Here is a 50895-nt window from a genome sequence, read left to right on the forward strand (position 1 = left end):
TTCCGGGCGAACTCGCGCAGGAAGTCGACCACGGTGTCCGAGTACAACAGTTGGGTCATGGCGAAGGTGGCGCCCTTGTCGCACTTGAAGGCGAACCGGCCCTGTTCGCCCGTGCGGGTCGGGATCAGGATCAGGATCACCCCGCGGTTCGCGACCAGGCCGTCGAATTTCGACAATGCGTCGGCCGGTGCGACACCCGTACCGTCGCCGTCGTTCATGGTGCGCGGCACACCGACGAAAATCACGCCGTCGAACCCGGCCGTGCTCAATCCGGTCAGCCGATCACGCAGCACCGTTTCGTCCGAGAACGAGGTGACCTGGGTGCACAACCCACGCACACCCGGCAATTCGGACTGGAGCCGGGACCAGTACTCGAGAACGTCCATCTTGGGCTTCATCTCGATCGGACGGTCGTCGTCTTCGGCGATCATTGCCGGGATCATGACGTGGCCGAGACGCTCTCCCACGCCGCATTCCGCAGAAAGCCGGGCCACCTTCTGCGCTTCCTCCACGGCATCACCTGTCCCGCGATCGAGATTGGGCGGCACCAATTCGAGCGCGACAGTATTCATCGTCACAAGTACCTACTGACCGACGACGACCAGGAGGTCGCCGCCTTCGACTTGTGCGGTCCGCGCGACCGCGATTCTCGTGACCGTGCCCGATTCAGGCGCGGTGATCGCCGCTTCCATCTTCATCGCCTCGATGGTGGCGACGGACTGGCCGGCTTCGACGGTGTCCCCCTCGGCGACATTGACCGTGACCACCCCGGCGAACGGAGCACCGATGTGGGCCGGGTCGGCCCGATCGGCCTTCTCGGCAACCGGAACCTCGCTGGCGATACTGCGGTCGGCCACCACGATCGGCCGCAACTGACCGTTGAGGATGCACATCACCGTCCGCATTCCCCGCTCGTCGGGTTCGGAGATCGCCTCCAACCCGATCAGCAATTCGACGCCAGGTTCGAGTTTGACCCGGTGCTCCTCGCCGTGACGCAGACCATAGAAGAACTGGTTGGCGCTCAACCGTGAGGTATCGCCGAACTCGTCGCGATGCGCCTCGAATTCCGCCGTGGGTCCCGGAAACAGCAGCCGGTTCAGGGTTGCCTGACGCTTCGGCCCCGGCGCAGTCAGCACCGCTTCGTCTTCGGCGGACAATTCCTGGATCGGCCTCGAGGGACCCCGGCCATCGAGGGCCTTGGTACGCAACGGTTCCGGCCAGCCGCCCGCAGGATCACCCAATTCGCCACGCAGGAATCCGATCACACTGTCGGGAATGTCATGGCGAGCCGGGTTCGCGGCGAAGTCATCGGCATCGATACCCGCTCCGACCATCGCCAGCGCCAGATCCCCCACCACCTTGCTCGATGGGGTGACCTTCACCAGCCGGCCCAACATCCGGTCTGCGGCTGCGTAGTTCGCCTCGATGTCCTCGAAGCGGTCACCGAGTCCGAGCGCGATGGCCTGCTGCCGCAGATTACTCAGCTGACCGCCGGGAATCTCGTGGGCATAGACCCGACCCGTCGGAGAAGGAGGAACCGATGCCGCAACATCGAAAGGCGCATAGACCTTGCGCAATGCCTCCCAGTACGGCTCAAGGTCGCACACCGCGTGAAGCGACAAGCCGGTGTCGTACTCGGTGTGCGCGGCGGCCGCCACGATCGAGGACAGCGCCGGCTGACTTGTCGTGCCCGCCAACGGAGCTGCGGCGCCGTCAACAGCGTCGGCACCGGCCATCCAGGCCGCCACATAGGTAGCCAGCTGCCCACCCGGAGTGTCATGAGTGTGTACGTGCACCGGGAGGTCGAATCGCGATTTCAGGGCGGACACCAGCGTCGCGGCCGCAGGAGCCCGCAACAAGCCCGCCATGTCCTTGACGGCGAGCACATGCGCGCCGGCCTCGACGATCTGCTCGGCCAGCCGCAGGTAGTAGTCCAACGTGTAGAGCGACTCACCGGGATCCGACAAGTCTCCCGTGTACGACATCGCGACTTCCACGATCGTCGTGCCGGTGTGGCGGACCGCGTCGATCGCCGGACGCATCGAGTCCACGTTGTTGAGTGCGTCGAAGATCCGGAAGATGTCCACCCCGGTGGCAGCAGCCTCATCGACGAACGCATGGGTCACCGCCTCCGGATACGGCGTGTAACCCACCGTGTTTCGGCCCCGCAACAACATCTGCAGACAGATGTTGGGCAGTGCTTCGCGCAACGCCGCCAACCGTTCCCACGGATCCTGCTTGAGGAACCGCAGCGAGACGTCGTAAGTGGCACCGCCCCAGCATTCGACGGACAGCAGTTGGGGCATCGTCCTGGCGATGTACGGCGCGACCCGCAACAGTCCGCTCGTGCGCACCCGGGTGGCCAGCAGCGATTGATGTGCGTCGCGAAAAGTGGTGTCGGTCACGCTGATTGCGCGGCTGTTGCGCAGCCAGGTGGCAAAGCCTTCGGGCCCCAGCTCGGTCAGGCGCTGCTTGGACCCCGGAGGCGGGGCGATGCTCAGATCGCACTCGGGCAGCTTGTCGCGTGGGTACACGACCGATGGTCGCGGACCGTGGGGCTGGTTGACGGTGACATCGGCCAGGTAGTTGAGGATCCTGGTGCCGCGGTCGGCACTGCCGCGCGCGGTGAGCAGCTGGGGTCGTTCCTCGATGAACGAGGTCGTCACCCGCCCCGCGACGAAGTCGGGGTCCTCCAGGACCGCGGCCAGGAACGGGATGTTGGTCGATACTCCACGAATCCGGAACTCCGCTACTGCGCGTCGCGCCCGCGCCACTGCCGTCGAAAAATCTCGGCCGCGGCACGTCAGCTTGACCAGCATCGAATCGAAATGCGCCGCAACCTCGGCCCCGAGATTGGTACCACCGTCCAGCCGGACGCCCGCGCCGCCCGGTGAGCGATACGCGGTGATGCGTCCGGTGTCGGGGCGGAAACCGTTGGAGGGGTCCTCGGTGGTGATCCGGCACTGCAGGGCAGCGCCGCGAATCTTCAACGCGCCCTGGGCAAGTCCAAGATCGGACAGTGATTGCCCACCCGCGATCCGCAACTGACTCGACACCAGGTCGACATCGGTGATTTCTTCGGTCACCGTGTGCTCGACCTGAATCCGGGGGTTGCACTCGATGAACACGTGCCGGCCCCGCTCGTCGAGCAGGAACTCCACTGTACCGGCGCATGAGTACCCGATCTGACGGGCGAATGCCACCGCGTCGGCGCAGATCCTTTCCCGCAGATCGGGATCCAGATCAGGTGCGGGCGCCAGCTCGATGACCTTCTGGTGACGGCGCTGCACACTGCAATCCCGCTCGAAGAGGTGGATCACGTTGCCCTGGGTGTCGGCCAGGATCTGCACCTCGATATGGCGCGGGTTGATCACCGCCTGCTCCAGGAACACCGTGGGGTCTCCGAAAGCCGACTCTGCTTCGCGGCTGGCCGCCTCGATCGCTTCCTTCAGGTCGGTCAGGTCGTTGACCCGTCGCATCCCCCGGCCCCCGCCACCGGCAACGGCTTTGACGAACACCGGGAAACTCATCGATTCGGCTGCGGCCAGCAGCTCTGAGACCGAGCTCGAGGGGGCCGAGGAAGCCAGCACCGGCAGGCCGGCCGTGCGGGCGGCGGCGATGGCGCGGGCTTTGTTGCCGGTCAGCTCCAGCACATCAGCCGACGGCCCCACGAACGTGATCCCCGCGTGCTCACACGCTCTCGCCAGATCCGGATTCTCGGAAAGAAAGCCGTACCCGGGGTAGATCGCGTCCGCGCCGGCCTCCCTGGCCACCCGGATGATCTCTTCGACCGAGAGGTAGGCGCGGACCGGATGTCCTTCCTCACCGATCTGGTAGGACTCGTCGGCCTTCAGCCGGTGCTGAGAATTTCGATCCTCGTACGGGTAGACGGCCACCGTCGAGAGTCCGAGCTCGTATGCCGCGCGAAACGCGCGGATGGCGATCTCACCTCGGTTGGCGACCAGAACCTTGTCGACCACTGTTTCCTTTCCTATCCCGCGAGCAGTCCCCTGGGTACCCCATCCGGGGTGCTTTCCGGGTACCTACGCATCTGCTCGTCGGAAAAACGCAAGCTAAGCCAGAGCCCGTTGCGGATGACCGCTGTAGTCGCTGAGCGGCCGGATGAGGGCGTTCGATGCCGCCTGCTCCATGATGTGTGCCGTCCAGCCGGTGATCCGGCTCATCACGAAAAGCGGTGTGAAGCTGGGGATGTCGAATCCCATCAGGTAGTAGGCCGGCCCGGTCGGAAAATCCAGGTTCGGCTTGATCTTGGTGGCCGCGAACATCGCGCTTTCCAGCACGTTGTAGATGTCCAACCAGCGCTGACCATCGCGCGCAGCCGCAACGTCTTGCAGAGCCGCCTTCATGGTGGGCACCCGGGAATCGCCGTTCTTGTAGACCCGGTGTCCGAAGCCCATCACCTTGTCCTTGCGGGACAACTTGCCGTGCAACCATTCCGCGGCATTGTCGGCGCTGCCGATCTCGAGCATGTCGTGCATGACTGCCTCGTTGGCACCACCGTGCAGCGAGCCCTTCAAGGCACCGATGGCGGCCGTGACCGCGCTGTAGATATCGGATTGCGTCGAGGTGACCACGCGGGCCGCGAACGTGGAGGCGTTGAAGCTGTGCTCCGCGTAGAGGACCATGGACTGCTCGAAGGCCTTGACGATCACCGGATCCGGCACCTCGCCGAAGCACATGTTCAGAAAGTTCTCCGCATAGCCCATGTGGCTGTGCGGGGCGATCGGTTCCAGGCCCCGGCGCCGGCGCATATCGGCGGCAACGATGGTCGGTAGTACAGCAAACATCCGCAGCGACTTGGCGAAGTTGGCCGACGGGGCGCTGTCGTCCTCCTCCGGGTCTTCGGCGCCCAGATAGCTGATCGCGGTACGGACCACGTCCATCGGATGGCAGTTGTCGGGGATCTTGGCCAACAGTGACTGCATCGACCGGTCGATACGCCGGGACGCCCGTTCACGCTGGGAGAACAGGGCCAGTTCCTGATCCGTGGGGAGTTCCCCGTGCCACAGCAGGTAGGCCACCTGCTCGAAACTGCAGTGCACGGCCAGATCCTGAACGGCGTAACCCCGGTAGGTGAGCGAGTTGGTTTCCGGCACCACCTTGGAGATCGCGGTGGTGTCGACCACCACGCCCGCCAGGCCCTTGTGAATGCTCGGCTTGATCGTGTCGTTCGCGATAGCGGTCATCGTGTCGCCCCTTGCAGCGAGAAATTGTAGATATCCGAGTCGAACTGGTTGTAGTCGTTGTAACGCAGGAGCTCGTACAGCCGGCTTCGATGCTGCATCTGACCAAGAAGACCGGATTGTGTTCCTGCCGAGGAAATCTCACGTAGTCCCACCTCGACGGCGTGCATCGCCAGCCGCAGCGTGGTCACCGGGTAGATCACCATGTTGTAGCCGATCTCGGACAACTGCTGCGTCGTGAGCAGTTCAGACTTTCCGAACTCGGTCATGTTGGCCAGCAGCGGAACGTCGACCGCCTCCCGGAACTGTTCGAAATCCGCCGGGGTGTACAGAGCCTCGGTGAAGATCAGATCGGCGCCGGCATCCGCGTAGGCCTTGGCCCGGTCGATCGCCGCGGGGATCCCCTCGATCCCGGCGGCGTCCGTGCGGGCGCAGATGATGAAATTGGGATCACGGCGGGCCGAGACAGCGGCACGGAGTCGCTTGACCATCTCGGCGGTCTCCACCACGGCCTTCCCGTCGAGATGGCCGCACCGCTTCGGGTTCACCTGGTCTTCCAGGTGAAGCCCGGCCAGGCCCGCGTCTTCGAGCAACGTTACGGTACGGGCCGCGCTCATCGGTTCGCCGAACCCGGTATCGGCATCGATCAGCGTCGGAAGATCGGTGGCCGAAGCGATTTGGGCGCCACGCCCCGTCACCTCGGTCAACGTGGTCAAGCCGATGTCGGGCAGGCCCAAGTCCGCGGACAAGACCGCACCCGAGACGTAGACGCCGTCGAAGCCGATCTCGGCAACAAGCTTGGCCACCAGCGGCGAGAATGCCCCCGGAAAGCGCAGGAGCCGACCGGATTCCAGCCCGCGGCGCAGCTTCCGGCGCTTCTCCGCGGCCGGGGTGGTGGAGCCGAGTAACCCGCCCCCACTCATCGGAAAATCCCCGAGGGAATCGTCGGCGCCTTGTCCAACACCCGCTGATCCACCCGAACGTTGAGGCCGGCCAGGCCGCCACCCTTGGTCGCCGAGATGTTCTCGACCGCAGTCAGGAAACGCTTCTGCTCTTCGGCTTCCACGACACCCTCGGCCAGTTCGGCGAACTTGGCGACATATTGCTCGCGCTCGAAAGGCCGGGCGCCCAGTGGGTGAGCGTCGGCGACCGCGAGCTCGTCGACGATGGTCTCGCCGCTCTTGAGGGTGATCACGGCCTTGGCGCCGAATGCCTTCTCGGCCGGATCGTTCGAGTGGTAGCGCCGGGTCCACTCGGGATCCTCGACCGTGGAGATCTTGCGCCACAGCTCGATGGTGTCGGGCCGGTGTGCCCGTTCTGGGGCGTAGGACCGTTCGTGGTGCCAGGTGCCGTCCTGCAGCGCGACGGCGAAGATGTACATCACCGAGTGGTCGAGCGTTTCGCGGGACGCGTCGGGATCGAACTTCTGCGGGTCGTTGGATCCGGTGCCGATCACCACGTGGGTGTGATGGCTGGTGTGCAGCACGATCGTGGCGATCTGGTCCAGGTCACCGATGCGTTCGCGCATCCGGCGGGCCAGGTCGATCGGCGCCTGGCTCTGGTACTCCGCCGAATGCTCCTTGGTGTAGGTGTCGAGGATGGCGCGCTTGGGCTCACCCGGCCCGGGCAGCGGGACCTGGTAGGTGTGGTTCGGGCCGGACAGCAGCCAGGCGATCACACCGTCCTCGCCCTCCCAGATCGGCGCAGGCGATCCCTCGCCGCGCATCGCCCGGTCGACGGCCTCGATGGCCACCTTGCCGGCCCAGGCCGGCGCGTAGGCCTTCCAGCTGGAGATCAGTCCCTTGCGCGACTGCCGGGTGGCGGTGGTCAGGTGCAGGGCCTGACCGATTGCGGCATAGATGGTTTCGGGATCGAGCCGCAGCATGGTGCCCAATCCGGCTGCGACCGAAGGCCCCAGGTGCGCAACATGGTCGATCTTGTGCTCGTGCAGGCAGATGCCCTTGACCAGGTCGACCTGCACCTCGTAGGCGGTCGCGATACCGCGGATCAGGTCTGCTCCGCCGACGCCGAGCTGCTGCGCCACCGCGACCAGAGCCGGGATGTTGTCGCCCGGGTGGGAGTATTCGGCGGCCAGGAACGTGTCGTGGAAATCCAGTTCCCGCACTGCCACACCGTTGGCCCACGCCGCCCATTCGGGCGAGACCGTGCCCTCGACGCCGAACACGGAAGCACCCCGCGGCGTCTTGTGCGCGAGCGCCTGCGCCCGGGCGACCGTCACCGGACGGCGAATCACCGACGCCGCCGACACCGCGGCGTTGTCGATTATCCGGTTGACCACCATCGCCTCGGTCTCGGGCAGTACGGCGACCGGATCGGCAGCGATCTCGGCGATCTTCCAAGCCAGGTGCTCGCTACGCGGGAAGTCCTCGGCGCTGCGTCGGGTTTTGACCTCGTGTTCAAGCATGATCCGCACGGTACGCACAGCGATTGACCAGCGGTAGTACCTGTAAATGCGTACTTTTGTGTCCTCTATGCGGCATTTTTTGCGAATGTTGCGAAAGCGGATGGGCGTAATCTCGTCAGCGGTGACCAAGACATTCGCCGGCGCCCGTCTGCGACGGCTACGCGATGAGAGAGGCCTGACACAGGTCGCGCTGGCGCGTGCCCTGGGACTGTCGACCAGCTACGTCAACCAACTGGAGAACGACCAGCGGCCGATCACGGTCCCCGTGTTGCTGGCTCTGTCCGATCGCTTCGATCTGCCGACCCAGTACTTCGCCCCCGATGCTGACGCACGGTTGGTGTCGGACCTGCGCGAGATCCTGGCCGACAGCGCCACCAGCTCGCAGATCGAGGAACTTGTCGCCCGTATGCCCGAGGTCGGTCAGACCATGGTGAGCATGCACCGCCGGCTGCACGATGCCACCGCCGAACTGGAGGCGGTTCACGGACGCGCCAACCTGGACGCCCAGTCGGGCGCGCAGCAGCCGATGCCGTTCGAGGAAGTGCGCGATTTCTTCTACGACCGGCGCAACTACGTCGACGCGCTTGACCGCGCCGCCGAGGATCTCTTCACCCGGCACCGACTGCAGATCGGCGGCCTCGACCGGCAATTGGCCGATCTGCTGTCCACCGAATTCGGCATTTCGGTGATCGTGGACGACGGAGATGTGTTGGGTGCCAACGTGAAACGTCGGTACCAGCCCGAAGCTGGGACGCTTCACGTGGCGCGCTGGTTGTTGCCCGGGCAGCGCGCGTTCCAACTCGCCACCCAGATCGCCTTGTTACTGCATTCCAAACTGATCGACTCGATCGTCGCCACCGATGACCAATTGAGCTCAGAGGCAAGGGATGTGGCCCGCATCGGGCTAGCCAACTACTTCGCCGGCGCCCTGCTGCTCCCCTACCGGATGTTCCTGTCGGCCGCCGAGGATCTACGCTACGACATCGACCAACTAGCCCGGCGTTTCGAGATGGGCTTCGAGACGATCTGCCACCGTCTGTCGACCCTGCAGCGCCCGGATGCGCGCGGAATCCCGTTCATCTTCGTCCGCACCGACAGTGCCGGAAACATCTCGAAGCGCCAGTCCGCCACAGCTTTTCACTTCTCTCGGGTGGGCGGAAACTGCCCGCTCTGGGTGGTGCACCAGGCGTTCTCTCGCCCCGGCGAGTTCCTGACCCAGGTGGCTCAGATGCCCGACGGCCGCAGCTATTTCTGGGTCGCGAGGACGTCGGGCTCGGTACCGAGCCGGTACCTGGGTACGCCGAAGAGCTTCGCCATCGGGCTGGGTTGCGACCTGAGCCACGCCGACAAGCTGGTGTACTCGGTGGGCATCGACCTGGGCGACCCCGAAGCCACGGTGCCCATCGGGGCGGGTTGCCGGATCTGCGACCGCCCGGCCTGCCCGCAACGCGCCTTCCCGTATGTCGGCAGGCCAGTCCACGTCGACCCGCGGACCAGCAGCAATCTGCCCTACTCTCCGACAGCCTGAGCAGGTGTGCGATCCCCGCGGTCGATGCGGGACAATGGCCCGGTGGACTGCGTGGTGGCACGAGAGGCGCTTTCGGCGCGCCTCGATGGGGAGCGTGAGCCGGTCCCCTCTGCGCGCGTCGACGAGCATCTGCGCGACTGCCGGGAATGCGCCGACTGGTATGACCGGGCCGGCGTTCAAGCCCTGCAACTGCGCGATCTGGCCAACACCGGATTGATGGGCGCGGTGAGTGGCCGCCCGAGCCGCGGGACGAGTGCGTTCGCCGGCCTCTGGGTGCGGCTGAACCGGCACCTGCTGGCCACCGCGATTGTCGTCGCCGGAGTCGCCCAGGTGGGTTTGGCGATCGCACAGGCAGTCGGCATCAATTTCGGAATGGTTGCCGCACATCACGGGTCGGCCAGCGGAGCTCACCTGCTGAACGAGTCCACGGCGTGGTCGGCGGCGCTGGGAATCGCGACGATTGCCATGGCCTTTCGCCGCCGGATCGCATCCGGTCTCGCCTGCGTGCTGGTGATCTACTGCGGATTCCTCGCCTATTACGTGGTGTCGGACGCGCTTGCGGGCCTCGTGACCCCCATCCGGGTACTCAGTCACCTGCCTGTGGCGTTGGCGGCGATCGTCTCGGTCTGGGCGTCGCGCACCGGACGCCCGCACGATCCGTCACCCACAGCCCAGGGTGACGACGAGAATTCGGGACCGGCCTCCCCGGCCGGCCGCCATCTGCGCGCGGCCGACGATCCCGCTGCCTGAACCGCTACACCATGACGCCGAACATGATCGCCATGCCGGCAGCCATCATCGCCCGGCACAACGTGGCGAAATGCGAGAACGACGATGTTCCGGACCGCTGACGCGCCGAGAAGTAGCGGTACATCCAGCCCACTGCGGCGGTCCCGAAACCGATCGTCAGCAGCCAGCTGATCGCAGGGATCCACTGCGGCTGCACCGACATGGGCTCCATGGCGCTCGCCGCACCGCCGTCGTGGTGGATGTGCATCGTGGACATGCCATGGTCACCGTCGGACATCGTTTCGGTGGCGCGTGGAAGCAGCATGCCGTTCATCGCGGCATACATCCACCCCATCGCCAGCATCATCGCGGCGTGATAGCCGTCGAGCAGGCGGCTGTGCGTCGCGGCGGACCGCGCCAGGCGGACAAGGAACCAGACGGCGGCGGCCGAAAAGAACACCATGGGCGCCACTGTCGGCAGCTGTGCGCCGCGCGGCCAGGCCATCGCCAGCATCGCTACGGCCATTGCCAGGTGGAGCAACTCGCTCACCGCAATGCCCAACCGGCCACGAGAGCGCACACACGCATACGTGTACTCAGCAGCGCTCAGAGCGAACAACACCGTTACCACCCACCGGAGCGTGAGATCGGCGATCATCCAGAGTCCTGTCCGTGAGAGTGTCGGGGTGCGGCCGTCCTCTGTTGGTCGCGGGCGCCTGCGCCAAAGTTCCCGCACCCATCAGCACTACGACATGTTGTCGTAGACTCGCCTGGCCGCGATGTTTTGTGTTCCGCGGCGGAAGGCCGGTTCGACTATGGCGCGTGTGCAAATACCCGGTGGCACCGGCGTGTGGCGGGCTCGCTCGGCGCTGTTCGCCACCGTCGCCGCCTGCGCGGTGGCGCTGTTTTTGTGTGCGGTCCAGCTGGGCGCACAACGACTCGCCGTCGCGGGAATCGCCGATCCGGGAACGGCCACGAGTGCAGCCCGGTTGCTCGGCCACTGGACCGCGACGCTGGCCGCGGCCGTGTGCACCGGGGCGCTGGTCTGGATCGTGACGACCGCCACACCGCGTGACGACGGATGTATCGACGCCGGATCCTTTTCAGCGCACCTCCTGGTCGAACGCGCCGCGGTCCTCTGGGCCTGTTGCGCGAGCGCCATGGTGGTCATCTCCGCATCGGCCGACGCGGGAATCCCCGTCACCCGCCTCGTCACCGGTCCCGGCCTCGGCAGCACCATCGCGGCGTCCGAGGTCGCGCGCGGGTGGTGCGTGGCTGCGATCTGCGCACTGGTGCTGGCCGTCGGCGTGCGGTTCACGCTGCGCTGGATCGGACACTGCGTGGCGCTGTTGCCCGCCGTGATCGCACTACTCGCCGTCCCGGTGACCGGAAACGCCGGGCAGGGTCCGGATCATGACATCGCCACCAGCGCGGTGATCGTCTTCGCCGTCGCCGTCGCAGTATGGGCGGGGACCAAGATCGTCGCGGCCGGGCTTCCCGACGCCGCGCTCGGCCGTCGCGTCCAGATGATGCATGTCGCTTGCGGGGCGGTGACCGTTGTTTACGGCGCTGTGCTGGCGACACTGATGTTGGGCGGCACACCGGTCCTGGGCTCGACGTACGGGGTGGCCGTACTGGCCGCCGGGACACTGCTCACGCTGACCTGGATGGGCGACGGCGTATTTCTGCTGAAGCACCGACAGCCCTCACGCCTGGCGAACACCGTGTCTGCCGCCGCGATGATCGTCGCATCCGCTGCGGTGGCACTGGCCGCGAACAGCGTGCCGCCCCGGTTCACGGTTCACGAGTTCTCCACGTGGGACGTCTTTTTGGGTTACCAACTCGATGCGCCTCCGAGCCCGCTCAGCTTGATCACCGCATGGCGGTTCGATCCACTGATCGGTACGGCAGCCATCGTGGTCGCACTGGGCTATCTCGTCGCCGCCGCCAGACTGCGGCGGCGCGGCGACCACTGGCCGGTAGGACGCACGATTGCCTGGACACTGGGGTGCGCGGCCCTGCTGATCACCACCAGTTCCGGAGTACGCGCCTACGGATCGGCGATGTTCAGCGTGCACATGGGCGAACACATGGCGCTGAACATGTTCGTGCCCGTACTTCTGGTGCTCGGCGCACCGGTGACCCTGGCCCTGCGGGTGCTGCCGTCCGCGCCGAAAGATGCGGCTCCGGGCCCTCGCGAGTGGCTGATCTGGTTCGTTCATTCACCTGTGACGCGTTTTGTGTCGCATCCGGTGACGGCGTTCGTCTTGTTCGTCGGGTCGCTGTACCTCGTCTACTTCACGCCCCTGTTCGACACCTTGATCCGGTATCACTGGGGCCACGAGTTCATGACCGTGCACTTCCTGCTCACCGGGTATCTGTATTACTGGGGAATCATCGGTATCGATCCCGGGCCGCGGCGGCTGCCGTTCCTGGGGCGGCTCGGCCTGCTGTTCGCCGTGATGCCCTTCCATGCTTTCTTTGGCATCGCGACGATGACGATGACGTCCTCTCTGGGCGAGAGCTTCTACCGATCCGTCAATCTGCCTTGGTTGCAGAGCATCTCGGACGACCAGCACATGGGCGGCGCCATCGCGTGGGGTTCGAGCGAGGTGCCGGTGATCATCGTGGTGGTCGCGCTGGTAGCCCAGTGGGCACGTCAGGACCGCCGGGCGGGAGCCCGCGAGGACCGCCACAGCGACCGCGGGTACGACGACGAACTCGACGCCTACAACGCGATGCTTCGCGAACTCTCCCGCACCCGGCGCTGAAATCGCAGTTCACCGGATGCGCGAGGCTACGCGATCAGTCGGACTGGTCGGAACCGCAGGTGCAGTTGCTCCCGCAGGTGCAGTTCTCGCACGTACAGTTCGGGTTGTCACACTTCGTCGATCCGGCTGTTTCATTGCTGGTCATGCATATGAGATTACGCCCGATACCTGCTGATCAGGCCGCAACGGAACTAATCCCGGCGTGCCGCCGACCAATCAAAAGAGGCCATCGAGATCCACACCGACTGTCCGAAAGGTATTTTCAGTGACTCCTCAGGAGATGGCCGCGACGGTCGAGACCGAACTGCGGGCCATCGAGCGCCGGGTGTTCGAGGATGTCTGGATCGGCGCCGCGCGAGCCCGAGTGCTGACAGCACTTGCCATCGCGGTGGCGGGGGCGGCCATCGCGTTGCGCGTCACCGGCGACATTCCCGCCGGCCCAACCCGCAACGGGCACTGGATATCGCTGGTCGCGATCTCGCTGTTCGCCCTGGCGTCGGCGGCATCGGCTTTCGCCCTGGTACGTCGCCGGTTTCGGTGGTGCTGCATGGCGACCTGTACATCGGCTGTCGCGACTGTGGGCGGCGCCGGGTCATTCTGGTGGCATCACACCGCGCACACCGCCTCGTGGGTTCCGGCGGCACTCGGCACACTCACCGTTGCGGCGCTGACGGCGGGATGGCTGGGGGTGTGCCTGGCCCCGCTGGACTCGTCTCAGCCGGACATGCGGGCCGCGGGCCGCACTTCCGGTTGAGCATCGCCGAACGCGTTCGGTTGGGCCGTACCGTAATTGCGCAACCGCAGGCTGTTCGACACCACCAGGAACGATGACACCGCCATCGCCGCGCCCGCGATCAACGGGTTCAGCAAGCCCGCCGCGGCGATCGGTATGGCCGCGACGTTGTAACCGAAAGCCCAGATCATGTTGACCTGAATGGTCCGCATCGTCGCGCGGGCCAGGCCGAGCGCCTGCGGGACCGAATCCAGGTTGTCGCGGACCAGGATGATGTCGGCTGCGCCGATGGCGACGTCGGTCCCGCGGCCGATGGCGAGGCCCAGGTCAGCGCAAGCCAGGGCGGGACCGTCATTGATCCCGTCACCGACCATGGCCACCACCCGGCCCTGATCCCGCAGTTTCTCGATCGCGCCGACCTTGTCCTCGGGCAGCACCTCGGCAACCACGTCGTCGATGTCCACGGCCGCCCCGATCGCGGCGGCCGTCGCGGCGTTGTCACCGGTCAACAGCATGGTTTTCATCCCCTCGGCGTGAAGTCGTGCGATGGCACCGGCAGCCGACTCCTTGACGGCATCAGCGATGCAGATGGCGCCGCAGACGGTGTCACCGCACGCGACGAACACGACTGTCTGGCCCCGTGACTCACCCGCCTTGCGGGCGGCAGCCAGGCCGGCCGGCACCACGCGGTCGCGGGTCACCCAGGCCGGTCGTCCGACCACCACGGCCACGCCGTCCACCGAGCCGGACACCCCGTGCCCCGCGAACGCCTGGAAGTCCTCGACGGCGGCGCCCTCACGTCCGGCGCGAGCAGTGACGATCGCGTGCGCGACGGGATGCTCGGATGCCGACTCGACGGCCGCCGCGTGTGCGAGAACGTCGTCCTCGGTCCATCCGTCGGCCGAGGTGACGGTGATGACCTGAGGTTGGCCGGTGGTCAGGGTGCCGGTCTTGTCGAATACCACGGTGTCGACCGCGCGGATCGCCTCCAAGGCCCGGTGCCCCTTGAGGAAGATCCCCAGCTGGGCACCGCGCCCCGAGGCCACCATCATCGCCGTCGGGGTCGCCAGCCCCAGCGCGCACGGACAGGCGATCACCAGGACCGCCAGCGCGGCCGAGACCGCTCGATTGATGTCGCCGTCGACCAGCAGCCAACCGATCGCGGTTGCCGCCGCGATCACGAGCACACATGGCACGAACACCGAGGCGATGCGGTCGGCGAGTCGCTGTGCGTCAGCCTTTTGTGCCTGCGCCTGCTCGACGAGGCGGACCATCCCGGCGAACCGGGTGTCGGAGCCCACCGCGGCGGCCTCGACGATCAACCGGCCGTCGAGGACGACGGTGCCGCCCACCACGCTCGAACCTTCGTGCGTCTGTACCGGTTTCGATTCCCCGGTCATCGCGCTGACGTCGACGGCGGCCGCTCCGGAGACCACCAGGCCGTCGGCGGCGATGGCCTCACCCGGGCGAACGACGAATCGCTGCCCTTCTTTGAGTTCGTCGGCGGGAAGCACGAGTTCGCCACCGTCGGCCAGCAGCACCGTCACCGATTTGGCCCCCAGCGCCGCAAGGGCCCGCAGAGCTCCCCCGGCGCGCGAGCGGGCCCGAGCCTCGAAGTACCGGCCGGCGAGCACGAAAACCGTTACCCCGGCAGCGACCTCAAGGTAGATGGCGTCGCTGCCCAGCAGCGCCTGCCACACGCCCGCGGCGTGGTAGGTCTGGTGATCGAAGAAGATCGTGTACATCGACCAGACGGTGGCGGCGGTGACGCCGATGGAGATCAGGGTCTCCATGGTGGAGGTTCCGTGCCGGGCATTGCGCAGGGCCGCGCGATGGAACGGCCAGGCGGCCCAGGTGACGATCGGTGCGGCCAGCGCGGTGAGCACCCACTGCCATCCGGTGAATCTGGTGTCGGGCACCACGGCAAACATCACCGACAGATCGGCCAGGGGGATGAACAACACGGCGGCGATCGCGAGGCGCAGCAGCAGGCTGCGGGCGTGGTCGGCATCGGGGTCGACGTCGGTCGTGGCACGCTCGACTCGTGGTGCCGCCTGGTAGCCGGCCCGCTCGATGACCGCACACAGCTGCTCGACGCCGACGTCCGGAGTGGCTTCCACGGTGGCGACGCGTGTGGCGAAGTTCACTGATGCGCGCACCCCGTCGACCTTGTTGAGCTTGTTCTCCACGCGGGCAGCGCAGGCCCCGCACGACATCCCTGTGACGTCGAGCGCAATGCGCTGGGTCGCCGCATTGTCAGGGACAGTTGCTGTGGTCACCACTACTCCAATTGCTCGCTCACCACGTCGGTGGCATACGTCACCGAAGAGATAGTCGCTCCGGCCCGATGCCGAGTTCCCGGGCGGCATCGAATAATGTCGAGGACCGTGACTACCGAACGCGGCGAGGACCACGTTACGCGGCTGGCCTTCGCCGCCGGCCGCGGTGATTCAGCGGCGCTCGAGCAATTCATCCGGGCCACCCAGACCGATGTCTGGCGAACCGTCGCCTACCTCGGTGATGCCGGTTCCGCCGATGACCTCACGCAAGAGACGTTCATGCGTGCCATCACGGCGCTGCCCCGGTTCAGTGGCCGATCATCCGCCCGCACCTGGCTGCTGTCGATCGCCCGGCGTGTGGTGGTGGACCAGATCCGGCACAAGCAGAGCCGGCCGCGGACCCAGCACGGAGTGGATGTCGAGCAGGTCCTCGAGAGCTACCGCCCGGTCGGTGGGTTCGAGAAGATGGTGGAGATCCGCCTCCTGCTGGACGGCCTGGACCCCGACCGGCGCCACGCCCTACTGCTGACCCAGGTGCTGGGCTTGTCGTATGCCGAGGCGGCCGAGGTGTGCGGCTGCCCGGTCGGCACGATCCGTTCCCGGGTGGCACGCGCCCGCGAGGATCTGATTGCCGCAACCGAGCGCGACGATCTGACCGGTTAGCGCAGCCGCTGCCGGCGGTCTTGCCGCCATCCCAGGGCGACGTCGACCGCGACGAAGATGACCAGGCTGGCTCCCAGCAACGGAACGAACCAGCCGACGGCGGCCGCCACGACGACCACGGCCACCGCGAGGGCCGGTGGCAGATCGGCGAGGACCCCGCGACGTGGCGCCCTGCCCACCGGGTGCCGGCCGACGGTGGGCCGACGCTGCCACCACATCCGGTACCCACGCACGATCACGGTGACCAACGCCAGCGCCAGCCCCAGCAGCAGGAGCTGGTTGGCCAACCCGAACAGCAGCCCCATATGCAGCTGGATGCCCCACGCGGAAAGCTTTGCCGCCAAAGGCCAATCGGCGAACCACGAGGTGTCGGTCACCGTGGCGGTGGCCCCGTCGACGGCCACCGCGTTGTTCGACATCACCCACGGTTGGCGGGTCTGCGCCACCACGAACGCAGTGCCGGCGCGCGCGGGAATGCTGACCTCGACCTTGCCTGCGCCACCGGCATCGCGAGCTGTCTTCAGCACCCGATCGATGTCGCGCACCGACGAGGCGTCGCCCGTACCGGCCGCGGTCGCATCCACGGCGCTGTGATGCCCGTGGTGGCCGGACGTGGCGCCGGCCTTGCCGGCTCCGGGTGTGCTGTCGATCGCGGTCGACACGGACGGGGTCGTCCAGTCCAACGCCGTCCGCAGATCGGTGATGTTGTCACCGGCGAACCGTGACCACGTGAGTCCGGTCGCCGACAGGAACAGGAGCCCGACGGCGATCCACATCCCAACCACCCCATGCCAGTTCACGGTCCGGTCCCGGCCCCGGCTCGAGCGGTCGAGCGTCAGCAGTCTGGCGTTCGCATTTTCGTGCCGTGCGGCGCGCCGGAATCTTCCCCACCACAGGAACATCCCGGCCAGCGCGATCACCCACAGCCACGACGCCGCGAGTTCGCTGTACAGGCGCCCGGGCTCACCGAGATGCAGGCTGCGGTGCAACTGATCGACCCAGGTTCGCAGTGGGAGCGCGCCGCTGCTGCCGTACACCGTCAGCTCGCCCTGTGCGGACGCCGTCACGGGATTGATGAACACGGCGTGGCGTTCGGACTCACCCAACGACGGATCGTCGAACATCACCCGGGTGGTTTCACCGGGACCGGTCGCGGGACGCACCGCGGTGACCGTCAGGTCGGGACGCTGCGCCTGGGCGGCCCGAACCTGTTCGGTGACCGCCAGCATGTCGCCGGTGCTGTGGGTCTGAAGCTGATCTCGATAGGCGAATTGCTCGATGGTGGGTGCGATGGCGTACAGGCCACCACTGATCGCAGCGATCAGCAGGAACGGCCCGACGAAGAGCCCCGCATAGAAGTGCAGCCGCTGCAGGAACGCGCGGTAGTGCGTGGCCGCCAGCGGGGGCGAAGGCGCCGACTCCGCCGCCGCGCTCTCATCGGTGGCTGTCGACGGGTTCTCGCCCATGGCTCCTCAGTGATCGAACGGTCCTCGATAAGAGTGGTCGTTCGCGCGGCCTCGACGGTTCCCGAAAGATGTTCGGCTGTTTCAGCCGCCCATGTGTCCGACGGTGATCCAACGGATCGCCCTCGCCACCATCGATGGGCTTTTCTGGGCCGGCGAGTCCGGCGAGGGTTGGTCGTCGTTGCCGGCGGCGCGCTCTTCGGCGTGGTAACCGGCCTGTTCAACGGCCTCACAGAGGTCGGCGACGGTGATGTCCTGGCGGGCTTCGATGGTCGCGATCTTGGTGGAAATGTCGACCGAAGCGTGTACTCTGTCGATTTTGTTCAGTTTGCTCTCGACCCGGCGTGAACACGCTCCGCAGGACATACCGGTCACGTCGAGTCGGATCTGCCTGGCACTGTGTGCCGCTAGGTCTGTCACTGGCATCCCTCACTGTCTGGTGCTGTCTTGTTGATTGGTCGTCGTGCGGGCACATCCAGTTCCCGCCTGTTCCGGACAGATCAGTGCCGGCAACGACGGCGGAGGCGCGACGAGTTCGCCGACGGCGCGCACCGGAAGCGGGAGGACTGGAAACTCGGCCAGGTATTCCGCATAGGAGCGTCCCCCGAGCCGACGTCCCAAACCGATCCAGGCGTCGATCACCGTCCACCGCCGCGCATTGGCCTTCGCCCAATCACTCTCATCCAGCCGGCGCTTCCAGTCCTCGATGCCGACCCGGTTGTCGGCGACCGCGCCGAGCACTTCCTCATACGCCACTGTCCGGCCCCGCAACACCTCGATCCCGCAACCGAGTTCGCCGGGGCCGCCGAACTCCGGCAATCGGCGCAGAATGCTGTCGGCCGCCGCGCGTCCGATGGTCACCTCTTCGGCCAGTTCCACTGCCGGACAGCAATTCAGCGCCCGGCAGGCATCGACAATCGACACCAAGATGTCGGCAGACAACCGTAGCTGGTCGGGAGTGCCCAGGACCCGGGGCAGGCGCACGACCGTGAAGTCGAGCTCCCGGTCGGCACGGCACACCGCAAGTTCGCCGAGGGCTTTGGCGGCCGCGTACGGGTATGGGGCCTGACGTGGGTCGACCACTTCTGGCGCGGTGGCATCCCCACTGACGACATACGTCGAGAGGTGCACCATCCTGGTACCGGAAGCCGCGCACGCCTGCGCCATGGCGGCCACCATTTCCACATTGGCTGAACGGATTTCGCGATACGGGACCACCACGTTGGTGTTGCCGATGCAGTTGACGAGGGTCCGGGCTCCGGTTTCCCGGATCAGCGCGCTCAGCTCGACCGGACCGAACCCGGGGACGAGACGCTCGATCCGCACCCCCGGCGTGTTCCGGAGCTCCGTCCAGACCGGGTCGACGGGCGGCACCGACCTCATGGCCAACACCACATCCGGGCGTTGTGCACCATCACCGGTCAGGATCGCCTCCGCGAACCCGGATCCCAGGACCCCGGACGCACCTACCACCAGAATCGGTCCGGCGTCTCGGGTAGCCAAGGGTCGCTTCGGGTTCACCGCCGCGCGTGGACTCGGCGTGGTCAGCACGCTGACGTCACGTTCGATCTCCGCTGCGGTGCTGTTGTCCATCCACCCGTCGCTCGTCGCCACGTCATCCACGAGGTTCGCCGCGGTGTCGGCACCGATCAGGTCCAGAATCGACACCTGCCGGCCGAGATATCTACGCGTATCGGGCAGGATTCGGACGAGGTCCAGCGAGCCGATACCTTCGTGCAGCAGGGACGTTGCCGGTGTGATCACCCGGGCGAGCTGGGTGCTCCACATTCCGGCGAGGCCGACCGCGCGATCTTCGCCGCCGGGGCCCGTCCTCTGCCCCGGCCCGGAACCGAGCGATGTTGTCAGTCTTGCGGTGTCGGTCTTCCCATTGGGCTTTCTGGGGATGTTCGCCACACCCGAAACGACGAACGACGGGACCCGCGAATCCACCAGGACATTGCTGATACGTGCTGCCGTATCGAGATCTTCGTGACCACCACGAGTCCGCTGGGTCTCGAACCAGACTCCCAATCCGCCGTTGTGCAGCTCGACGGCGACGTCGACCACAGCCGGGTCTGCTGCCACGCGTCGAGTGATCGCGGCGGTGTCTACCCGCTTGCCGGCGATCTTGACGATGGCGTCTTTACGGCCCGCGAAGATCGGGTGCCCGGCACCGTCCATCGTCACCCGGTCGGCAGTCGCAAACGCGCGCTGGCGCCGACCGTCGGCTGTGGTGACCAGCCCGAAACCGGTACTGTCCGCATCCAGGTAGCCGTCGGACACCATGTCCCCCACCACCACGACTTCGCCGAATACGATCACCACCGTGTTCGGCACCAGCGGCCTGCCCAGCCGAAGGCGTGCACCGTGTTCCACCACCCGTCCGCGGTCGATGATCGGTAGGTAGGTCACCACGACGGTGGTCTCTGTCGGGCCATAGCTCGACACCAACGAGATGTTCTCGGTGCCAACGATATTTGCCCACTTGTCGACGGCACCGGGACGCACGGGCTCTCCACCGATCACGATCTGCCGCACCTGAGAGCGCCCGACGCGGGTGACCGCGTCGACGTCCTCGCACCACAGATGCCACACCGCGGTGGGCAGATCCACCACAGTCGCGCCGGATGCCACCAGGTCCCCGGCAAGCGCCTGAAGATCACCGCTTTTCACCGCCGTCGAGCGGGTGAGCGCGGCCCCACTGACGACGGCACCGAAAACCTCTTCGACGCTGATGTCCGATGTCAGCGGCGCGCATTGAAGGACGGTGTCGTCCGGTCCCCAGCCATAGGCCCGGACCATGCCGACACAGAACGCCGCAAGCGAGCCATGGGTGACGTGCACGAGTTTTGGTTCCCCGGTCGATCCGGACGTGGGCATCACGTAGGCGGTCCTGCCCCGAAGCTGCGGGTCAGCCACCGTTTGTTCGACACGAACATCCACCAGACGCCGATGGTGCGCGCCGAGGCTTCGCGGAACATTCGCCGACTCGACATCGACGGTGTGTACTGAGATGCCGTTGTCGGGTTCGTTGATTCGTTGGGCCCGCACCAATACCTGATCGTCGCGGTCGCAGACGCTGTAGCCACAGCCCGCCAGATGACAGGCGATCAAGAGTGCGATCGTTTTGTCGGAGCCGTCGTCGGTGAACACCACCACATCGCCTGGTGCCACGTTGCTTTCAACGAGCCACGCGATCCAGGAATCGACGTGAGGACGGCGACGACGTTGCGCGACGGATTCGGGCCGATCGACAAACCACGCGCGAGCCACTGGGTCCTCGGGGTCGCGCTCCACCGGAACAGCGCCCAAGGCACCGTCATCGGTGATCACGCACCATTCACCGACGGTCATCGCGATCGGGGAATCCCACATGCTCGCCATGGATTTCAGGGCCCCCGCGACGCGGCCCGCCATGCCGGTGCTGTTCTGCCGCGACAGATCAGGTCGGTTCCAGATGTTTACGGTGAGCGTGCGCCGCTGCCCGTCGAGCACAGCCGCCACGGTCGTACCCTCGACCGGGCCGATATTCGACGTCACGGGCGCCTCGTCCAAGAACGGCGCGAGCTCGGACGCACAGGGTTCACGCAGAAAATTGAGCGTCAAGGTCTGCACGGAGGTGGTCCGATTGATCGCCAGATACATTCGACGGTAACGCTCTTCACGCAACCAGCGGCGACGACCGGCCTTGACATAGCCCCGATCCACCCCGCGCACCACCTCTGCCACTGATGCGTACGGTAAGAACCGGACCGGCTGCGCCATCGAATTGACCAGACATGTCGCGGCGCCGAGGTCGGGGTCACCGAAGCGGTTGTCGACCGCATGCACCAGCAGGCGCTCGGTGGTGCGATGAATACTCGCGTCCACCGCCAATGCCGCCGCCGCGACGAGCACGTTGAGCGGGACGTTCTCGCGGCCGGCCAGATCTACGATCTGTTCGTAATCTTCGCCGAGGATCACGGCGGACTCGATGAGTGTGCCCCGTGCGACCGTCGGCTGCGCGTCGGCGGCGGGATGCCCGTGACCGCCCTCCTCGGCAGCCGCGGTGAGTTCTTTCTGCACCACAGAGGTGAGCCGCTCGAGTGATTCGTCGACGCGGTACGCCTCGCGACGGTGCGCGGTCGCGACGGCGGCCAGGCCGTCGTGGGCACAGGGGGTCTCGCCCGAGCCACCACCCACGAGGAACCGACCCAAATGGGCTTCGATGACACTGATCGCGCCCCCGTCGAGCAGGATGTGGTGTGCCTGGGCGTCGAGGCCACACACCAGGCCGCCGGCGTCGACATAAACGGTGTAGCGCACCAACGGCTTTGCGAGAATGCCTGATTCCCATTCCTCGGCCAGCGCTGCCCGATCCTCGTCACCGCACAGCTGCACGATGTCATCGATGTCGAGTCGGGCTACCAGACCGGGGTGACCACCGGGCTCCGACGGCGCCTCCAGAACGCACAATTGAATGGGCGTGGCGAGGATGGTCTTCCGCAGAGCGGCCAGGAATTCTGTCTGCGCCAGCGGCCGGAACCGGTAGCGCCTGCCGATCAGATACAACTGGGGGTCGTCGTGTGCGGACACGCCGTTGTAGATGTTCTGCTGTGACCGGCTCAGCGGAATACGTTGGGTATCAGGGACTTCAGGCAGAATGACCCACCTCTTCCAACTCCTGGACCCAGCCCGCGACCGACAAGTTGTCCGCCAACCGCCGCGGCAATTCCGATTCCCGATCGATGCCGAGTTGCTTCATCAGCAGCACGAATCGAACCGAATCCAGCCCGAGGTCCCTCAGGTCTGTCGCATCTCCGTCGAGGAAATCCGACTCGTCGACATAGAGCACCTCCGAGACTGCAGCCAGGACTCGGTTCCGCAGCGTCTCAGCCACCGGTTGCTGCACCCAGCGACGTCCGCATGATCTTGCCGGACCGGGTTCGTGGGATCTGCTGCACGAACCTGATGGTCGACGGCCTGGCCATCGGCTCCGACTCTTGCCGGAAGCGCGCGGCAATCGCGTGTTGGAGCCTCCTGGCCGCTGATTCATCCAGCGTGGTCGAGGCGACAACGGCCAGTCCCACCAGCGCACCGAACTCCTCGTCGGGGATCTCGTAACAGGCGGCTTCCCCTACCCCGGCCACGCCCTCAGCGATTCGGTCGACCTCGTCGGGCGCGATGTTCACACCACCGGAAATGATCATCTCTGACGACCTGCCCCGGATGTAGAAGAACCCGTCGTCATGACGGTCGAGTAGGTCTCCGGTGTTCACCCATCCATCCACCAGAATTTCGGCAGTCCGCTCGGGATTTCCCCAATACCCGAGCATGTTCGCCGGCGACTTTATCCACAGTGTGCCTGACGGGGCTGAATTCGCACCGGAACGTGTTGGTGGTCCGCTGCCGTCGCCATCCAGATGGACCTCCACGCCGGGATACGGCCGGCCCACCGCACCGGCTTCGATTCTCGAGATCGACCCGGTGTCTGTGGGCAGACACAGTGCGGTACAGCCCGTTTCGCTGAGTCCGTAGACCTGCGCGGTACGGACACCCGCGGACTCGACAAATCTGACATCGGCCGCGACAGCACGGGACCCGCCATAACCCACCATGCGCAGAGACGGCGGGACAGGCTTTCCAGTCGACCGAAGTTCGTTCACCACCCGGGTCAGCAGAGTGGGGACCAGGCATGTCGTCGCGACGTCGTTGGCACTGAGGATCTCCGCGACGGACGATGTCGTCTCGCCGCCGGTGATGCACAACCCACCTTGCATCAGGCAGTTGAGGATCCACCACAGTCCACCGATATGTGTCGCGGGCAGCGGTGAGTAGGTCGTCTCGCCGACGACCCAGTCCACCCAGGTCAGTTTCTCGTGCTGAAGAATGTCGGCAACTGAATAGAACGTCCGATTGGGCAGCAGGACAGCTTTCGGCACCCCTGTGGTGCCGCTGGTGAAGATCATCGCCAGCGGATCGTCCGCACCCCCGACGGGTGCGACGGGCAATGGATCTGATGCCGAACCGCCGGTGCGGTCGGCAGAGCCATGACCGATCTCAACCGTGAAGGCAGGAATCGACCGAAGCGCCTCCGAGAGCTCAGCGGTGTGCAGCCGGCAATCCGGTGCCACCAGAATTGCAGCGGGAGTGGTGATCTCCCCGAAGCGGTTCAAAGTCGCCGCTGGCATCCCGCCGTCTACCATGACTGCGATGGCCCCCACTCGCGCGCAGGCCAACACCGCCAGATAGGTCTCGGGACCGTTGTCCGAGATGACGAAGACACGGCTTCCTCGAGTGACCGACTGGGAGCCGAGATCGGCTGCCAGCCTGTCTGCTTCGGCCATGAGATCTCGGTACAGAATGACGCTGGATCCGTCACAGCGACGCAAAGCGATCGCCCCGGGACGCTGCCTCGCGGTCGCGCTGATGCGTTCCAGCACTGTGAATGGTGGGTGTGCCATAGCTGTGAAGCCGTTCTCTTCTACCGATGTCAGGGGATGTTCAGTGCTGCCAGTTCGACTTCACCGGATGCGGACCCACCGTCCGCATCCCAGAATTCGACCGTGCAGGGAATCTTGAGATAGCGAATCGTCCGATCGATGACCTCGAAGTCCTTGCACAGCAACCGTGCCGAGAACTTGTGGGACTTGATCGGGCGCTTGAACCGTGATGTCGTGGTCTTGATCAGCATGCTGGGGAGTTGGTAATTGAAGTAATCCTCGATCGACCAGCCCCGGAATTCGGGTATCACCTCGTTGAGGATCGCCGGTGCGAACGCGCTGTATGCGAGTTGGTTGAAGCACAGGACCCATTCGGCGGCGTTGAAGTGGCCGGTGTCGCGAATGTATGCGGGCTCTTTGATGCTGAAGTTCCCGAGCGCCGACACAGAGTTCGCGGTGGCCTCGTACTCCGCGTCGAGCAGATAGCGGCACCCTTTGTAGGAGTACGGCTCCAGCACCTTGACCAGCAGATCTTCGGGAATCGGCGCCATCTGTGTGACCCCGTACCCACTGGTCGCGACAGACAGCATCTCGGCGGTGCTCATGGTCATACCCCATATCCCGGTGTCTTGAGGCCGTCCAGCATGGTCAGCCGATGAGTCGTCAAAGTGCCCGGCGTGGTGCCGTGTTTCGCCCGGTGCATCAGAACCCGGTTGTCCCACAACACGACATCGCCGACCTCGTAGTGTTGGGTGTGGATGAACGGCGATGTGAAATCCGGGTCGAGTTGTCCGGTGGCAGTCATGAGTTGTCGTAGGACGGCAGGATCCAGCACGTTCCCGCGCCGGTCCTCGATCTTGGTGGTGCCGGACGCGCAGATGTAGAGGATTTCCTGTCCGGTTTTCGGGTGCCTGATCACCGTCGGCCATGTGATCGGAGGCGTAGTCCTGGATACCTCGTCCCAGACCTCACCGATCGGCTTGTAGACGTCGTGTGGGCGAATCTTGATGTGACGCCGCGGGTCATGGGTTGCGAACGTACCCCGGACCGGCTCCCGCACGGTCTCTGGAAGGGCCTCCCACACCTTGTTGAGGTCGATGAAGTATGTCCCGCGGTCACTTCCGGGCACTGCCAGCGGCACCACCATCGAAAATGCGAACGGTTCCGGCATGAACATGTAGTCGATGTGCCAGAAGGCCCCGGTACGAGGCACGCCGTGCCCTTCCTCTGTCGAAGAGACGAAGATTTCCGGGTGGTCTTTGTGGTGGTAGATCGGCTCGTAGTACGTCACAACATCGCCGACGATGCGCCCCAGCCGGAGAAATTCGTCGGGAGCCGGATGGACGTCTTTCAGAACGACCAGCTTGTGCTGATAGACGATCTCCCGGATCTCTTCCCGCGTGATGTCGTCGAGATTCTTGGGGTCGATTCCCGTGACTTGCGCCCCGAGCCCCTCCCCTTTCACATTCAGCGTCATGACCTCTCCTCGTGCGGCACTGCGCTGCGCCGTTGTGCGACTGAAGCATTGGTCGATTCAAATTGGTTGAAAGTTCCCGCTATCCACGTCGCTCATCGGAATCGCACATCCAGGTACCGGGAAGCATCGGGACGGATTCCCCGGCGCCGGCACGCCCATGCCGGACCATGCCAGCGGCAGACGCACTCGTGGCGACCGGCGCAGCCCCGGAGAAACCAAGGATGGTGGTGGCCCCCGTGTCGCTCGGCGACGGGGATCGACTCAGGTCCGCGTTGTCGATGGTGGCGTCCATGCCGTCGGTGGAGTCCAGAAACTCGTACCGGTAGCTTCGGGCATGGTCTCGTCTGCGGCCCGTCTTTCTTCGCCGGTTGCGAGCGACAACAGCCGATCTTGCCGCGGCAACGGTGCTGACGATATCTGCCATGCCATCAGTGGTTTTCACGCCCGATTTCGGTCCCGCTGCGACCGCGGGCGGATCCAGACCGGGGACGGCGTAGCCGGCCGACGGTGAGGCCGCCGAGCTCGTTGCACTGCTGCCCGCGGGTGCACCAGAGCCCAAACCCCCGGCCTGTGACACCGGGCTGGATACTCCCGACGGGCCCAATGCCGTGCCGGTGCCGAAAGTCGAAGCGACGCGGTGGTCGGTGTCGACCTGGACGGGAACGGCTGCCATGCCCGACGGTGGCACCTTGGGCTGCAGCAGCGACAATGCGCTCAGCGCGCTGAGGGCACTGAGCGCAGGCGCCAAGAAGGGCAGCAGGAGCAGCGAATACGAGGCGTAGTACGGGTACCAGAGCATGTCGTACAGCACCAGCGCGATGGCAGCGAGTATGGCGGCCTCCGCCGGGTTGAACCCCAGTTGCCCGAACAGCTGTTGAAACGTCTCGAGGAGTTGTGCTGGGTTGCCGGCACCCGATATGAGGTCCGAGATCAGCCGCCAGATATCGCTGGGAGGTTGACTGTCCGGGGTTGAGCTCGACGTATTCCGTTGTCCGCTTTGCCCTTCGCCTCCCGGCGCCAGGATCGAAGGCGCCGGCTGTGGCGTCGGCACCGCCGCAGATGCACTCACCGCGGCCCCCTGGTAGGTCATCATCACCTCGGCGGCTTGCAGCCACATCCGCACGTAATCGGCTTCGTTGAGCGCGATCGGTATGGTGTTGACACCGAAGAAGTTGGTGGCCACGAGGACACCGTGGGTGACGTGGTTGGCGGCGAGTTCGACCAGGGTGGGCATGGTCGCCAGAGCGCTGACGTAAGCGGCTGCGACGGTCTCGTGCTGTGCGGCGGTGACGGCACTGTCGGCTGACGCCTTCTCCAGCCAAGCCAGGTAGGGGCCATGGGCAGCGACGTACTGCGCGGCGCTGGGCCCTTCCCAACTGCTTGCCTGCACGTCAGTCAGGATCTGTGTGAGTTCGGCTGCCACCGCACCGTATTGAATACTCAGTGCCTCCCACTGAGCGGCTGCGGCAAGAAGAGATCCAGGTCCCGGACCGGTGCTCAGCTGCGCGGAATGCACCTCTGGGGGTACCGCCAGCCAGTACGGGACAGTCACATCATCACCTCCTCGCATGAGCATCGACGGGCGCCACGCCCCCGGGCATACGTCGCCCTGTCTTAGTGCTGGTCGGTCACGGCCGCCAGAAAGTTCCCGGCGTGGCCAAGATGATGTCTGAACCGGGGCAACGAATCTCGGTTCCGGCGTGCGGGTGCGGCGGAAATCGGACGACAGGTACGGTCGTGCCATGCCAGTCGTCGACGCCCGTCATCTGACCGCGATATCCGAAACCGCGCTGTTGACTCTGCACCAGAGAGCCACCGAGGCGGCCCGGCCCGACGGAATCATCGAGGACCCGCTGGCGGTCACGTTGCGCGACAGCCTCGGCTACGACTACCGCCGTTTCGGCCGGACCCACCAGGCCACCGCCCTGCGGGCCGTCGCGTTCGACAATGCCACCGGCCGCTATCTGCAGATGCAGCCGCGGGCCAGCGTGGTCGCCCTGGCCGAGGGATTGCAGACCAGCTTCTGGCGCCTTGACAACGGCGAGATCAACTGGCTTTCAGTTGATCTGGAGCCTGTCGTACAGATTCGCGAGCAGTTGCTTCCGACCTCGGGCCGACTGCGCCACCTGGCGCAGTCGGCACTGGATCACTCGTGGATGGATGAGGTAGATGCCACCAACGGTGTGCTGATCACCGCCGAGGGTCTGTTTCAGTATCTGGAGCACGACGCGGTGTTGGACCTCATTGCCGCCTGCGCCGCCAGGTTCCCCGGCGGGCAGCTGATCTTCGACAGCGTCCCGCGCATTCTGAGCTGGTACTCGCAACGCCGCGGCATCCGGCTCAGCAGGCACTACACCGCACCGCCGATGCCGTTTTCGTTCACTGCCGACCGCTACGACGAGTTGCGCGCTATTCCAGGGGTTCTCGCGGTGCACGAACTTGACATGCCGACGGGCAGGGGCCGGGTCTTGTCGCGTGTAGCCGCACTCGTGTATCGGTCGCCTTCGCTACAACGTTTCCGCGCACCGACCAACGTCGTCGACTTCGGCTGACGCCCAGGAACCACAGCCGCCTTAGCCGACACCGATCAGCGCGGCCCGCGCCAACACCTCTTCGGCTTTCTTCACGTGTGCGGCGTCGACGAGTACCCCCTCGACGCCGACAGCGCCGCGGCCCGCCGCCTCGGCCTCCCGGTACGCCGCGACGTTGCGTTGTGCAAGCGCGATCTCCTCGGCGGTAGGCGCGAAGACCTCATTGGCAATCGGGACCTGACTGGGATGGATGGCCCATTTGCCGGTATACCCGTACAGCGATGATCGGCGCGCTTCTGCCTCGTAGCCCGCGACATCCGCGTAGTCCGGGTAGGGCGAGTCGATGGCGTCGATGCCGGCGATCCGCGCCGCGACCATGATCTTGTTGCGGGCGTATGCCCAGAAGTCACCCGGATACTCACCCATCGGCACGAAGTTGGTGTCCACCCGCGCCCCCTGGGACAACGAGAAGTCTCCGACGCCGAAGATCACCGCGTCCAAGCGCGGACTTGCCCGCACGATCTCCTCGGCGTTGGCCAGCCCCTCGACCTCCTCGATCAGCACCTCCAGCCGAATCTTGCGGTCGAGTCCGAGTTTTTCTTCCAGCTGGGTAAGCAGCACGTCGACCCACCAGACATCTTTGGCGGTGCGCGCTTTGGGGATCACGACGGTGTCGAGTCGGGAACCAGCGTGGGTGACGACGTCGATGATGTCGTCGTGGCACCACGGCGTGTCGAGACCGTTGATCCGGACTGCCCGCGCAGTCCGTCCCCAGTCGAGTTCGGTCAGCGCCCGAATGGCCTTGGCACGGGATTCCACCTTGAGCCCTACCGGGGTGGCGTCCTCGAGGTCGAGGAACACCAGGTCGGCACCGCAGGTGACTCCCTTGACGAACATGTGGTCGTTGCAGGCGGGGAGGGCGAGCTCAGAGCGGCGAACGAGGTTTGTCATCGTATTTGTATTCCTTTGCATCACTGAGTGTTACAGCACGCCACTGGCGCGCAGATCATCGATTTCCTCAGCTGTGAGGCCAAGCAGCTGGTGGTAGACCTCGGCGTTGTGTTCACCGAGGCGGGGGCCCAGCGAGTCCAACTTCCCGGCGTCGCCCGAGAACCGCGGGACCGGTGCCTGCACCGTCATCGCGCCGAGCTCGCTGTCGGACACCGAGACGAACACTTCGCGGTGGCGCAGTTGTTCGTCGTCCACCAGTTGAGTGATGTCGTAGACAGGTGCCGCGGCCACCTCGGCGGCATCGAGCACCGCCATCGCCTCCGACAAGGTGTGCGCGGCAACCCATTCCGCCACCACCGCATCGACCTCGGCCGCACGCGCCAGCCGGCGTTGCGGATCGGAGAAATCGGCATCGGACACCAGATCGTCGCGTCCAATGGCCCGAAACACCCTCAGCGCCAACGCCGGTGAGCTGCCGGACATCGCCAGCCAGCGTCCGTCGGAGGTTTGATAGGTGTTGCGGGGAGCTGAGATGTCCCAGCGATTGCCGGCCCGGCGCGCAACGATACCCAGCTGGTCATACCCCAGCAGGTTCTGTTCCAGTAATCGCGCCAACGGGTCGATCAGATTGATGTCGATCAACTGCCCGCCGGCCCCGTGCACGTCGCGGTGATAGAGCGCCATCATCACGGCATAGGCGGCGTTGAGAGAGGCCACCCCATCGGCCAGCATGAACGGTGGCAGGGTCGGCGGCCCGTCGGCTTCGCCTGTCACGTGGGCGAACCCGCTCATCGCCTCACCCAGCGTCCCGAACCCTGGCCGCGCACTCTTGGGTCCGGTCAGCCCGTAACCGGTGATGTGCAGCATCACGATGCGGTCGTTGAGGGTACGCAACGACTCGTAGTCCAAGCCCCATTTGGCCAGCGTCTGCGGCCTGGTGTTGACGATCACGACATCCGACTTCTCGACCAGCCGCCGAACCAGGCCCTGCCCTTCGGCCACCCGCAGGTTCGCGGTGACGGATTTCTTGTTGCGGGACACCGACTTCCACATCAGCCCGACGCCGTCGCGCTGGTTGCCCCAGGTTCGGATGGGATCCCCCTGACCAGGCTGCTCGACCTTGATGACATCGGCGCCGAACTCACCGAGATAGGTGGCGGCCAAGGGCGCTGCGGCCAGCGTGGCCAGGTCGAGCACCCGGATGCCGCTGAGCATGCCGACCATCTACGAGGCCGAACTGGCGAAGCTGGGAGCCGGGCGGTCCAGCCCGAGATGATCGCGCAAAGTGGTTCCGGTGTAGGAGGTACGGAACAAACCACGGTGCTGCAACTCAGGCACCACCATCCGCACGAAGTCCTCGTAGGCCCCCGGGGAATGCGTTGCAGCCATGACAAATCCGTCACAGGCACCGCTGGTGAACCACTCCTCCATCTGGTCGGCCACCTGCCTGCCGGTACCGACGAAGCGGGGGCCTTGCAGCAGAGTGGCACGGTGCCCCGCCAGGTCGCGCACTGTCACCGTGTCCCCACCGATATGGCTGCGCAGGTTCTGCACCAGTCCCCGGATTCCCGAAACCGAGGCGATGAGCTCATCGGTGACCGGATCGTCGAGGTCGTGCTGAGCGAAGTCGTAGTTCATCAGCTCCGAGAGCAGGGTCAGGGAGGCCATCGGGTCCACCAGATCGTTGAGGAACATGTCTTCGCGTTCTTTGGCATGAGACTCGCTCTCCCCCACCACGGCATAGGCCATCGGGCAGATCCGCACCGAAGCCGGATCGCGGCCGGCATCGGCGATGCGCGCCTTCTGATCCAGATAGTGCGACCGTGCCACATCGATGCCGGGATCACCGGTGAAGATGAGATCAGCCCAACGCGAGGCGAATTCACGGCCACGCCCCGACGATCCGGCCTGGAGAATGACGGGTCGGCCCTGCGGCGTGCGCGGCACGGTCAGCGGGCCACGCGACGAGAAGTATTGACCGACATGGCCGAGCTCATGAACCTTGCTGGGGTCGGCGTACTGCCCGGAAGCTCGATTGTGCTGAATCGCGTCGTCCTCCCAGGTGTCCCAGAGGCCGGCGACCACGTCGAGAAACTCATCGGCGCGGTTGTAGCGCTCGTCATGTCCAAGGTGGGTGTCCAGGCCGAAATTCTGCGCCTCGCTGTCGTTGACCGAAGTGACCACGTTCCAGGCCGCGCGGCCGCGGGAAAGGTGATCCAGGGTCGCGAAGGTTCGGGCCACATGGAACGGCGCGTAGTAGGTGGTCGAGTACGTGGCGCCGAGGCCGATGTGCGAGGTGGTCTGCGCCAGCACTCCGAGGATGACGCTCAGGTCGAGCTTGACCGGGCGGGCCCCGTAACGCACGGCCTCCGCCACCGAACCCCCGTAGATCCCAGGCATGGCCAGCCGGTCATCGAAGAACATCAGGTCGAAGCAACCCTCCTCGAGCTGGCGGCCGATCTTCGCGTAGTACGACGCGTCGAGGTAGCTGTGTTCGGTCGCGGGGTGGCGCCACGAGCCGGCGTACACCGAAGTGCTTCCTGCCTGCATGAACGCCACGAGAGACATCTGATCGGTACGCATGATTGGAATCTAACATCTGATATATTAGATATCAAGGATACCGTACGTCATACAGGTACGCTGCACGGATGACGTCGCCGTTGGACATCGCGGGCACCGTGCGCGAACGCGCGGCGCGCGAACTGCGCGACCGCATCATCACCGGCACTTTGGCCCCGGGAAGCCGCATCGACCTGGACGCCATCACCGAAGAGTTCGCGACCAGTCGCACGCCGGTCCGCGAAGCTCTCCTGGAACTCTCGTTCGAAGGGCTGGTGCGGGTCGCTCCCCGCAGCGGGATCACCGTCATCGGCGTCAACTCGGACGACGTCACCGACAGCTTCACCATCCTCGGCGTCCTCACCGGCCAGGCCGCCGCCTGGGCTGCCGAGCGGATCACCGCCGACGAACTCGGCCGGCTACGCGAACTCGCAGCCGATGTCGCGCAGCGGTCAGGCGAGGACAGCATCGGCGAGGCCAACTGGCTGTTCCATCAGGAGATCCACCGGGCCGCGCACTCCCCCCGGTTGCTGACCCAGATCAGGCAGGCCGCGCGGGTGGTGCCGTCCAACTTCCTGACCGTGTTTCCCGAGCATGAGGAGCACTCGCTCGACGAACATGAGCAGCTGCTGGATGCTTTGGAGGCCAAGAACGCCGAGGCTGCCCGGGCCATCGCCGAACGCCACGTCCTGGAGGCCGGGCGCTCGTTGGCGGCCTGGCTGGATGCTCAGGCCGCCACGAGCTGACCGCTATCGCCCGCGAACCTCGGCGGCCGCGGCGACCAGGTGTTTGAGCGACTCGGTCACCTCGTCGGTGGTACGGGTCTTCAAGCCGCAATCCGGGTTGACCCAGAGTCGTTCGGCCGGAACCGCATCGAGTGCCTCCCGCAACGATGTGGCGATCTCTTCGACTCCGGGGACCCTCGGCGAGTGGATGTCGTACACACCCGGGCCGACGCTGTTGGAGAACCCCACAGCGTTCAGATCGCCGAGCACTTCCATGTGCGACCTAGCCGCTTCGATCGAGGTGACGTCGGCATCGAGATCCGCGATCGCGCCGATCACCTCGCCGAACTCCGAATAACAGAGATGGGTGTGGATCTGTGTCGAATCCTCCACTCCGGAGGTGGACAACCGGAATGCGTCCACCGCCCAGTTCAGGTATGCCGCTTTGTCTTTCGAGCGCAACGGCAGCAGCTCGCGCAGAGCCGGCTCGTCGACCTGGATGATCGCGATGCCGGCAGACTGCAGATCGACGGTCTCGTCCCGAATCGCCAGTGCCACCTGCGCAGCCGTATCCGCCAACGGCTGATCATCGCGGACGAACGACCAGGCCAGGATGGTGACAGGACCGGTGAGCATGCCCTTGACGGGCTTGTCGGTGAGTGACTGCGCGTACGTGATCCACTCCACCGTCATCGGCTTCGGCCGCGTCACGTCCCCGTAGAGGATCGGCGGTCGCACGCAGCGGCTGCCATAGGACTGCACCCAGCCGTTCTGTGTGGCGAAGAACCCGTCGAGCTGCTCGGCGAAGTACTGCACCATGTCGTTGCGCTCGGGTTCACCGTGCACCAGCACGTCCAGGCCCAGCTGCTCCTGCAGCTTGATCACCTCGGCGATCTCGGCCTTCATCCTGCGCTCGTACTCCGCGGCGGCGATCTTGCCCGACCTGAGGTCGGCACGGGCGATGCGAATGGCCGAGGTTTGCGGGTATGACCCGATCGTGGTGGTGGGCAGAGCAGGCAGCTTCAGCCGGTCCTGCTGTGCAGCGCGACGCTGATCGGCCGATCCACGCTTGGCGCCCGAGGCGACGATCGCCGAGATCCGTTCCCGGACTCGGCTGTTGTTCAGTCGCGGATCGGATTTGCGCGACTCGATGGCCGCATGGGACGCAGCGATCTCCGCCGAGATGGCGTCGCGTCCGTCCTTGAGACCACGTGCCAGCGCCACCACTTCAGTGACCTTCTCGAAACCGAAGGCCAGCCAGCTGCGCAGCGCCGGGTCGAGGTCGTCCTCGGCATCGAGGGCGTAGGGCACATGCAGTGTCGAGCACGACGTAGAAACGACGATCGCCGCGGCCGCTTCCCGCAGCGCGGACAAGGTGCCCAGAGCGGCCTCCAGGTCGGTGCGCCAGATGTTGCGCCCGTCGACCACACCCGCCACCAGGAGCTTGTCCGCGAGCTCCGGCACTGCGCCCAGGGCAGCACCAGTTCCCGCAACCAGATCGACGCCGATGGCCTCGACCGGCGTGCGCGCCAGCGCGGGCAGCGCATCGCTCAGCTCTCCGAAGTAGGTTGCGACGAAGACGGAAGGTCTCTTGGCCAGTCCACCGAGACGGTTGTAGGTCCGCTCGGCGAGTTCGGCCGCATTGTCGACGATGTCGGTCACCAACACCGGCTCGTCGAGCTGGACCCACTCGATTCCCCTATCTGCCAGCAATCCCAGCAGTTCGGAATAGACATCGATGAGATCATCGAGGCGAGCCAGTGGCGCGTCCGCACCGTCGACGGCCTTCGACAGCGTCAGAAAGGTGATGGGGCCGACAACCACCGGTCGCGCCGTAATCCCCTGTGCACGTGCCTCTTCCAACTCCCCCAACACCTTGTCCGGGTTGAGGGTAAAGGTGGCCTCTGGCCCGATCTCCGGCACGATGTAGTGGTAGTTCGTGTCGAACCACTTGGTCATCTCCAGCGGCGCGATGTCATCGTTGCCTCGCGCCGCGGCAAAATAGCGGTCCAAGTCGTCGGGCACATCGGCCACCCTGGGCGGCAGTGCGCCGACAAGAACTGCGGTGTCGAGCATCTGGTCGTAGTACGAGAAGGTGTTGACCGGGACCGAGTCCAGCCCGGCTGCGACCATTGACGCCCACGTGTCGCGACGCAGGCCGGCGGCCACGGATTCGAGTTCGTCGCGATCGATGCGGCCGGCCCAGTACTTCTCGACTGCGCGCTTGAGTTCGCGGTTCGGCCCGATTCGGGGCGACCCGAGGATGGTGGCGGCGAAGGGTGCTGCGGTTGTGCTCATGACGACGTCCTTCAACATACGGGGATGGCCACCGCCAGGAGACACCGAACCGAACGCAGCCACCCGCCACGAGCGAACTACTTTCGGCCACTGCCCATTCCGCGAGGCGATGAACCACCGGACGCGGCGCGCCCGGTACGGCTGGCAGGTCTTCGGACTCACAGGCACGCACGGAAAACCGCGCCCCTACTGGCCGTCGCTTCCCGGCCGCAGTTCCCTGCGTGCCAGTGCTGATGACGGCGGTCGTTCCTGCATACCGCTGCGGGACAGTCCCGGATTCTCACCGGGTTCCCTCTCACGCCACATCTCAACCAGCCTGCGGCGTTCGATGTCGGCTCCGCAAACACCCCGGTACCGACAAACCAGCTGCGCGCCTCAGACTACCCGCCGCAGCGCGGCGGGTACCGGTCAGCGCGCCATCGCGGCCTTGATCTTGTCCACCACCTCAGCGGCCTGGGTCACCGAGGACCCTCCCGGCTTACACGCTTGGATATCCATCACAAGGTTGGCGGCCACCGCCAGCGCACGCTGGCAGGCGCGGGTCTGGTCCCCGTCAATACGGGTGAACGGCAAGGTGAGCTCCGAATCCGTCTCGATCAGATCGCCGCTGCGCCACCTGGGCAGCGGCTGCCCGTTGAGCGTGATGTTCACATTGTGGTTGGTGCACTTCGACCAGCGATCGGCCGACTGATCGAGAAAGTCGGCGGCTTCTTGTGTCGAAGGGAAGATCACCACCGACTGCACCAGCAGGTTGTCCCAGTTGTCCCTGTCGGGACCGCGTAGCAGCACCTGGCGCATGGCGGTCCAACGGTCGCCGTAGATGGCGGACTCGTTCACCTGCCACGCGCCCAGACAATTCAGATTGGGCAGCAGGTTGCGATGGTCGTTCATCTCGGTGACCGGCGGATGTGCCACCATCCCAACGGTCGTCATCATGGCGTTGACCTGATCGGTGGTGAGCAGCAGCCTCTCGAGGGCCGACTTGGGCACTTCTTCCGGCGGCCCCTGAGCCTTGTCGCCGTTGTCGGCACAGCTGGTGGCCGGCAGCACGAGCATGATCAACGAAAACACAACGCCGAGCACGGTATTCCTCTGCTTACAGCACGGTGTGACCACGCGCATCAGGCGTGGGTTCCCGCTGCGGCGCAAGCCATCTGCGCATTGGTGGCATCGTTGTTGAGTTGGGTGGCGGTGTCATTGAGCGACTGACCGCCGCTGCGCAGCCCCATCTTCAAGAGCAGCTTGGTGGCGCCGAAGGACCATGCCCGCATGGGGTTTGCGATATCGGGCGGCAGTCCCGGCGTGCCGGCAGCGTTCAGTGCCGACGCGGCCGCTTCGCGCAGCGCGGTCCGACCGCTCGTGTTCGTCGTGCTGATGGTCGGATCCCGGTAGTCGGGCCGCTCCACACCCTCGATCGAATCAGCGAAGTCGCCGTAGAACGTCGACGCCGAATCGAGCGCGTCGGCGAACGTCGAGCAGGCCGTAACCGCAGGTACACCGGGGTCATCGGTGCCGGCGACCGGCACCGGTACCGGACCGGCGGCCGGCACCGGGGGCAACTCGGGCAGCACGGGGCCGGGAGCACCGGCCTCATCACCAGGTTCGGCGACAGCCATCGGCGTGGCAGCGAAACCGATGCTGAAGGCAACGATCAGCGATACCAGCCCTCGCTGGTACACCTGAAACGACCTCAACGATTCCTCCTTCAGTCGGTGGCAGTTCCGGCGCTTTCGCCGTACCTCCGAGTCACCACACCGTTGAGGGTTCACATGTCCAGAAAGTGAACAGCCTGCCAATCTGCCCCCTCCACACGTCGTCCATCGCGTGCCGCTGGCGCCCCGCTTTCCTCAATTGCGGAATACGCTGCAGCACAGGGGATTTCCCAGAAACTTCACAGCTGAGGAACCCTCAGCCGGACGGGAATGCGGCGGCGACTGTTGGGGCATTGTTCACCGAACCGAAACGCAATAGGTTCATGATTCGTCGCGACAGATTCCTTGGCCCCGTTGGGTTCTGGCGACCACGACGTGTCGCAGGACGACAGGGGCCAGTCCCACGAGAGGCGCAAGTTCACGCATGTTCAGTCGTTTTGCCCCCCTGGCTGCAGTCTGCATGTTGGCCCCCGTAGCGATTGCGCCCCTTGCATCCGCAGATCCGCCGCCGGACCCGGCCGCAGCTGCAGCGGCCGCCGCGCCGGCACCGCCCCCACCGGATACCGGCGCGGTGCCGTCTTCTCCTCCCGGCGTCTTGGACACCCCGGATGGCTGGCACGTGACAGTGGCAGGCTCCAACGAGACCCTGCTGCCGGTCGCGCCGCTGACCACCGCGGTGTCATCCCGGGAATACCTTGTCGGCGGCACCTTCACCGGGAAAGTCTCGGGCGGCGGCAAGACCAAGCTCACCGGCGGCACACTGGAGGCCGGCGCCCAGATCGGCTGCGGCATCGTCAGCGACGAAACCGAGATAAACCCCGGCCTCAGCTTCTCGCCGGGCATCAAGATTCCGTTCACCGGCTCCGCCGGCGACGCCAGCCTCGGCACCGGAATCAGCTTGCAGGGCAAGGTGTACCTGAAGCCGGGCACCGTCACCATCGTTCCGATCGACAAGAAGTCGTTCAAGGGCACCGGCACCCGCGTCACTATCACGGGTGTCCGCATCAAGTTCGATCAGTGCGCCGGCCAGTCGTTCATCCGCACCTACGCGACGCTGACCAGCTCAACCGACAACACCGATGACGTCATCACCTACCTCGGTGTCACCAAGGTCGTCTGACCCTCCCCCGAAAACACACCGACCATGATCCGCACTGATCACCACGCCGATCCCTCGGATTCGAACCCCACGAGAGGCACAAGTTCCCGCATGTTGAATCGTTTCGCCATCTTGGCTGCTGCCTGCCTGCTCGCCCCGGTTGCGTTGCCGCCCCTCGCGTCGGCGGATCCACCACCGCCACCGGTGGAACCGGCCGCACAACCTGTCGATGCCGGCCCCCCACCGGACAACGGACTCGTCGCATCCGCCGAGCCGGGCGTCGTCACCACCCCGGACGGCTGGACGCTCACCGTCTCGGCGAAAGACGAGAGCCAGCTGCCGGTGGCACCTCTGACCACCGCTGCCTCGTCACGCGAGTACATGGTGGGAGCCACCTTCACCGGCACCGTCACCGGCAGCGGAGCCACGTCACTGACCGGTGGCACATTGGATACCGGCTACCAGATCGGTTGCGGCATCGAGCTGGGACAGGTCCGCCTGATCGGGTCGATCGGTCTGAGCACCTCGGGCTCGACCCTGGCCGGCATCATCCCCACCGGGGTGAGCATGCCGATCTCGGGCACCATCGAGATCCACGCAAAGCCCGGAACCGTCACCAATGTCTCGGTGAACAAGAAGTCGTTCAAGGCCGCGCCCGTGCGCGTCACCGTGAAGGATGTTCACATCAAGATCGACGGCTGCGTCGGCCAGTCCTTCCTGCGGTCCTATGCGACGCTGACCAGCTCCACCACCGACACCGACGATGTGGTGGCCTACTATGGCGTCACCAAGGCAGTCTGACGGACTGGCTTTGACAGCGAAACACGAAGGTATGAGCGAGAACTCGGACAGTCCATTCGCAGGCAGGAATGCGATGGCCACACTCGCCGCCGCCGGGCTGCTCGTGATCGGCGCGGCGGTTGCCTGCTCGGCAACCGCCGCCGCCGATCCGGCACCGCCAGAGGTTCCGGGTGCACCCGCGGTCGCCGCACCGGCACCGGAGCCGCCACCGCCACCCGGGCCAGAGGTGCCGCTGGTGGGCGCACCCCTCGGTCCCGGCGGGCTGTCGGTTCTGGGACAGACCGGCACCGAGACCGCTCCGGGCAGGCTCGGCGTCCCGAACGGGGTCGACATGAGTCCCGGCGCCCTGCTCGGGCAGTACGAAAATCCGTCCGCGCCGGGTGTGCCACCACCGACGGAGGCACCCAACCTCAGGGCGTTCAACAACGGAAACTTCTTCCCGCAGAACGAGAAACCGTCGGCGCCCGGTGAGGGCACCGTCGTCGGCGTCGCACCGGGCCAGGAGAACGCGGATATCTCCGGGCTCGACTGGATGCGACAGATGCACACGTTGTACCGCAATGGAAGCCTGCGCGGCTCGCTGCTGGGCCAGGTACCCAAAGAGCAACTCGGCGAACCACTTCCGGGAACCGTGCCACCGCCGGGAACGAATATTCCGCAGGGCCTCGGTGAGAATCTCCCGGATCCGGCAGCAGCGTCGCCGGCGCCGGGAGCTCCGTTACCTCCCGTCCCCGCACCCCCCGCTCCGTAACACCGAGCCCGTCGGGCAGCGTCCACCCCGGACGCTGCCCGATTTTTTCTGCCCTCCGCATCAGCCAGACAGACTCTGGTAACTTTCCGTTCACTTGATGTCCACCTGGAATACACTGACGGATGGCGGGCGGCGCTTTCCGTGAGTGCGACAGCATGAGATCCGACCGCCAGGAGGGTCGGGATGCCGGCGTACATGCGATATCCAAAGCTCACCGGATTTGTCATGACCATGTCGGCCATCGCCATCGGATGCGCACCGTTGGCCATTGCGGAGCCGACCGCGGGCAGCGGACAGCCGGCCGATCAGACCATCTCAGCGCTGAGCTCCGAGGGCTACAATGTGGCGATCAACTGGGTCGGCGGAACCAGCACATTGTCGCTGGACCGCTGTCGGGTCAATTCGATCCACAACCCCAACCGTGGAGTCCCGCCCCTGCCGAAATCCTCGGTGACGGTGTATGTGGACGTGCAGTGCCCGGACGAGGGCTCGAATTCCTGAAGCCCAGCCCCGAGACAGCGCCTGCGCCCACTTCCGCCACACCCTCGAGTGTCACGCCAAAGTGGCGCCCGCGCTCGGCGGCCACTCCGGCGTGACACCCATGGGCGGGATGCCGAAACAGCTAGGGTGACCTGGTGGCAGATTCAGTGTTGGTCAGCGTCGACGATCACATCGCAGTCATCACCGTCAACGATCCCGAACGCCGCAATGCGGTGACGTTCGAGATGTCGGCGGCCCTCCGTGCCGCGGTCGAGGCCGCCGAGGCCAACCCCGATGTGCACGCGGTGATCGTCACCGGTGCCGGCAAGGCGTTCTGCGCCGGTGCCGACCTCACCGCGCTCGGCGAGGCCACCGAGGACGGACTGCGCAAGATCTACGACGGGTTCCTCGCGGTCGCCGACTGCACGCTGCCGACGATCGCTGCGGTCAACGGCGCCGCCGTAGGCGCGGGCCTGAACCTGGCGCTGGCCGCCGACATCCGCATCGCCGGCCCGAATGCACTGTTCGACCCGCGGTTCCAGAAGCTGGGCATTCATCCCGGCGGCGGTGCGACGTGGATGTTGCAGAGAGGCGTCGGCCCACAGGTGGCGCGGGCGGCCCTGTTGTTCGGCATGCGTTTCGACGCTGAGTCCGCGGTGCGTCACGGGTTGGCCCTGTCGATCGCCGAAGATCCGGTGGGCGCCGCTCGTATGCTCGCCGCGGGACCGGCCGGCGCGCCACGCGACGTGGTCATCGCCACCAAGGCCTCGATGCGGGCCACCGCCCATCCGGGGACGGTCGACATCGCCCAGCATGGGGCCGCCGTCGACATCGAACTCGGCCCGCAGGCCCGCTCCATCGAATCCCCGGAATTCGCCGAGCGTTTGGCTGCCGCCAAACGCAAATAGCCGGCTGTGCGCTAAAGGTCGAGCACAGCCAGTTCGGGCGCCTCGACCAGCGATCGCAGGTCACGCAGGAACGCGGCAGCCATCGCACCGTCGACGACGCGATGGTCGAACGCACACGTCAATGACATGGTCGGCCGGGCCGCCACCGTCCCGTCGACCACGACCGGCCGCGGCTTCATCGAGCCCATACCCACAATGGCGGCCTCCGGGTAGTTGATCACCGGCACACCGTCGTCCACACCGAGCGCGCCGAAGTTCGACACAGTGAAAGTCGAGCCACTCAGCTCAGCCGGGCCGAGCGTGCCGGCTCTCGCCTGGTCGATCAGCCTGGCCACCTCTGCGGCCAATGCGCGGGTGGTCTTCGAGTGTGCGTCGCGGATCACCGGGACCAAAAGCCCTCGCGGCGCGGCCACACCGAAGCCCAGATGTACGGCCGGGTGTCGGTGAATCTGAGGGCCTTCGGTGGTCTCGAGCCACGTGGAATTCAACATCGGATGCCGGCCGAGCGCCAGAACCAGCATCCGCAGCGTCAAAACGAACGGCGTGGCAGGAAGTCCGGCGTCCGCGGCCTTGATGCGCTCACACAACTGCAACAGTGCCGAGCAGTCCACCTCCACCCTGGCATGGGCATCAGGTATTTCCTTACGCGACAACGACATCCGTCGCGCCATCGCGGCGTGGACACCAGTGACGTCGATGATGTCCGGGCTGCCCGCGGCGGCCAGGACATCGTCACGTGTGACGATGCCCTCGGGTCCTGATCCGGGCGCCACCTGCTGAAGGTCGATGTGCAGGTCGGCGGCCAGCTTCCGCACCGGAGGTTTGGCCCGGGCCCGCGGCCCCTCGGTCGCCGCCCGCCTGCTGGCATCCATGGTGTCGTCCGTGCCATATCCGACCAGCACCGACTTGCCATGGACTGCACCATTTTTCACCGTCTCAGTCGGTTTCGCGGCCGGCTCGCTGGTGTCGATCCGGACCAGCAGTGACCCTACGGTCAAGGTATCCCCCGCCTTGCCGCCGAGCTCGAGCACCTGGCCGGCGAACGGACTCGGGATCTCCACCTCGGCCTTGTTGGTCTCTACCGTGCACAGCGTCTGATTGAGCTCGACGCTGTCGCCCACCGCAACGCTCCAGCTGGTGATGGTGGCGTCCGCCAGGCCCTCACCGAGGTCGGGGACCAGGAATTCCCGGTTCACGGCTGCACCATCGCACGCTCGACGCAGTCCAGCACGCGATCGACGCCGGGCAGCCACACCTTCTCCAACCGAGCCGGTGGATAGGGAGTGTCGAAGCCAGTGGCACGCAATACCGGTGCCTCAAGGTCGTAGAAGCATTCCTCGGAGATCCGGGCCGCCAGTTCGGCGCCGAAGCCCAGGGTTTTAGGCCCCTCGTGCATCACGACGGCTCGGCCCGTCCGCCGCACCGACGCCGCAACCGTGTCGAAATCGAGCGGGTTGAGTGAGCGCAGATCGACGACCTCGAGGCTCCAGCCCTGCTCGGCCGCCAGATCCGAGGCGTTGAGCGCCGTGGCCACCAGGCCTCCATAGGTGATGAGCGTGAGGTCGGTTCCTTTCCGCCGCAGCGCCGCCCGGCCGAGCGGTGGCGCCGGCGCCGTGGTGTCGACGAGTTCACGAGTCCAGTAACGTCGCTTGGGCTCCAGGAATATCACCGGGTCGGCGCTGCTGATCGAATACCGCAGCAGCCAGTACGCATCGGACGGGGTCGATGGTACGACCACCTTCAGTCCCGCGGTGTGCAGCCAGTACGACTCGGTGGACTCCGAATGGTGTTCGACCGCACCGATACCGCCGAACGACGGGATTCGCACCGTTACACCCATGTTGATGTCGCCGTGGGTGCGCATCCGGTACTTGGCCAGGTGACTGACGATCTGGTCGAAGGCCGGATAGCTGAACCCGTCGAACTGGATCTCCGGCACCGGGGTGAATCCGCGGATCGCCAGGCCGACGGCCACCCCGATGATGGCCGATTCGGCCAGCGGGGTGTCGAAACATCTTTCCGAGCCGAAGGTCTCGGACAGTCCGTCGGTAACCCGGAAGACCCCGCCGAGGGTGGCGACGTCCTCACCGAACACCAGTACGCTGTCGTCGACGGCCATCGCGTCGTGTAGCGCCCGGTTGATGGCCGCCACCATGGTCAGTTCGGCGGCCACCGGTACCGAACCCGGCGACACAGGTGTGGTGACCGGAGCCAGTATCGGTTCCCATGGGTCTGGCGAATCACCTTGAGCGGCAGGACGATCGATGATCTGGGTCATGAACCTCACGCCTCCTTCGCCAGTTCGGCCGACAACGCCTCGCGTTGGCGTACCAAATCCGGGGTGATCTCGGCATATACGGTGTCGAACAGTTCGGCCGGATCCGGATCCGCCGCCCCTACCAGCGCCTCTCGTACCTGGGCGCACAGCCGCCGAGAACGCGCTTCGACCCGTTGCTCCAGTCGTTCATCGAGCAGGCCGGCGTTGTGCAGATAGGTCCGATACCGCGCGATCGGGTCGCGGGAACGCCACTCGTCTACCTCGTCGGCAGACCGATAGCGGGTGGGGTCGTCGGAGGTGGTGTGCGGCCCCATCCGGTAGGTGACGGCCTCGATGAGCGTGGGGCCGGCGCCGGAGCGGGCGCGTTCGGCGGCCTCGACCATGACCGCGTAGCAGGCCAGGACATCGTTGCCGTCGACGCGGATCCCCGGCATGCCATACCCGATGGCCCGGTGTGCGATCGACGGCCCGGCCTGCTGCCTGCTGACCGGCACCGAGATCGCCCACTGGTTGTTCTGCACGAAGAACACGCACGGCACGCCGAACACCGAGGCGAAGTTCAGCGCTTCGTGCACGTCGCCCTCACTGGTGGCGCCGTCGCCGAGAAACGCGACGGTCACCGAATCCTCGCCGAGCCGCTGTGCGGCCATCGCGGCCCCGACTGCATGCAGCCCGTGGGTGCCGATGGGAATCGCAATCGGGGCGACGCAGCGGCTGGTGAACTCGCGACCGCCGTGCCATTGACCCCGCCACACCGCACCCATCTGGCCCGGGGTGATCCCGCGCAGCAGGAACGCCCCGATCTCGCGGTACTGCGGGAACAACCAGTCGGTCTTGCGGAGGCAGGCGGTAGCGCCGATCTGGGCCGCCTCCTGGCCGCGGCACGAGGCATAGAGCGCCAGCTCACCCTGGCGCTGCAGATTCACGAACTCGGCGTCCAGATCGCGGGTGACGACCATCGATTCGTAGAGCCATCCCAGCGTTTCGGGCGGCAGATCGCGGCTGTATCGCGTCTCGTCGGTGGGCGACCCGTCGGCGTCGACCAATCGCACCGGATCCAGATCGACCCTCGAACGCACCGGGGCCGGCTCTGCAGATAACCCAGCCATACCGCCTCCTTCTCGGGTGGCGGCATGTTGCGCCGCCAGTCCATGAGGTGCTCAGCGCAACGGCAGTACGAGCAAAACCCCTGGTGAGAGGCCTCCGGCTAATGCCTGGATATGGCGCTAGTCAGACGATCCGCTCGGCCCGTCGCAGCACTGGGGCATATCGCCATTATGCGCTTCGAACCGAGGCGACCGGGTTCATCGTGGGTCACGGATCGGACGCGTGTCGGCTACACGCGAGCAGGATCTACGGAGCCAGCGCGACGATCCGCTCGGCCCGTCGCAGCACCGGAGCGTCGACCATCAGTCCGTCGTGCTGGAAGACCCCTCGTTCCGTCGCCACCCGGTCGAGCACGGCCCGCGCCCAGACGATCTGCTCCTCGGTGGGCGCATAGGCCGACCGTACGACGGCGACCTGCGTCGGGTGGATCGCCACCTTGGCGTCGAAACCGACGGCGACCGCGTCATCGGCCTCGGCCCGCAGGCCGTCGAGATCTTTGATGTCGAGGTACACCGAATCCAGCGCGAGCTTCCCGTAGGCCTTGGCGGCCAACAGGGTCTGCGACCGCACATGCAGGGCGACATCGCGGTACGTGCCGTCGGGCCAGCGGTTGGCGGTGCCACCGGTGACCGCGAACAGGTCCTCGGCTCCCCACATCACCGCGAAGGCGTTGTCGGGCTGCACCAGCTCCACCACGTTCAGTGCGGCCAGCGGGGTCTCGACCAGCACCACGACATCCAGCGGCGTCAGGGCGCGCACCTGATCGGCATGCTCGGTCTTGGCGAGCATCACCGTGGTGTAGCCGGTGGCGGCGACCGCCTTCAGGTCCAATTCGTGGTCGGCGGTGCCGGCCGGGTTGACCCGCACGACGGTGCGGGCCGGGTCCAGCGGGGTGTCGATCAGGGCCTGGCGGGCGGCCGGCCGGTCCTTGGCCGCGCATCCGTCCTCGAGGTCGAGGATCACCACATCTGCTGCCGCCGCGGCCTTTTCGAACCGCTCGGGACGGTCTGCCGGGCAGAACAACCAGCCCGGCCCCGGTGCCTGGAGTGCCATCAGGAATCCCCCTCCGGACGCATCCGCACCATGGTCTTGCGCGACGCCGTGGCCACGATGTCGCCGTGCTGATTGCGGCCGGTGTGGGCGAAGGTGACGATGCCCTCCCCAGGCCGACTCTTGGACACCCGCTTCTCGGTGATCTCGGTTTCCGCGTACAGCGTGTCACCGTGGAAAAGCGGCTTGGGGAAAGCGATCTCGGAGAATCCGAGGTTGCCGACGATGGTGCCCTGGGTCAGTTGCGCCACCGACAGGCCGACCAGCGTCGACAGCGTGAACATCGAATTCACCAACCGCGCGTTGAACGGCGGCAAGGCATCGGAGAACGCCGCATCCAGGTGCAGCGCCTGGGTGTTCATGGTCAGCGTGGTGAACAGCACATTGTCGGCTTCGGTGATGGTGCGCCCGGGCCGGTGCAGGTAACGCACCCCGATCTCGAACTCCTCGAACCAAAGGCCGCGCTGCTCGATGACTTTCTTCTCAGAGGTCACAGGCCCGCCTCCCGCGCGATCAGCATCAGCTGCACTTCCGTTGTCCCCTCACCGATTTCGAGGATCTTGCTGTCCCGGTAATGACGCGCCACCGGGTATTCGTTCATGAACCCGTAGCCACCGAAGATCTGGGTGGCGTCACGGGCGTTGTCCATCGCGGCCTCGCTGGAGACCAGCTTGGCCACCGAGGCCGCCTTCTTGAACGGCTTGCCCGACAGCATCAGTGCGGCCGCGTCGTAGTAGGCCGCGCGGGCCGTGTGCGCACGCGCCTCCATGCGCGCGATCTTGAAGGCGATGGCCTGGTAGGTGCCGATGGCTGCGCCGAAGGCCTGACGTTCCTTGGCGTACTTGACACATTCGTCCACACAACCCTGGGCCACGCCGACCGACAGCGCCGCGATGGCGATCCGGCCCTCGTCGAGGATGCGCAGGAAGTTGGCGTAGCCGCGGCCCCGCTCGCCGAGCAGGTTCTCGGCCGGCACCCGCACATCGTCGAAACTGAGCGGGTGGGTGTCCGAGGCGTTCCAGCCGACCTTGTTGTAGGCCGGTTCTGCGGTGAACCCTTCGGTGGGCACCGGCACCAGGATCGACGAGATCTCTTTCTTGCCGCCTTCGCGCTCGCCGGTCACCGCGGTGACCGTGACGAGCTTGGTGATGTCGGTGCCGGAGTTGGTGATGAACTGCTTGGAGCCATTGATTACCCAGTGGCCGTCGTCCATCTTGGCGGTGGTCGTGGTGGCACCGGCGTCGCTGCCGCCGCCGGCTTCGGTCAGACCGAAAGCGCCCAGGGCCTTGCCGCTGGCCAGCAGTGGCAACCACTCCTGCTTCTGGGCGTCGTCACCGAAGCGGTAGACCGGCATCGCGCCCAGTGACACCCCGGCCTCCAGCGTGATGGCCACGCTCTGGTCGACCTTGCCGAGTTCCTCCAGGGCCAGGCACAGCGCGAAGTAGTCGCCGCCCATCCCGCCGTATTCCTCGGGGAACGGCAGACCGAACAGCCCCATGTCGGCCATGCCGGCGACGACCTCGTACGGGAACGAGTGTTCCTCATCGTGTTTGGCGGCCACCGGAGCGACCACGCTCTGGGCGAAGTCGCGGACGGTCTTGGCCAGCTCCGCGTAGTGGTCCGGCAGGGTGCCGGTGGACAGAAAGTCCGTCATTGCTCGCTCTCCTGTGTTGCAACGGTGATTCGGGCCAGCAGCTGACCCACCTTGACCTGGTCGCCGACGGCGACGAGTAGTTCGGCCACACCATCGGTGGGTGCGGTCAGGGCGTGCTCCATCTTCATCGCCTCGACGGTGACCACCGTGGTGCCTGCCGCCACCTCGGTACCGTTCTCGACTCCCACCGCGACGACCGATCCCGGCATCGGGCTGAGGAGTTCGGCATCGCCGCTGTGCTCGTCGTCTGGGCGCACCGGCGCCTCGCGGACCTCCTCGACGAGGTAGCTGCGTCCGGCTCCGCAGAGCCAGAGCTGCCCGACGCCCCCACTCAGCTGGGCGGCGACCAGATACTCGGTGCGCATACCGTCGAGCGTCACGGTGAATCGGCCGCCGGCGAAAGAGGCGCTCACCGTGTGGGTTTCGCCGTTCTCGACGGTCGCCGTGGCCTGGTTTGGGGTCCCGGTGAGGTAGACGTGGTCGGTGCGGTCACCGGCCCGCAACCGGAATGCGGCCGGGGCGCGCTCCCCCACCCGCCAGCCTGTCGGCCTGGCCCACAGATCGTCACCGGCCTGCTCCCAGTTGCTGATCCACTGATAGGCCGCGGCCGCGATCAGCTCACCGTCGCCGAGCGGCGACGGCGCGAAATCCGGTGCGCGACGGTCCAGCAGCCCCGTGTCCAATCGGCCCGCCGCCACATCGGGATCGGCCAGCAGGAAACGCAGGAACTCGGTGTTGGTGGTCAACCCCAGAACCGCGGTGTCGGCCAGCGCGCGATCCAGCTTGTGCAATGCCGCGGTCCGGTCGGCGCCGTGAGCAATCACCTTCGACAGCATCGGGTCGTAGTCGCTGCCGACGACCGTGCCCGCGAGAAGCCCGGAGTCCACCCGCACCCCGGGCCCGCCGGGCTCGCGCAGCCCGAGAACCGGACCGCCGGTGGGCAGGAAGCCGTTGGCGGGATCCTCGGCGTAGACGCGGGCCTCGACGGCATGGCCGGTCATGACGATGTCATCCTGGCCGATCGCGAGCTTCTCGCCGGCCGCGATCAGAACCTGCTGCTGCACCAGGTCGACGCCGGTGACCATCTCGGTGACCGGGTGTTCGACCTGAAGCCGGGTGTTCATCTCCATGAAGAAGAACTCGTCGGGTGCATCGGCGGACACGATGAATTCCACGGTGCCCGCGCCCGTGTAATCGACACTACGCGCCGTATCGCAGGCAGCCGCACCGATACGCGCCCGGGTGGCCGGGTCCAACAGGGGTGACGGCGCCTCCTCGATGACCTTCTGGTGGCGGCGCTGCAGGCTGCATTCCCGCTCGCCGAGGTGGATCACGTTGCCGTGGGTGTCGGCGAGCACCTGCACCTCGATGTGGCGGGGCCGCAACACGAATCGCTCCAGGAACAGGGTGTCGTCGCCGAATGCGGCGGCGGCTTCACGTCGGGCACTGGTCAACGCGGCAGGCAGATCGGCGGCCCGCTCGACCACCCGCATGCCCTTGCCGCCGCCACCAGCCGACGGCTTGACCAAAACCGGGAAACCGACCTCGGGCGCCCCGGCGATCAACTCGTCATCGGTCAGGCCCGGACGCGAGATCCCGGGCACGACAGGGACGCCGAACGCCGACACCGCGGCCTTGGCGGCGATCTTGTCGCCCATCGTGGCGATCGCCGCGGCCGGCGGCCCGATGAACACGATGCCCGCCGCCTGCAGCGCGGCAGCGAACTCGGCGTTCTCGGAAAGGAATCCGTAGCCGGGGTGTACGGCCTGCGCACCGGAACTCCGTGCGGCCGAAACCACCGCATCGATGCTCAGGTAGCTCTGTCTTGCCGCGGCAGGACCGATGTGTACGGCCGAATCAGCCTCCAGGACGTGCCGCGCCCCGGCATCGGCGTCACTGAAGACCGCCACCGACCGGATGCCCATGGTCCGCAAGGTGCGGATGACACGCACCGCGATTTCGCCGCGGTTGGCAACCAGGACTGTGTCGAACATGCTTGAAGTCATCATCACATCCGGAATACGCCGTAGGAGACCGGCTCCAGCGGAGCCTGGCCGACAACCGAAAGAGCCAGTCCTAGAACAGTTCTGGTGTCAGCAGGATCGATCACCCCGTCGTCCCAGAGCCGCGCGGTCGAGTAGTACGGATTGCCCTGGTGCTCGTACTGGGCCCGAATCGGCGCCTTGAACTGTTCTTCTTCCTCGGCGCTCATGTCACCGCGGACGGTGGCCAGCACCGACGCGGCCTGCTCACCGCCCATCACCGAGATGCGCGCATTGGGCCACATCCACAGGAACCGAGGCGAATACGCGCGCCCGCACATCGAGTAGTTGCCCGCGCCGTAGGAGCCGCCGATCACCACGGTCAGCTTCGGCACCCGGGCGCAGGCCACCGCGGTGACCATCTTGGCCCCGTGCTTGGCGATGCCCGAGGCCTCGTAGTCGCGGCCCACCATGAACCCGGCGATGTTCTGCAGGAACAGCAGCGGTGTCTTGCGCTTGTCGCACAGCTCGATGAAATGGGCTCCCTTGAGCGCGGATTCGCCGAACAGCACACCGTTGTTGGCGACGATGCCGACCGGGTGGCCATGAATGCGGGCGAACCCGGTGACCAAGGTGGTGCCGTACTCGGCCTTGAATTCGTTGAACTCGCCGCCGTCGACGATCCGGCTGATCACCTCGTGCACGTCATACGGCACCCGGGCGTCGACCGGCACCACGTCGTAGAGCTCGGCCTGATCGGCGGTGGCGTCGACGGTCGGCGCCACCGCCCACGGCGGCGCTTCGGCCGGACCCAGGGTGGCGACGATGTTGCGCACGATCCGCAGCGCGTCGCGGTCGTCGTGGGCCAGGTGGTCGGTGACACCAGAGGTCTTGGAGTGCAGGTCCCCGCCGCCGAGTTCCTCGGCGGTGACGACCTCGCCGGTGGCGGCCTTCACCAGTGGCGGGCCGCCGAGGAAGATGGTGCCCTGGTTGCGCACGATCACAGCCTCGTCGCTCATCGCTGGCACGTAGGCCCCGCCGGCGGTGCACGAGCCGAGCACCGCGGCGATCTGCGCGATGCCCTGTGCGCTCATGGTGGCCTGGTTGTAGAAGATCCGGCCGAAGTGCTCACGGTCGGGGAACACCTCGTCCTGGCGCGGCAGGAATGCACCACCGGAGTCGACGAGGTAGATGCACGGCAGCTTGTTCTGCAGTGCGATCTCCTGCGCCCGCAGGTGCTTCTTCACCGTCACCGGGTAGTAGGTGCCGCCCTTGACCGTGGCGTCGTTGGCGATGATCAGGCATTCCCGGCCCGAGACCCGGCCGATGCCGGCGATCATCCCCGCGCCGGGGCATTCGTCGTCGTACATCCCGTCGGCGGCCAGGGCGGCGATCTCCAGGAACGGGCTGCCCGGGTCCAGCAGGCCGTCGACGCGGTCGCGGGGCAGCAACTTGCCTCGGTCGACGTGACGTTGACGGGCCCGCTCGGGGCCGCCGAGGGCGGCGGTGGCGAGCTTGGCGCGCAGCTGCTCGACCAGCGCCAGATGCTCGTCGCGGTGCGATGACAAGGCAGCTCCCATTTCGGTTAATGACAACTAACTCGTGATAGGTTAGTTTTCATTAACTGAGTTGTCTACCCTCCGGAGGCGCCATGCCCGACAGCGCCGTCACCCGTCGCAGCAAGGCCAAATCCGACCGCCGCAGCCAGCTGATCGCCGCCGCCGAACGGCTTGTGGCCGAACGGGGTTACCTCGCAGTGCGGCTGGAAGACATCGGCGCGGCCGTCGGCATCAGCGGGCCCGCCATCTACCGGCACTTCCCCAACAAGGAAGCGCTGCTGGTCGAGCTGCTCGTCGGGATCAGTACCCGCCTGCTCGCCGGAGCACAGGAAGTGATCGCCGCCGGCGAGCACCCGGCCGGCACGTTGAACGACCTGGTGGACTTCCACCTCGACTTCGTGTTCGGCGAATCCGACCTGATCCGCATCCAGGACCGCGACCTGGCCCACCTGCCCGACACCGCCAGACGACAGGTGCGCCGCGCCCAGCGGCAGTACGTGGAAATCTGGGTGACGGCTCTGACCCGGCTCGATCCAGACCTCGCCGAGGAGGACGCCCGGGTGATGGCGCATGCCGCGTTCGGCCTGCTGAACTCAACCCCGTACAGCGTGAGACCCGCTGTCCCCAAGACACATTCACGTGCGGTGCTGCGCCGGATGACGCTGGCGGCACTGACCTCCGGCTAGCCCGGATTTTGCGTGGAAATGGGCGTGGGCTTGGTCTGATGTCGAGTTGTGTTGCTGGGGAGTAGTTTTCGGGTGTAGGCGTGGGTGGATTGTCCTGTTTCGCCAGGTGGTGCGGGCTTTCCCGGGG

At 66.0% G+C, this 50895-nt stretch carries 42 protein-coding genes and 1 riboswitch (1 of these 43 cut by a window edge); of the genes, 13 read left to right on the forward strand and 29 right to left on the reverse strand.

The genetic code is table 11. The features are described 5' to 3' along the window. The 5 genes from E0T84_RS16560 to prpD form a co-directional block, all read right to left on the reverse strand. Nucleotides 1-578, reverse strand: the 5' portion of a protein-coding gene (locus E0T84_RS16560; RefSeq protein WP_070185882.1) for a mycobacterial-type methylenetetrahydrofolate reductase. The gene continues 325 nt to the left of window position 1, outside the view; only the first 578 of its 903 coding nucleotides appear in the window; its start codon is at nt 576-578; its stop codon lies off the left edge, out of view. 6 nt (nt 579-584) lie between these two features. Further along, nucleotides 585-3980, reverse strand: a complete 3396-nt coding sequence (locus E0T84_RS16565) for a pyruvate carboxylase (RefSeq protein WP_138744977.1) — start codon at nt 3978-3980, stop codon at nt 585-587. 93 nt (nt 3981-4073) lie between these two features. Next, nucleotides 4074-5207, reverse strand: a complete 1134-nt coding sequence (locus E0T84_RS16570) for a bifunctional 2-methylcitrate synthase/citrate synthase (protein WP_070185880.1) — start codon at nt 5205-5207, stop codon at nt 4074-4076. Beyond that, nucleotides 5204-6127, reverse strand: coding sequence for a methylisocitrate lyase (prpB, locus tag E0T84_RS16575; RefSeq protein WP_070185879.1), 924 nt, complete (start codon nt 6125-6127; stop codon nt 5204-5206). The genes E0T84_RS16570 and prpB overlap by 4 nt, the downstream gene beginning before the upstream one ends. Continuing rightward, nucleotides 6124-7629: a 2-methylcitrate dehydratase PrpD gene (gene prpD, locus E0T84_RS16580; RefSeq protein WP_070943574.1), complete on the reverse strand. Its 1506-nt coding sequence runs from the start codon at nt 7627-7629 to the stop codon at nt 6124-6126. Before prpD ends, prpB begins: the two co-directional genes overlap by 4 nt. Nucleotides 7630-7714: 85 nt before the next feature. On the opposite strand from prpD, the gene E0T84_RS16585 reads away from it, so the two are divergent. Beyond that, nucleotides 7715-9157: a short-chain fatty acyl-CoA regulator family protein gene (locus tag E0T84_RS16585; RefSeq protein ID WP_138744978.1), complete on the forward strand. Its 1443-nt coding sequence runs from the start codon at nt 7715-7717 to the stop codon at nt 9155-9157. Between the two features lie 6 nt (nt 9158-9163). After that, entirely contained in the window at nt 9164-9907 is a 744-nt protein-coding gene (locus E0T84_RS16590) for a DUF2275 domain-containing protein (protein ID WP_131823113.1), read from the forward strand. Nucleotides 9908-9911: 4 nt separating this feature from the next. On the opposite strand, the gene E0T84_RS16595 is transcribed toward E0T84_RS16590, so the two are convergent. After that, a complete protein-coding gene (locus tag E0T84_RS16595; RefSeq protein ID WP_138744979.1) occupies nt 9912-10544 on the reverse strand; it encodes a DUF5134 domain-containing protein in 633 nt (210 codons plus the stop codon). Between the two features lie 157 nt (nt 10545-10701). On the opposite strand from E0T84_RS16595, the gene E0T84_RS16600 reads away from it, so the two are divergent. Both E0T84_RS16600 and E0T84_RS16605 read left to right on the forward strand, forming a co-directional pair. Further along, complete coding sequence (locus tag E0T84_RS16600) at nt 10702-12657, forward strand: cytochrome c oxidase assembly protein (protein WP_138744980.1); 1956 nt, start codon at nt 10702-10704, stop codon at nt 12655-12657. Nucleotides 12658-12922: 265 nt separating this feature from the next. Beyond that, nucleotides 12923-13411 (forward strand): hypothetical protein, encoded by a 489-nt coding sequence (locus E0T84_RS16605; protein WP_131823112.1) that lies wholly within the window; start codon nt 12923-12925, stop codon nt 13409-13411. Here E0T84_RS16605 and E0T84_RS16610 read toward each other — a convergent pair. Further along, nucleotides 13372-15669, reverse strand: coding sequence for a heavy metal translocating P-type ATPase (locus tag E0T84_RS16610; protein WP_371726008.1), 2298 nt, complete (start codon nt 15667-15669; stop codon nt 13372-13374). The two genes, E0T84_RS16605 and E0T84_RS16610, sit on opposite strands and share 40 nt — an antisense overlap. Before the next feature lie 96 nt (nt 15670-15765). Here E0T84_RS16610 and sigC point away from each other — a divergent pair, with 96 nt between their 5' ends. Further along, the gene (gene sigC, locus E0T84_RS16615; protein ID WP_070185873.1) at nt 15766-16332 is read left to right on the forward strand and encodes an RNA polymerase sigma factor SigC; all 567 of its coding nucleotides are present in this window, start codon (nt 15766-15768) and stop codon (nt 16330-16332) included. On the opposite strand, the gene E0T84_RS16620 is transcribed toward sigC, so the two are convergent. The 8 genes from E0T84_RS16620 to E0T84_RS16655 form a co-directional block, all read right to left on the reverse strand. After that, a complete protein-coding gene (locus E0T84_RS16620) occupies nt 16329-17798 on the reverse strand; it encodes a PepSY domain-containing protein (RefSeq protein ID WP_138744982.1) in 1470 nt (489 codons plus the stop codon). The two genes, sigC and E0T84_RS16620, sit on opposite strands and share 4 nt — an antisense overlap. Before the next feature lie 81 nt (nt 17799-17879). Further along, nucleotides 17880-18221 (reverse strand): heavy-metal-associated domain-containing protein, encoded by a 342-nt coding sequence (locus tag E0T84_RS16625; RefSeq protein WP_371726009.1) that lies wholly within the window; start codon nt 18219-18221, stop codon nt 17880-17882. Between the two features lie 3 nt (nt 18222-18224). After that, the gene (locus E0T84_RS16630) at nt 18225-22439 is read right to left on the reverse strand and encodes an AMP-binding protein (protein WP_371726014.1); all 4215 of its coding nucleotides are present in this window, start codon (nt 22437-22439) and stop codon (nt 18225-18227) included. Continuing rightward, complete coding sequence (locus tag E0T84_RS16635; RefSeq protein ID WP_138745000.1) at nt 22429-22662, reverse strand: acyl carrier protein; 234 nt, start codon at nt 22660-22662, stop codon at nt 22429-22431. The genes E0T84_RS16630 and E0T84_RS16635 overlap by 11 nt, the downstream gene beginning before the upstream one ends. Nucleotides 22663-22666: 4 nt before the next feature. Then, nucleotides 22667-24238 carry a fatty acid--CoA ligase FadD10 gene (gene fadD10, locus E0T84_RS16640; RefSeq protein WP_138744984.1) on the reverse strand — a complete coding sequence of 524 codons (1572 nt, stop codon included), beginning with the start codon at nt 24236-24238 and terminating at the stop codon, nt 22667-22669. Between the two features lie 29 nt (nt 24239-24267). Further along, nucleotides 24268-24822, reverse strand: coding sequence for an FcoT family thioesterase (locus E0T84_RS16645; RefSeq protein WP_171055059.1), 555 nt, complete (start codon nt 24820-24822; stop codon nt 24268-24270). 2 nt (nt 24823-24824) lie between these two features. Further along, entirely contained in the window at nt 24825-25694 is an 870-nt protein-coding gene (locus tag E0T84_RS16650; protein ID WP_138744986.1) for a TauD/TfdA family dioxygenase, read from the reverse strand. A gap of 79 nt (nt 25695-25773) precedes the next feature. Continuing rightward, entirely contained in the window at nt 25774-27246 is a 1473-nt protein-coding gene (locus E0T84_RS16655) for a PPE domain-containing protein (protein ID WP_138744987.1), read from the reverse strand. Between the two features lie 190 nt (nt 27247-27436). On the opposite strand from E0T84_RS16655, the gene E0T84_RS16660 reads away from it, so the two are divergent. After that, a complete protein-coding gene (locus E0T84_RS16660) occupies nt 27437-28246 on the forward strand; it encodes a class I SAM-dependent methyltransferase (protein WP_070943521.1) in 810 nt (269 codons plus the stop codon). 21 nt (nt 28247-28267) lie between these two features. On the opposite strand, the gene E0T84_RS16665 is transcribed toward E0T84_RS16660, so the two are convergent. The 3 genes from E0T84_RS16665 to E0T84_RS16675 are packed head-to-tail and all read right to left on the reverse strand — an operon-like array spanning nt 28268 to nt 31759. Then, complete coding sequence (locus E0T84_RS16665; protein WP_070943522.1) at nt 28268-29176, reverse strand: CoA ester lyase; 909 nt, start codon at nt 29174-29176, stop codon at nt 28268-28270. A gap of 30 nt (nt 29177-29206) precedes the next feature. Next, entirely contained in the window at nt 29207-30391 is a 1185-nt protein-coding gene (locus E0T84_RS16670) for a CaiB/BaiF CoA-transferase family protein (RefSeq protein WP_138744988.1), read from the reverse strand. A gap of 9 nt (nt 30392-30400) precedes the next feature. After that, a complete protein-coding gene (locus E0T84_RS16675) occupies nt 30401-31759 on the reverse strand; it encodes an LLM class flavin-dependent oxidoreductase (RefSeq protein WP_070185862.1) in 1359 nt (452 codons plus the stop codon). 68 nt (nt 31760-31827) lie between these two features. Here E0T84_RS16675 and E0T84_RS16680 point away from each other — a divergent pair, with 68 nt between their 5' ends. Continuing rightward, a complete protein-coding gene (locus E0T84_RS16680; protein WP_138744989.1) occupies nt 31828-32484 on the forward strand; it encodes a GntR family transcriptional regulator in 657 nt (218 codons plus the stop codon). Between the two features lie 3 nt (nt 32485-32487). On the opposite strand, the gene metE is transcribed toward E0T84_RS16680, so the two are convergent. The 3 genes from metE to E0T84_RS16695 all read right to left on the reverse strand — a co-directional run bounded on the left by metE (nt 32488) and on the right by E0T84_RS16695 (nt 36455). Continuing rightward, nucleotides 32488-34761, reverse strand: coding sequence for a 5-methyltetrahydropteroyltriglutamate--homocysteine S-methyltransferase (metE, locus tag E0T84_RS16685; protein ID WP_171055058.1), 2274 nt, complete (start codon nt 34759-34761; stop codon nt 32488-32490). A 125-nt stretch (nt 34762-34886) separates the two neighbouring features. Continuing rightward, a riboswitch (cobalamin riboswitch) is annotated at nt 34887-35092 on the reverse strand. Between the two features lie 77 nt (nt 35093-35169). Next, nucleotides 35170-35832, reverse strand: coding sequence for a sensor domain-containing protein (locus tag E0T84_RS16690; protein WP_249383662.1), 663 nt, complete (start codon nt 35830-35832; stop codon nt 35170-35172). 50 nt (nt 35833-35882) lie between these two features. Further along, on the reverse strand, nt 35883-36455 hold the full coding sequence (locus E0T84_RS16695) for a hypothetical protein (RefSeq protein WP_249383663.1): 573 nt from the start codon (nt 36453-36455) through the stop codon (nt 35883-35885). Nucleotides 36456-36837: 382 nt separating this feature from the next. On the opposite strand from E0T84_RS16695, the gene E0T84_RS16700 reads away from it, so the two are divergent. From E0T84_RS16700 to E0T84_RS16720, 5 genes are all read left to right on the forward strand, one after another. Further along, nucleotides 36838-37533, forward strand: coding sequence for an MspA family porin (locus E0T84_RS16700; protein ID WP_070185857.1), 696 nt, complete (start codon nt 36838-36840; stop codon nt 37531-37533). A gap of 90 nt (nt 37534-37623) precedes the next feature. Beyond that, nucleotides 37624-38313 carry an MspA family porin gene (locus E0T84_RS16705; protein WP_138744992.1) on the forward strand — a complete coding sequence of 230 codons (690 nt, stop codon included), beginning with the start codon at nt 37624-37626 and terminating at the stop codon, nt 38311-38313. A gap of 73 nt (nt 38314-38386) precedes the next feature. Beyond that, nucleotides 38387-39064 (forward strand): hypothetical protein, encoded by a 678-nt coding sequence (locus tag E0T84_RS16710; RefSeq protein ID WP_249383664.1) that lies wholly within the window; start codon nt 38387-38389, stop codon nt 39062-39064. Nucleotides 39065-39289: 225 nt separating this feature from the next. Then, a complete protein-coding gene (locus tag E0T84_RS16715; RefSeq protein ID WP_131823111.1) occupies nt 39290-39565 on the forward strand; it encodes a hypothetical protein in 276 nt (91 codons plus the stop codon). A gap of 134 nt (nt 39566-39699) precedes the next feature. Beyond that, the gene (locus E0T84_RS16720) at nt 39700-40452 is read left to right on the forward strand and encodes an enoyl-CoA hydratase (protein ID WP_070943525.1); all 753 of its coding nucleotides are present in this window, start codon (nt 39700-39702) and stop codon (nt 40450-40452) included. 11 nt (nt 40453-40463) lie between these two features. Here the strand turns inward: E0T84_RS16720 and E0T84_RS16725 are convergent, their stop codons facing one another. From E0T84_RS16725 to E0T84_RS16760, 8 genes are all read right to left on the reverse strand, one after another. Further along, nucleotides 40464-41648: a dihydrolipoamide acetyltransferase family protein gene (locus tag E0T84_RS16725; RefSeq protein WP_138744994.1), complete on the reverse strand. Its 1185-nt coding sequence runs from the start codon at nt 41646-41648 to the stop codon at nt 40464-40466. Continuing rightward, the gene (locus tag E0T84_RS16730; RefSeq protein WP_138744995.1) at nt 41645-42730 is read right to left on the reverse strand and encodes an alpha-ketoacid dehydrogenase subunit beta; all 1086 of its coding nucleotides are present in this window, start codon (nt 42728-42730) and stop codon (nt 41645-41647) included. The genes E0T84_RS16725 and E0T84_RS16730 overlap by 4 nt, the downstream gene beginning before the upstream one ends. 5 nt (nt 42731-42735) lie before the next feature. After that, entirely contained in the window at nt 42736-43839 is a 1104-nt protein-coding gene (gene pdhA, locus E0T84_RS16735) for a pyruvate dehydrogenase (acetyl-transferring) E1 component subunit alpha (protein WP_070186066.1), read from the reverse strand. A gap of 244 nt (nt 43840-44083) precedes the next feature. Then, entirely contained in the window at nt 44084-44890 is an 807-nt protein-coding gene (locus E0T84_RS16740; RefSeq protein WP_070186065.1) for a CoA ester lyase, read from the reverse strand. Further along, on the reverse strand, nt 44890-45381 hold the full coding sequence (locus E0T84_RS16745) for a MaoC family dehydratase (RefSeq protein ID WP_070186064.1): 492 nt from the start codon (nt 45379-45381) through the stop codon (nt 44890-44892). The genes E0T84_RS16740 and E0T84_RS16745 overlap by 1 nt, the downstream gene beginning before the upstream one ends. After that, nucleotides 45378-46541: an acyl-CoA dehydrogenase family protein gene (locus E0T84_RS16750; protein ID WP_070186063.1), complete on the reverse strand. Its 1164-nt coding sequence runs from the start codon at nt 46539-46541 to the stop codon at nt 45378-45380. The genes E0T84_RS16745 and E0T84_RS16750 overlap by 4 nt, the downstream gene beginning before the upstream one ends. Continuing rightward, entirely contained in the window at nt 46538-48547 is a 2010-nt protein-coding gene (locus E0T84_RS16755; RefSeq protein WP_070943578.1) for an acetyl/propionyl/methylcrotonyl-CoA carboxylase subunit alpha, read from the reverse strand. Before E0T84_RS16755 ends, E0T84_RS16750 begins: the two co-directional genes overlap by 4 nt. Before the next feature lie 2 nt (nt 48548-48549). Then, nucleotides 48550-50103 (reverse strand): carboxyl transferase domain-containing protein, encoded by a 1554-nt coding sequence (locus E0T84_RS16760; RefSeq protein WP_070186062.1) that lies wholly within the window; start codon nt 50101-50103, stop codon nt 48550-48552. 71 nt (nt 50104-50174) lie between these two features. On the opposite strand from E0T84_RS16760, the gene E0T84_RS16765 reads away from it, so the two are divergent. Continuing rightward, nucleotides 50175-50768 carry a TetR/AcrR family transcriptional regulator gene (locus E0T84_RS16765; protein WP_138744996.1) on the forward strand — a complete coding sequence of 198 codons (594 nt, stop codon included), beginning with the start codon at nt 50175-50177 and terminating at the stop codon, nt 50766-50768. Nucleotides 50769-50895 lie beyond the last annotated feature (127 nt).

This window comes from Mycobacterium sp. DBP42, assembly GCF_005924235.1.
Taxonomy (GTDB): Bacteria; Actinomycetota; Actinomycetes; order Mycobacteriales; family Mycobacteriaceae; genus Mycobacterium; species Mycobacterium syngnathidarum.

Bases quoted from the DNA above. Each gene is read 5' to 3' on its own strand.
- E0T84_RS16570 (WP_070185880.1), bottom strand. From the start codon at position 5,207: ATGACCGCTATCGCGAACGACACGATCAAGCCGAGCATTCACAAGGGC.
- prpB (WP_070185879.1), bottom strand. From the start codon at position 6,127: ATGAGTGGGGGCGGGTTACTCGGCTCCACCACCCCGGCCGCGGAGAAG.
- prpD (WP_070943574.1), bottom strand. From the start codon at position 7,629: ATGCTTGAACACGAGGTCAAAACCCGACGCAGCGCCGAGGACTTCCCG.
- E0T84_RS16585 (WP_138744978.1), top strand. From the start codon at position 7,715: ATGTTGCGAAAGCGGATGGGCGTAATCTCGTCAGCGGTGACCAAGACA.
- E0T84_RS16595 (WP_138744979.1), bottom strand. From the start codon at position 10,544: ATGATCGCCGATCTCACGCTCCGGTGGGTGGTAACGGTGTTGTTCGCT.
- E0T84_RS16600 (WP_138744980.1), top strand. From the start codon at position 10,702: ATGGCGCGTGTGCAAATACCCGGTGGCACCGGCGTGTGGCGGGCTCGC.
- sigC (WP_070185873.1), top strand. From the start codon at position 15,766: ATGTCGAGGACCGTGACTACCGAACGCGGCGAGGACCACGTTACGCGG.
- E0T84_RS16620 (WP_138744982.1), bottom strand. From the start codon at position 17,798: ATGGGCGAGAACCCGTCGACAGCCACCGATGAGAGCGCGGCGGCGGAG.
- E0T84_RS16625 (WP_371726009.1), bottom strand. From the start codon at position 18,221: ATGCCAGTGACAGACCTAGCGGCACACAGTGCCAGGCAGATCCGACTC.
- fadD10 (WP_138744984.1), bottom strand. From the start codon at position 24,238: ATGGCACACCCACCATTCACAGTGCTGGAACGCATCAGCGCGACCGCG.
- E0T84_RS16645 (WP_171055059.1), bottom strand. From the start codon at position 24,822: ATGAGCACCGCCGAGATGCTGTCTGTCGCGACCAGTGGGTACGGGGTC.
- E0T84_RS16650 (WP_138744986.1), bottom strand. From the start codon at position 25,694: ATGACGCTGAATGTGAAAGGGGAGGGGCTCGGGGCGCAAGTCACGGGA.
- E0T84_RS16660 (WP_070943521.1), top strand. From the start codon at position 27,437: ATGCCAGTCGTCGACGCCCGTCATCTGACCGCGATATCCGAAACCGCG.
- E0T84_RS16665 (WP_070943522.1), bottom strand. From the start codon at position 29,176: ATGACAAACCTCGTTCGCCGCTCTGAGCTCGCCCTCCCCGCCTGCAAC.
- E0T84_RS16670 (WP_138744988.1), bottom strand. From the start codon at position 30,391: ATGCTCAGCGGCATCCGGGTGCTCGACCTGGCCACGCTGGCCGCAGCG.
- E0T84_RS16675 (WP_070185862.1), bottom strand. From the start codon at position 31,759: ATGCGTACCGATCAGATGTCTCTCGTGGCGTTCATGCAGGCAGGAAGC.
- E0T84_RS16680 (WP_138744989.1), top strand. From the start codon at position 31,828: ATGACGTCGCCGTTGGACATCGCGGGCACCGTGCGCGAACGCGCGGCG.
- metE (WP_171055058.1), bottom strand. From the start codon at position 34,761: ATGAGCACAACCGCAGCACCCTTCGCCGCCACCATCCTCGGGTCGCCC.
- E0T84_RS16700 (WP_070185857.1), top strand. From the start codon at position 36,838: ATGTTCAGTCGTTTTGCCCCCCTGGCTGCAGTCTGCATGTTGGCCCCC.
- E0T84_RS16705 (WP_138744992.1), top strand. From the start codon at position 37,624: ATGTTGAATCGTTTCGCCATCTTGGCTGCTGCCTGCCTGCTCGCCCCG.
- E0T84_RS16710 (WP_249383664.1), top strand. From the start codon at position 38,387: ATGGCCACACTCGCCGCCGCCGGGCTGCTCGTGATCGGCGCGGCGGTT.
- E0T84_RS16715 (WP_131823111.1), top strand. From the start codon at position 39,290: ATGACCATGTCGGCCATCGCCATCGGATGCGCACCGTTGGCCATTGCG.
- E0T84_RS16730 (WP_138744995.1), bottom strand. From the start codon at position 42,730: ATGACCCAGATCATCGATCGTCCTGCCGCTCAAGGTGATTCGCCAGAC.
- pdhA (WP_070186066.1), bottom strand. From the start codon at position 43,839: ATGGCTGGGTTATCTGCAGAGCCGGCCCCGGTGCGTTCGAGGGTCGAT.
- E0T84_RS16740 (WP_070186065.1), bottom strand. From the start codon at position 44,890: ATGGCACTCCAGGCACCGGGGCCGGGCTGGTTGTTCTGCCCGGCAGAC.
- E0T84_RS16750 (WP_070186063.1), bottom strand. From the start codon at position 46,541: ATGACGGACTTTCTGTCCACCGGCACCCTGCCGGACCACTACGCGGAG.
- E0T84_RS16755 (WP_070943578.1), bottom strand. From the start codon at position 48,547: ATGACTTCAAGCATGTTCGACACAGTCCTGGTTGCCAACCGCGGCGAA.
- E0T84_RS16760 (WP_070186062.1), bottom strand. From the start codon at position 50,103: ATGGGAGCTGCCTTGTCATCGCACCGCGACGAGCATCTGGCGCTGGTC.
- E0T84_RS16765 (WP_138744996.1), top strand. From the start codon at position 50,175: ATGCCCGACAGCGCCGTCACCCGTCGCAGCAAGGCCAAATCCGACCGC.